At 72.2% G+C, this 54324-nt stretch carries 57 protein-coding genes and 1 pseudogene (2 of these 58 cut by a window edge); 34 read left to right on the plus strand and 24 right to left on the minus strand.

Annotation, left to right across the window (positions count from 1 at the left end; genetic code table 11):
- Positions 1-570, minus strand: the 5' portion of a protein-coding gene (locus ACFYMO_RS21225) for a helix-turn-helix domain-containing protein (protein WP_366774420.1). Its footprint begins 213 nt before the window's first position; 570 of the gene's 783 nt are visible here — the first part of the coding sequence; it begins with the start codon at positions 568-570; the stop codon falls past the left edge of the window.
- A 68-nt stretch (positions 571-638) separates the two neighbouring features.
- Positions 639-1673 carry an AraC family transcriptional regulator gene (locus tag ACFYMO_RS21230; RefSeq protein WP_366774421.1) on the minus strand — a complete coding sequence of 345 codons (1035 nt, stop codon included), beginning with the start codon at positions 1671-1673 and terminating at the stop codon, positions 639-641.
- An 80-nt stretch (positions 1674-1753) separates the two neighbouring features.
- Here ACFYMO_RS21230 and ACFYMO_RS21235 point away from each other — a divergent pair, with 80 nt between their 5' ends.
- Positions 1754-2617, plus strand: a complete 864-nt coding sequence (locus ACFYMO_RS21235; RefSeq protein ID WP_388548080.1) for an NmrA family transcriptional regulator — start codon at positions 1754-1756, stop codon at positions 2615-2617.
- A gap of 197 nt (positions 2618-2814) precedes the next feature.
- Positions 2815-3138, plus strand: coding sequence for a cupin (locus tag ACFYMO_RS21240; RefSeq protein WP_366774423.1), 324 nt, complete (start codon positions 2815-2817; stop codon positions 3136-3138).
- A 10-nt stretch (positions 3139-3148) separates the two neighbouring features.
- Here ACFYMO_RS21240 and aroQ read toward each other — a convergent pair whose 3' ends face one another.
- On the minus strand, positions 3149-3658 hold the full coding sequence (aroQ, locus tag ACFYMO_RS21245) for a type II 3-dehydroquinate dehydratase (RefSeq protein ID WP_366774424.1): 510 nt from the start codon (positions 3656-3658) through the stop codon (positions 3149-3151).
- Positions 3659-3833: 175 nt separating this feature from the next.
- On the opposite strand from aroQ, the gene ACFYMO_RS21250 reads away from it, so the two are divergent.
- Both ACFYMO_RS21250 and ACFYMO_RS21255 read left to right on the plus strand, forming a co-directional pair.
- Entirely contained in the window at positions 3834-4754 is a 921-nt protein-coding gene (locus ACFYMO_RS21250; protein ID WP_366774425.1) for an oxidoreductase, read from the plus strand.
- On the plus strand, positions 4751-5509 hold the full coding sequence (locus tag ACFYMO_RS21255; protein WP_366774426.1) for a response regulator: 759 nt from the start codon (positions 4751-4753) through the stop codon (positions 5507-5509). The genes ACFYMO_RS21250 and ACFYMO_RS21255 overlap by 4 nt, the downstream gene beginning before the upstream one ends.
- A gap of 33 nt (positions 5510-5542) precedes the next feature.
- Here the strand turns inward: ACFYMO_RS21255 and ACFYMO_RS21260 are convergent, their stop codons facing one another.
- Positions 5543-5992 (minus strand): hypothetical protein, encoded by a 450-nt coding sequence (locus ACFYMO_RS21260; RefSeq protein WP_366774427.1) that lies wholly within the window; start codon positions 5990-5992, stop codon positions 5543-5545.
- Between the two features lie 126 nt (positions 5993-6118).
- Positions 6119-8848: a pyruvate, phosphate dikinase gene (ppdK, locus tag ACFYMO_RS21265; protein WP_366774428.1), complete on the minus strand. Its 2730-nt coding sequence runs from the start codon at positions 8846-8848 to the stop codon at positions 6119-6121.
- A gap of 448 nt (positions 8849-9296) precedes the next feature.
- Here ppdK and ACFYMO_RS21270 point away from each other — a divergent pair, with 448 nt between their 5' ends.
- On the plus strand, positions 9297-9872 hold the full coding sequence (locus tag ACFYMO_RS21270) for a gamma-glutamylcyclotransferase family protein (protein WP_366774429.1): 576 nt from the start codon (positions 9297-9299) through the stop codon (positions 9870-9872).
- 33 nt (positions 9873-9905) lie between these two features.
- Here the strand turns inward: ACFYMO_RS21270 and dusB are convergent, their stop codons facing one another.
- Positions 9906-11054: a tRNA dihydrouridine synthase DusB gene (gene dusB, locus ACFYMO_RS21275; protein WP_366774430.1), complete on the minus strand. Its 1149-nt coding sequence runs from the start codon at positions 11052-11054 to the stop codon at positions 9906-9908.
- Positions 11055-11157: 103 nt separating this feature from the next.
- Positions 11158-12087, minus strand: coding sequence for a helix-turn-helix transcriptional regulator (locus ACFYMO_RS21280; protein ID WP_366774431.1), 930 nt, complete (start codon positions 12085-12087; stop codon positions 11158-11160).
- Between the two features lie 101 nt (positions 12088-12188).
- Here ACFYMO_RS21280 and ACFYMO_RS21285 point away from each other — a divergent pair, with 101 nt between their 5' ends.
- Both ACFYMO_RS21285 and ACFYMO_RS21290 read left to right on the plus strand, forming a co-directional pair.
- Positions 12189-13727 (plus strand): MFS transporter, encoded by a 1539-nt coding sequence (locus ACFYMO_RS21285; protein WP_388548089.1) that lies wholly within the window; start codon positions 12189-12191, stop codon positions 13725-13727.
- A 36-nt stretch (positions 13728-13763) separates the two neighbouring features.
- On the plus strand, positions 13764-14564 hold the full coding sequence (locus ACFYMO_RS21290; protein WP_388548092.1) for a HEAT repeat domain-containing protein: 801 nt from the start codon (positions 13764-13766) through the stop codon (positions 14562-14564).
- A 168-nt stretch (positions 14565-14732) separates the two neighbouring features.
- On the opposite strand, the gene ACFYMO_RS21295 is transcribed toward ACFYMO_RS21290, so the two are convergent.
- Positions 14733-15614 (minus strand): alpha/beta fold hydrolase, encoded by an 882-nt coding sequence (locus ACFYMO_RS21295; RefSeq protein ID WP_388548095.1) that lies wholly within the window; start codon positions 15612-15614, stop codon positions 14733-14735.
- A 221-nt stretch (positions 15615-15835) separates the two neighbouring features.
- On the opposite strand from ACFYMO_RS21295, the gene ACFYMO_RS21300 reads away from it, so the two are divergent.
- Entirely contained in the window at positions 15836-16477 is a 642-nt protein-coding gene (locus ACFYMO_RS21300; protein ID WP_366774435.1) for an acyltransferase, read from the plus strand.
- A gap of 43 nt (positions 16478-16520) precedes the next feature.
- On the opposite strand, the gene ACFYMO_RS21305 is transcribed toward ACFYMO_RS21300, so the two are convergent.
- The gene (locus tag ACFYMO_RS21305; protein WP_366774436.1) at positions 16521-16931 is read right to left on the minus strand and encodes an ATP-binding protein; all 411 of its coding nucleotides are present in this window, start codon (positions 16929-16931) and stop codon (positions 16521-16523) included.
- 223 nt (positions 16932-17154) lie between these two features.
- On the opposite strand from ACFYMO_RS21305, the gene ACFYMO_RS21310 reads away from it, so the two are divergent.
- From ACFYMO_RS21310 to ACFYMO_RS21320, 3 genes are all read left to right on the plus strand, one after another.
- Positions 17155-17994, plus strand: a complete 840-nt coding sequence (locus ACFYMO_RS21310; protein WP_366774437.1) for a helix-turn-helix transcriptional regulator — start codon at positions 17155-17157, stop codon at positions 17992-17994.
- A 2-nt stretch (positions 17995-17996) separates the two neighbouring features.
- Positions 17997-18203, plus strand: a complete 207-nt coding sequence (locus tag ACFYMO_RS21315; RefSeq protein ID WP_388548101.1) for a DUF397 domain-containing protein — start codon at positions 17997-17999, stop codon at positions 18201-18203.
- A gap of 105 nt (positions 18204-18308) precedes the next feature.
- Complete coding sequence (locus tag ACFYMO_RS21320) at positions 18309-18854, plus strand: hypothetical protein (RefSeq protein WP_388548104.1); 546 nt, start codon at positions 18309-18311, stop codon at positions 18852-18854.
- 22 nt (positions 18855-18876) lie between these two features.
- Here ACFYMO_RS21320 and ACFYMO_RS21325 read toward each other — a convergent pair whose 3' ends face one another.
- Together ACFYMO_RS21325 and ACFYMO_RS21330 are read right to left on the minus strand one after the other, a co-directional pair.
- Entirely contained in the window at positions 18877-19227 is a 351-nt protein-coding gene (locus tag ACFYMO_RS21325) for a hypothetical protein (RefSeq protein WP_388548107.1), read from the minus strand.
- Positions 19228-19344: 117 nt separating this feature from the next.
- Positions 19345-20445, minus strand: coding sequence for an NADH:flavin oxidoreductase/NADH oxidase (locus ACFYMO_RS21330; RefSeq protein WP_366774440.1), 1101 nt, complete (start codon positions 20443-20445; stop codon positions 19345-19347).
- Positions 20446-20553: 108 nt separating this feature from the next.
- Here ACFYMO_RS21330 and ACFYMO_RS21335 point away from each other — a divergent pair, with 108 nt between their 5' ends.
- From ACFYMO_RS21335 to ACFYMO_RS21345, 3 genes are all read left to right on the plus strand, one after another.
- Complete coding sequence (locus tag ACFYMO_RS21335; protein WP_366774441.1) at positions 20554-20892, plus strand: helix-turn-helix domain-containing protein; 339 nt, start codon at positions 20554-20556, stop codon at positions 20890-20892.
- Between the two features lie 101 nt (positions 20893-20993).
- On the plus strand, positions 20994-21632 hold the full coding sequence (locus ACFYMO_RS21340; RefSeq protein WP_388548111.1) for a Uma2 family endonuclease: 639 nt from the start codon (positions 20994-20996) through the stop codon (positions 21630-21632).
- A 29-nt stretch (positions 21633-21661) separates the two neighbouring features.
- Positions 21662-22399 carry a methyltransferase domain-containing protein gene (locus tag ACFYMO_RS21345; RefSeq protein WP_366774443.1) on the plus strand — a complete coding sequence of 246 codons (738 nt, stop codon included), beginning with the start codon at positions 21662-21664 and terminating at the stop codon, positions 22397-22399.
- Between the two features lie 76 nt (positions 22400-22475).
- Here the strand turns inward: ACFYMO_RS21345 and ACFYMO_RS21350 are convergent, their stop codons facing one another.
- On the minus strand, positions 22476-23858 hold the full coding sequence (locus tag ACFYMO_RS21350; RefSeq protein WP_019356103.1) for a glycine--tRNA ligase: 1383 nt from the start codon (positions 23856-23858) through the stop codon (positions 22476-22478).
- 207 nt (positions 23859-24065) lie between these two features.
- Here ACFYMO_RS21350 and ACFYMO_RS21355 point away from each other — a divergent pair, with 207 nt between their 5' ends.
- The 4 genes from ACFYMO_RS21355 (at position 24066) to ACFYMO_RS21370 (ending at position 27312) form a co-directional block, all read left to right on the plus strand.
- Positions 24066-25052 carry a metal ABC transporter substrate-binding protein gene (locus ACFYMO_RS21355; RefSeq protein ID WP_366774935.1) on the plus strand — a complete coding sequence of 329 codons (987 nt, stop codon included), beginning with the start codon at positions 24066-24068 and terminating at the stop codon, positions 25050-25052.
- Between the two features lie 11 nt (positions 25053-25063).
- A complete protein-coding gene (locus ACFYMO_RS21360; protein ID WP_366774934.1) occupies positions 25064-25864 on the plus strand; it encodes an ATP-binding cassette domain-containing protein in 801 nt (266 codons plus the stop codon).
- On the plus strand, positions 25861-26790 hold the full coding sequence (locus tag ACFYMO_RS21365; RefSeq protein ID WP_366774933.1) for a metal ABC transporter permease: 930 nt from the start codon (positions 25861-25863) through the stop codon (positions 26788-26790). The genes ACFYMO_RS21360 and ACFYMO_RS21365 overlap by 4 nt, the downstream gene beginning before the upstream one ends.
- A gap of 108 nt (positions 26791-26898) precedes the next feature.
- Positions 26899-27312 carry a Fur family transcriptional regulator gene (locus tag ACFYMO_RS21370; protein WP_209243022.1) on the plus strand — a complete coding sequence of 138 codons (414 nt, stop codon included), beginning with the start codon at positions 26899-26901 and terminating at the stop codon, positions 27310-27312.
- A gap of 138 nt (positions 27313-27450) precedes the next feature.
- Here ACFYMO_RS21370 and ACFYMO_RS21375 read toward each other — a convergent pair whose 3' ends face one another.
- Positions 27451-28242 (minus strand): TetR/AcrR family transcriptional regulator, encoded by a 792-nt coding sequence (locus ACFYMO_RS21375; RefSeq protein ID WP_360297969.1) that lies wholly within the window; start codon positions 28240-28242, stop codon positions 27451-27453.
- A 135-nt stretch (positions 28243-28377) separates the two neighbouring features.
- On the opposite strand from ACFYMO_RS21375, the gene ACFYMO_RS21380 reads away from it, so the two are divergent.
- A complete protein-coding gene (locus ACFYMO_RS21380; protein ID WP_366774932.1) occupies positions 28378-29319 on the plus strand; it encodes an ATP-binding cassette domain-containing protein in 942 nt (313 codons plus the stop codon).
- Positions 29312-30067: an ABC transporter permease gene (locus ACFYMO_RS21385; RefSeq protein WP_366774931.1), complete on the plus strand. Its 756-nt coding sequence runs from the start codon at positions 29312-29314 to the stop codon at positions 30065-30067. Before ACFYMO_RS21380 ends, ACFYMO_RS21385 begins: the two co-directional genes overlap by 8 nt.
- Before the next feature lie 6 nt (positions 30068-30073).
- Here ACFYMO_RS21385 and ACFYMO_RS21390 read toward each other — a convergent pair whose 3' ends face one another.
- On the minus strand, positions 30074-30727 hold the full coding sequence (locus ACFYMO_RS21390) for a TetR family transcriptional regulator (RefSeq protein WP_366774930.1): 654 nt from the start codon (positions 30725-30727) through the stop codon (positions 30074-30076).
- A gap of 141 nt (positions 30728-30868) precedes the next feature.
- Between ACFYMO_RS21390 and ACFYMO_RS21395 the strand changes: the two genes are divergently transcribed.
- Together ACFYMO_RS21395 and ACFYMO_RS21400 are read left to right on the plus strand one after the other, a co-directional pair.
- Entirely contained in the window at positions 30869-31030 is a 162-nt protein-coding gene (locus ACFYMO_RS21395) for a hypothetical protein (RefSeq protein WP_019356112.1), read from the plus strand.
- Positions 31031-31032: 2 nt separating this feature from the next.
- Positions 31033-31341, plus strand: a complete 309-nt coding sequence (locus ACFYMO_RS21400; RefSeq protein ID WP_019356113.1) for a hypothetical protein — start codon at positions 31033-31035, stop codon at positions 31339-31341.
- Positions 31342-31415: 74 nt separating this feature from the next.
- Here the strand turns inward: ACFYMO_RS21400 and ACFYMO_RS21405 are convergent, their stop codons facing one another.
- The 5 genes and pseudogenes from ACFYMO_RS21405 to leuA form a co-directional block, all read right to left on the minus strand.
- Positions 31416-32255 (minus strand): isoprenyl transferase, encoded by an 840-nt coding sequence (locus ACFYMO_RS21405; protein WP_388548121.1) that lies wholly within the window; start codon positions 32253-32255, stop codon positions 31416-31418.
- Positions 32256-32402: 147 nt separating this feature from the next.
- Positions 32403-33149, minus strand: a pseudogene (recO, locus tag ACFYMO_RS21410) (DNA repair protein RecO); the annotation flags it as partial.
- 184 nt (positions 33150-33333) lie between these two features.
- On the minus strand, positions 33334-34740 hold the full coding sequence (locus tag ACFYMO_RS21415; RefSeq protein WP_366774774.1) for a family 1 glycosylhydrolase: 1407 nt from the start codon (positions 34738-34740) through the stop codon (positions 33334-33336).
- A gap of 130 nt (positions 34741-34870) precedes the next feature.
- Positions 34871-35536, minus strand: a complete 666-nt coding sequence (locus ACFYMO_RS21420) for a TerB family tellurite resistance protein (RefSeq protein ID WP_388548124.1) — start codon at positions 35534-35536, stop codon at positions 34871-34873.
- A gap of 177 nt (positions 35537-35713) precedes the next feature.
- Positions 35714-37507 (minus strand): 2-isopropylmalate synthase, encoded by a 1794-nt coding sequence (gene leuA / locus ACFYMO_RS21425; protein WP_366774772.1) that lies wholly within the window; start codon positions 37505-37507, stop codon positions 35714-35716.
- Positions 37508-37865: 358 nt separating this feature from the next.
- Between leuA and ACFYMO_RS21430 the strand changes: the two genes are divergently transcribed.
- On the plus strand, positions 37866-38963 hold the full coding sequence (locus ACFYMO_RS21430; RefSeq protein ID WP_388548127.1) for a M4 family metallopeptidase: 1098 nt from the start codon (positions 37866-37868) through the stop codon (positions 38961-38963).
- 86 nt (positions 38964-39049) lie between these two features.
- A complete protein-coding gene (locus tag ACFYMO_RS21435) occupies positions 39050-39328 on the plus strand; it encodes a protealysin inhibitor emfourin (protein ID WP_019356120.1) in 279 nt (92 codons plus the stop codon).
- 67 nt (positions 39329-39395) lie between these two features.
- On the opposite strand, the gene ACFYMO_RS21440 is transcribed toward ACFYMO_RS21435, so the two are convergent.
- Positions 39396-40202: an HAD family acid phosphatase gene (locus ACFYMO_RS21440; protein WP_366774770.1), complete on the minus strand. Its 807-nt coding sequence runs from the start codon at positions 40200-40202 to the stop codon at positions 39396-39398.
- Positions 40203-40481: 279 nt separating this feature from the next.
- On the opposite strand from ACFYMO_RS21440, the gene ACFYMO_RS21445 reads away from it, so the two are divergent.
- On the plus strand, positions 40482-41714 hold the full coding sequence (locus ACFYMO_RS21445; protein ID WP_388548131.1) for a carbohydrate kinase family protein: 1233 nt from the start codon (positions 40482-40484) through the stop codon (positions 41712-41714).
- A 206-nt stretch (positions 41715-41920) separates the two neighbouring features.
- On the opposite strand, the gene ACFYMO_RS21450 is transcribed toward ACFYMO_RS21445, so the two are convergent.
- From ACFYMO_RS21450 to ACFYMO_RS21460, 3 genes are read right to left on the minus strand one after another with little or no spacing between them, the layout of a single operon-like run.
- Positions 41921-42709: an ABC transporter permease gene (locus ACFYMO_RS21450; protein WP_366774769.1), complete on the minus strand. Its 789-nt coding sequence runs from the start codon at positions 42707-42709 to the stop codon at positions 41921-41923.
- Positions 42706-43671: an ATP-binding cassette domain-containing protein gene (locus ACFYMO_RS21455; RefSeq protein ID WP_366774768.1), complete on the minus strand. Its 966-nt coding sequence runs from the start codon at positions 43669-43671 to the stop codon at positions 42706-42708. Before ACFYMO_RS21455 ends, ACFYMO_RS21450 begins: the two co-directional genes overlap by 4 nt.
- A gap of 27 nt (positions 43672-43698) precedes the next feature.
- Positions 43699-44358 (minus strand): DUF4097 family beta strand repeat-containing protein, encoded by a 660-nt coding sequence (locus ACFYMO_RS21460; protein ID WP_366774767.1) that lies wholly within the window; start codon positions 44356-44358, stop codon positions 43699-43701.
- Positions 44359-44587: 229 nt separating this feature from the next.
- On the opposite strand from ACFYMO_RS21460, the gene ACFYMO_RS21465 reads away from it, so the two are divergent.
- The 6 genes from ACFYMO_RS21465 to ACFYMO_RS21490 all read left to right on the plus strand — a co-directional run bounded on the left by ACFYMO_RS21465 (position 44588) and on the right by ACFYMO_RS21490 (position 50935).
- On the plus strand, positions 44588-45364 hold the full coding sequence (locus tag ACFYMO_RS21465) for a helix-turn-helix domain-containing protein (RefSeq protein ID WP_366774766.1): 777 nt from the start codon (positions 44588-44590) through the stop codon (positions 45362-45364).
- 309 nt (positions 45365-45673) lie between these two features.
- Positions 45674-47767 (plus strand): PhoH family protein, encoded by a 2094-nt coding sequence (locus ACFYMO_RS21470; protein WP_388548174.1) that lies wholly within the window; start codon positions 45674-45676, stop codon positions 47765-47767.
- A 12-nt stretch (positions 47768-47779) separates the two neighbouring features.
- Positions 47780-48280: an rRNA maturation RNase YbeY gene (gene ybeY, locus ACFYMO_RS21475; RefSeq protein WP_366774764.1), complete on the plus strand. Its 501-nt coding sequence runs from the start codon at positions 47780-47782 to the stop codon at positions 48278-48280.
- Positions 48277-49614, plus strand: a complete 1338-nt coding sequence (locus ACFYMO_RS21480) for a hemolysin family protein (protein ID WP_366774763.1) — start codon at positions 48277-48279, stop codon at positions 49612-49614. Before ybeY ends, ACFYMO_RS21480 begins: the two co-directional genes overlap by 4 nt.
- 38 nt (positions 49615-49652) lie before the next feature.
- On the plus strand, positions 49653-50015 hold the full coding sequence (locus ACFYMO_RS21485) for an MmcQ/YjbR family DNA-binding protein (protein WP_366774762.1): 363 nt from the start codon (positions 49653-49655) through the stop codon (positions 50013-50015).
- A 104-nt stretch (positions 50016-50119) separates the two neighbouring features.
- Positions 50120-50935: a hypothetical protein gene (locus ACFYMO_RS21490; protein WP_366774761.1), complete on the plus strand. Its 816-nt coding sequence runs from the start codon at positions 50120-50122 to the stop codon at positions 50933-50935.
- A 23-nt stretch (positions 50936-50958) separates the two neighbouring features.
- Here ACFYMO_RS21490 and ACFYMO_RS21495 read toward each other — a convergent pair whose 3' ends face one another.
- Positions 50959-52440, minus strand: coding sequence for an MFS transporter (locus tag ACFYMO_RS21495; protein WP_366774760.1), 1482 nt, complete (start codon positions 52438-52440; stop codon positions 50959-50961).
- Positions 52441-52581: 141 nt separating this feature from the next.
- On the opposite strand from ACFYMO_RS21495, the gene ACFYMO_RS21500 reads away from it, so the two are divergent.
- The 3 genes from ACFYMO_RS21500 to era form a co-directional block, all read left to right on the plus strand.
- On the plus strand, positions 52582-53406 hold the full coding sequence (locus ACFYMO_RS21500; RefSeq protein ID WP_366774759.1) for a helix-turn-helix transcriptional regulator: 825 nt from the start codon (positions 52582-52584) through the stop codon (positions 53404-53406).
- Between the two features lie 31 nt (positions 53407-53437).
- On the plus strand, positions 53438-53809 hold the full coding sequence (locus tag ACFYMO_RS21505; RefSeq protein WP_019358182.1) for a hypothetical protein: 372 nt from the start codon (positions 53438-53440) through the stop codon (positions 53807-53809).
- A gap of 87 nt (positions 53810-53896) precedes the next feature.
- On the plus strand, positions 53897-54324 hold the 5' portion of the coding sequence (gene era, locus ACFYMO_RS21510) for a GTPase Era (RefSeq protein WP_366774758.1). It continues 544 nt past the right edge of the window; 428 of the gene's 972 nt are visible here — the first part of the coding sequence; its start codon is at positions 53897-53899; the stop codon falls past the right edge of the window.

The raw sequence follows: 54324 nt of genomic DNA on the forward strand, positions 1-54324 counted from the left end.
CTGCATCCGCAGCACCCGGGCGAGGGTCTTGGGCCCGTACCCGAACGCGGCGCGGCACCGGCGGTGGAGCTGGCGTTCGCTCAGGCCCACGCCGCGGGCCGTCGGCGCCACCCCGGTCCCCTCGCGCAGCGCCGCGACGACGGCGTCCTCCTGCGCGGCGGCGCGCCGGTCGGCCGCCGTGCGCTCCGGCGCCGCCAGCCGCTCCGCCGCGACCTGCTCCAGCACCGCCAGCGGGTCCCGGGCGCCGGCGACCCGCTCGGTCAGCTCCCGCACCCGGCCTGCGGGCCACAGGTCCGCCAGCGGCGTGCGCCGGTCCCGCAGCTCCCAGGCCGGCGGGCCGAAGACCCGCGGGCCGGTGCCCGGCGGCAGCCGCAGACCGTACACCGGGAGTCCCGCGCGCTCGGTCGCCGGATGCGCGCGGGTGTCCGGGCCCGCGACGACCAGTTCGCCGTTCCACAGCAGCAGGTCCATGCAGCCGTCCGGCAGCACCCGCCCGGTGGTGCCCGGGGGCACGGCGGCGCGGGTCCAGCACACCGTGCCCCGCAGCCGGGACGCCCGCTCCTCGTACATGGCCCCAGGATGCACCCGGCCACCGACAACCCGGCCGCCGGGCGCACGGCGGCCGGCGTGCGCGGGGCTCAGTCCGGGGCGCTTCCCGCCAGGTACGCCGTGGGGCTGACGCCGCGCAGCCGCTTGAAGGCCGCGCTCAGCGCGAAGCCGTCCCCGTAGCCCACCCGGCGTGCGACGGCGCCCAGCGTCGCGTCCCGCTCCCGCAGCAGCCGGGCCGCCAGATCGATGCGCCACTGCGCGAGATAGGACATGGGCGGCTCGCCGACCAGTTCGGAGAACCGGCGGGCCAGGCTCGCGCGGGACACCCCGGCTCCGGCCGCCAGCGCCGCCACGGTCCAGGCGTGCCCGGGCTGCTCGTGCAGCAGCCGCAGCGCCACCCCCACCACCGGGTCACTCTGCGCGCGGTACCAGGCGGGCGCGTCCGCCTCGGGCCGTGCGAACCAGGCGCGCAGCACGGAGACCAGCAGCAGGTCCAGCAGCCGGTCGAGCACCATCTGCTGGCCCGGCGCGTCCTTGACGACCTCCGCGGCGACCAGCCGCAGCAGGTCCGCGTCCCACTCGGCCGCGTCCAGCACCAGCACCGGCGGCAGCGCGTCCAGCAGCCGGGCGCTGAGATCGCCGTGCAACTGGTAGTTGCCGCTCAGCAGGACGGCGGGATCGTCGAGGCTGCGGCCCCAGGTCCGCACCCCCAGCGCGAGTTCCTCGCACATGTCGGTCCCGTCCACGGTGGTGCAGCAGTCACCCGGCTGGATCAGCAGCCCCGGTTCGGTCTCCGGGTCGTCGGCGAGCACATAGGGGGCCGGTCCGCGCAGCACCGCCACAGCGCCGGGCGTCAGCCGCACCGGCTCCGGCGCCCCGGAGTGCCGGACCCAGCCGGTGCCGCGCAGCATGGAAGCCAGCGACAGCGGCGCGCCGTCCTGCACTCGCACACCCCACGGGGGTGCGAGTACCGCACGGTGGAAGAGTCCGCCGCGCGCCCGGGCGCCGCCGAGCACGTCGGTCAGCGCCTCGGTCAGCCCGTCGGCGCCCCCCGTCCGCCACGCCCCCGCGGCCCGGCCGGACCGCCCGCCCTGTTCGGCGCCCCGCGCCGCGACCGTTGTCACGGCAGCAGCCTAGACGCACGGACATGCGGCTGAGCCGCCCGACGATGTCCCCGGGAGCCCCGCCGGCGTTGGCTTGCGGCATGACACAGCGGAAGAGTGAGCACGCGGCGGAGCGGCAGCACGCACAGGACACGGTTCTGGTGCTGTGCGGCACCGGCAGGAACGGCGCCCGGGTCGTCGGACGACTGCGGGCACGCGGCCACCCGGTGCGCGTGGGCTCCCGCACCGGGGAGCCGCCGTTCGACTGGGAGGACCCCGGTACCTGGGACGCCGCGCTGGCGGGGGTGGGCGCCGTCTTCGTCGTCTGCCAGCCGGACGTGGGCGCCCCCGGCGTCGCCGCTGCGGTGCGGGCGTTCGGCGCCCGCGCGGCGGCGGCCGGAGTGCGGCGAATGGTGCTGCTCTCGGCGCGCGGCGAGGAGCTCGCCCTCCCGACCGAGCAGGCGGTCCGGGACGCGGGCACGGAGTGGACGATCCTGCGTACGAGCTGGTTCTTCCAGAACTTCAGCGAGGGCGTCCTGCTGCCCTCCGTGCTGGCGGGCGAACTCCCGTTCCCGGCCGGAGCGGTGCGCGAACCGTTCATCGACGCGGACGACATCGCGGAGGTGGCCGCCGCCGCACTGACCGAGGAGGGCCACCACGCGCGCGTGCACGAGCTGACCGGGCCGCGGCTGCTCACCTTCGGGGAGGCGGCGGCGGAGGTGACCGCGGCCGGCGGCCCCGCCGTGCGGTACGTGCCCGTGACACCGCGGGAGTACGCCGGAGAGCTGGCCGGGCAGGGGCTGCCGCCGGAGTTGGTGGCCTTCCTGGGCGAACTGTTCGCACAGCTGCTGGACGGGCGCAACGCCTCCGTCACGGACGGCGTACAGGAGGTGCTGGGCCGCCCGGCGCGGGATGTCCGCGACGCTGCCCGCGAGGCGGTGCGGCGGGGGGTGTGGCGGTCCTGAGAACGCACCCCCGGCGCGCTGCGTGCGCAAGGGGCGCGGGACAGCACTGCGACGAGGCGGCGCCGCGCGGGAGCGGGGGGCGCAGCGCGGGAGAGCAGCGCGGGCCGCACTGCGCATCGGGCGGCCGCCCGCACACGAATCCGCCGCGCCCGCGGTGGCCCGGTTGCGCCGCGTGCCGTGCGGGGCACGATGGACGCATGGACGATGTGACCGCCCTGGCAACCGAGCACCTGGCGCTGGCACGGAAAGACCCGCACGGCCGCAGTGCGTACCTCTTCCTGCACGACGGACCGCTGCGGCAGTCCGTCATCGCGCTGAGGGAGGGGTCCTCGCTGGAGGAGCACAACACGCCGCCCGCGGCGAGCGTCCATGTCCTCCAGGGCCGCATCCGGCTCACCGAGGGCAGCGCCGACCAGGATGTCGCCGCCGGGCAGATCCAGCGGGTTCCGCACCTGCGGCACGGCGTGCTCGCACTGGAGGACAGCGTGTTCGTCCTGACGGCGGTGACGGGTACCGACTGACGGGCGGCGGTCAGGAGGTGCCGCGGGCGGCGCCCCACTCCGCGACGCGGTGCAGCACGGAGCGCAGCGCCAGCTCGTAGCCGAAGACACCGTGCCCGGAGACCATGCCCTGGCACACCGGCGCGGTGACCGAGGTGTGCCGGAAGGGTTCACGGGCGTGCACATTGGAGATGTGCACCTCCACGCAGGGGATGCCGAGCGCGGCCACCACCTCGACGGCGTCCCGCAGCGCATAGCTGTAGTGCGCGTAGGCGCCGGGGTTGAAGACGATGCCGCTGTCGCCGCCCCGGGTGGCGTGGATCAGGTCGATCAGCGCTCCCTCGCTGTTGCTCTGCGCGCAGCGCACCTCGGCGCCCAGCTCGGCGCCGAGCGCCGTGACCCGCTCCTCGACGTCCCGCAGCGTGGTGCTGCCGTAGGTCGCCCGGTCGCGTTCGCCGAGCAGGTTGAGGTTGGGGCCGTGCAGGAGCAGCACACGCGGCCTCGTGGAGAGGGGCCCGGCTGCGGGGGAGTTCGCGTTCATGGGGGCAGCCTAGAGCCCGGCGGCACGCGGGTCGCCCCGGCCGCCGGACCGGGTGCGGCCGCGCCGGGCACGCGGTGCGGCACCGGTCGTGGCGCGGCTGACCTCGACCGCCCGGAGGCCTGCCGCTAGCCTCCACAGGAGAGAGTCGCTGAACGAGCGAGGAGCAGGGCGGGCAATGGGCTGGACAGCGCGGAACATTCCGGACCAGAGCGGCCGTACGGCGGTCGTGACCGGCGCCAACAGCGGGCTCGGCTTCGTGACGGCCCGGGAGCTGGCACGGCGCGGCGCGCGGGTGGTGCTCGCCTGCCGGGACGAGGTGCGGGGCGAGCGGGCCCGGGACGCGCTCGTACAGGAGCTGCCCGAGGCCGGGCCGCGCACCGAGTTGCGCCGGCTGGACCTCGGCGACCTGGCGTCGGTGCGCGCTTTCGCCAAGGAGCTGCCGGACGAGCGGGTGGATCTCCTCGTCAACAACGCGGGAGTGATGGCGCTGCCCTACGGCCGGACGGCGGACGGCTTCGAGCGGCAGTTCGGCGTCAACCACCTGGGCCACTTCGCCCTCACCGGGCTGCTGCTGGAGCGGCTGCTGGCAGCCCCGGCACCCCGTGTCGTGACGCTGTCCAGCGGGCTGCACGTACTGGCCAACATCGACATCGCGGACCTCAACAGCGAGCACTCCTACCGGCGCTGGATCGCCTACGGCAGGTCCAAGACCGCCAATCTGCTCTTCACCCACGAGCTGGCCCGGCTGCTGGCCGGCACCCCGCTGGTCGCCGCCGCCGCGCACCCCGGCTACGCGGCCACCAACCTGCAGACCGCCGGAGCCCGTATGGAGGGCCGGAAGACCGCCGAGCGGGTGATGGCGCTGGGCACCCGCGTGCTGGGGCAGTCCGCCGACGCGGGCGCCCTGCCGACGCTGTACGCGGCGACCGCGCCCGGGGTGGCGCCGGACTCCTTCACCGGACCGCGGCTGCTGGGCTGGCGCGGTGCCCCGGCGCCGTCCTGGCGGGCGCCCTGGACCCTCAGCGACGTGGCGGCCGAGCGGCTGTGGGCGGCCTCCGAGCAGTTGACGGGGGTCACCTACGGGGTTCCCTCGTGATCCGGGCGGTCGTGGTCGACGACGACTTCATGGTGGCCCGGCTGCACAGCACCCTGGTCTCCCGGGTGGCCGGGTTCGAGGTCGCCGCGGTGGCGCACAGCGGCGCAGAGGCGCTCACCGCGGTGCGCGAGACCGCACCGGACCTGGTGCTGCTGGACCTGTATCTGCCCGACATCAGCGGGCTGGAGGTGCTGCAACGGCTGCGCGGCGACGGTGCGCCGGGCGGCGGCCCCGACGTGCTGGTGATCACGGCGGCGCGGGATGCGGCGAGCGTGCGGGCCGCACGGCACGGCGGGGCCGTGCAGTACGTCGTCAAACCGTTCGAGGGGCGGCTGCTGAGCGAGCGGCTGGAGCGGTACGCGTGGGAGCGGCGGGACCTGGAGTCGCTGACGGCCCCCGGCCAGGAGGAGCTGGACCGGGTTTTCGGGCACTCCGACGGCGGTGCGGCCACGGGGTCCCCGGGAGCCGCGGCGGCGCGCGGGACCGCGCGGTTGCGGGACGGCGCCGGGGTGGCCGTCCGGGCCCAGCCGCTGCCCAAGGGGCTGACCGAGCAGACCGCGGCCCTGGTCCGCGCGGCCCTCCGGGCGGGTCCGCGGGCGACGGGTGTGTCGGCCTCGGAGTGCGCCGAGCACAGCGGTCTGTCCCGGGTGAGCGCCCGCCGCTACCTGGAGCACTTCGTGGCGACCGGGGCCGCGCGGGTCACCCTGCGGTACGGCACCACGGGCCGCCCCGAGCGCCGCTACCACCGGACGTGAGGTGCGGCGGGCGGCCCGTGCGCCGTCGCGGGGTCAGACCTCGGTGAAGCACATGGTGTGGTCGCCGCCGCGGTTGCTGGAGTACTGGATGCCGTAGTCGTACCGGGCCGGGCACTCCTTGTCCGGTCCGAAGAGCCGCTGCCCGGTCCTGTATTCGGCCTCCGGGGAACCGCAGTCGACGATGGTGGGCAGCGGGTCGTCGTCGGTGCCCTCGATCTTCACGCAGTCGCCCTGCTGCGGGTCATGGGTCTTCTGCTCCTCGATCCGCGCGGACCGCGACGCCTCTGCCTCGGCCTTCCCGCCGTCGGGATCGGTGTTGTAGTCGTACACGTACCAGCCGACCCCGCCGAACACCGCCAGGACGAGGACGGCGGCGATCAGGCCGCGCAACGGGCTCGCCTGCGGGGGACGCTGCGGGCCGCGGCCAGCGGTGAACCCGCCCGGCGTCGCGTCGACTTCGGCGAACGCAGCACGAAGAGCCATCAGCCGGGGCCGGGGACGAAGAAGAAGGAGGCGGCACCCCCGCACGGGTGCCGCCTCCTGGGCCGGGTTCCCCGTCCGCGGTGAGGGTCGGTGCGGACGGGGAGCCCGGGAGTGGGATGGCTCGGGTTACGCGGTCGCGTGCTGCTGGGCCGCGGCCGCCCGGCCCGCCTCCAGCCGGGCCACCGGGATGCGGAACGGCGAGCAGGAGACGTAGTCGAGGCCCACCTCGTGGAAGAAGTGCACCGACTCGGGGTCGCCGCCGTGCTCGCCGCAGACACCGAGCTTGAGGTCGGGCCGGGTGGCCCGGCCCGCCTCGGCGGCGCTGCGGACCAGGGAGCCCACGCCGTCCTTGTCGATGGTCTCGAACGGGGAGACGCCGAAGATGCCCTTCTCCAGGTAGGCCGTGAAGAAGCTGGCCTCCACGTCGTCGCGGCTGAACGCCCACACCGTCTGGGTCAGGTCGTTGGTGCCGAAGGAGAAGAAGTCGGCGCACTCGGCGAGCTGGTCGGCGGTGAGCGCGGCGCGCGGCAGCTCGATCATGGTGCCGAGGGTGAGCCCCAGCTCCACGTTGTGCCGCTGCTCGACCTCCGTGATGACCTGCTCGGCCTCCTCGCGGACGAGTTCCAGCTCCTGCACGGTGCCCACCAGCGGAATCATGATCTCGGCCCGCGGGTCGCCGCCGCCGGCCTTCCGTGCGGCGGCCGCTTCGGCGATGGCGCGGATCTGCATGGTGAACAGGCCGGGGATGACCAGACCGAGGCGGACGCCGCGCAGCCCCAGCATGGGGTTCTGCTCGTGCAGCCGGTGCACGGCCTGCAGCAGCCGCAGGTCGTTCTCGTTGGCGTCCTTGCGGGACTCGGCGAGCGCGACCCGGACCGACAGTTCGGTGATGTCGGGCAGGAACTCGTGCAGCGGCGGGTCCAGCAGCCGCACCGTCACCGGCAGTCCGTCCATCGACTCGAACAGCTCGACGAAGTCGCCCTGCTGGAGCGGGAGCAGCGCGCCCAGCGCCCGCTCGCGCTCCTCCTCGGTGTCGGCGAGGATGAGCCGCTCCACCAGTTCGCGCCGCTCCCCGAGGAACATGTGCTCGGTGCGGCACAGGCCGATCCCCTGGGCGCCGAACCGGCGGGCCCGCGCGGCGTCCTCGGCGTTGTCGGCGTTGGCCCTCACCCGCAGCCGGCGTACCCGGTCGGCGTACGCCATGATCCGGTGGACGGCCTGGACCAGCTCGTCGGCCTCGTCGGCCCCCGCGTGCGTGCGGCCCTCGAAGTACTCCACGACCGGCGAGGGGACGACCGGCACCTCACCGGCGTAGACCTTGCCGGTGGAGCCGTCGATGGAGACGACGTCGCCCTCCTCGACGATCCGCCCGTCCTGGCTCTTGAGGCAGCGCCGCTTGGTGTCGACCTCCAGCTCCTCGGCGCCGCACACACAGGTCTTGCCCATGCCGCGGGCGACCACGGCCGCGTGCGAGGTCTTGCCGCCGCGCGAGGTGAGGATGCCCTCGGCGGCGAGCATCCCGTCCAGGTCGTCGGGGTTGGTCTCGCGGCGGATGAGGATGACCTTCTCGCCCGAGCGGGACCACTTGATGGCGGTGTAGGAGTCGAAGACCGCCTTGCCGACGGCGGCGCCCGGCGACGCGGCGATGCCCCAGCCGATCTGGTCGGCGCCCTTGAGCCCGCCGTTGCTGTCGAAGCGGGGGAACATCAGCTGGGCGAGCTGGGTCCCGTTGACCCGCTGCAGCGCCTCGGCCTCGTCGATCAGGCCCTGGTCGACGAGCTGGGTGGCGATCCGGAAGGCGGCCGCCGCGGTGCGCTTGCCGACGCGGGTCTGCAGCATCCACAGTTTGCCGCGCTCGATGGTGAACTCGATGTCGCACAGATCCCGGTAGTGGTTCTCCAGGGTCTCCATGATCTGCATGAGCTGGTCGTACGACGCCTTGTCGAGCTGTTCGAGGTCGGCGAGCGGCACGGTGTTGCGGATACCGGCGACGACGTCCTCGCCCTGGGCGTTCTGCAGGTAGTCGCCGTAGACGCCCTGCTGGCCGCTGGCCGGGTCGCGGGTGAAGGCGACGCCGGTGCCGGAGTCGGGGCCGAGGTTGCCGAAGACCATGGAGCAGATGTTGACGGCCGTTCCCAGGTCGTGCGGGATGCGCTCCTGGCGGCGGTAGAGGCGGGCGCGGGCGCCGTTCCACGAATCGAAGACCGCGCGGACGGCCAGGTCCATCTGCTCGCGGGGGTCCTGCGGGAAGTCGCGGCCGGTCTCCTCGGAGACGATGGCCTTGAACTTCTGGACCAGTTCCTTGAGGTCGTCCGCGGTCAGGTCCACGTCGGTCACAGCGGCGCGTGCGCTCTTGACCTCGTCCAGGGTCTCGGAGAAGCGCTCACCGTCGATGCCGAGCACCGTGTCGCCGAACATCTGGATGAGGCGGCGGTAGGAGTCCCAGGCGAAGCGCTCGTCGCCGGACTGGGCCGCGAGTCCGTGCACGGACTCGTCGGAGAGCCCGATGTTGAGGACGGTGTCCATCATCCCGGGCATGGAGAACTTGGCGCCGGAGCGCACGGAGACCAGCAGCGGGTCGTCCGCCTGGCCGAGCTTCTTGGCCATGCGCTCTTCCAGTGCTGCCAGATGCCCGCTCACCTCGTCCCGGAGGGCCGCGGGGGCCGCTCCGGAGTCCAGGTACGCCTTGCAGGCTTCGGTGGTGATGGTGAAGCCCGGAGGGACGGGCAGACCGAGGTTGGTCATCTCGGCGAGGTTGGCTCCCTTCCCGCCGAGGAGGTCCTTGAGGTCCTTGTTGCCCTCACTGAAGTCATAGACGAACTTCCGCTGCTGCGACTGCTGCTGCGACGCGCCCACTGCGGACTCTGCGTTCGCGGACTCTGTGTTCTTCGCGTGAACCGGCACCGGACTCGGCTCCTCGTGGTCGGCTGCCCTGACGGCGGGGAGCGTACCCAGATCGAAGGCTTACGAGTACGTCCAACAGCACGTCACACGGCTGTAACCACCCGTGTGCCGAGAGATCGAAAGTAGATGGCCAGATCAACTAATTGGTCATACCATTCAAAGCTCGAATTGATGACTACTTTGCGCTGATCGAACCAGCGGATCCACCGACGCGGAGTAGGGATTGTTTACAACTCAGGAACCAAGGGTCGGTAAAACCGCAATCTGCTCCTTGGAGATGTACAGCTCACATCTGAGCGCTCATCTGAGCGCACCCCTGATCAAGGTGGCGCGAATCACGCGGCTGAACGGGTGAACGTCTCACCATCCGGACGTGCTGCGGCCGCAGTAGATTGCCGTGGTGACCGATCCGCACACCGCTGAGAACCCGGCCTCCCGGCACGCCCGCCTCGCCCCCGTCGACTCCGCGGCGGACGCCCTGTTCGTCTACGGCACGCTGCGCTTCGACCGCATCCTGGCCGCCCTGCTCGGCCGCGTCCCGCCCGGCACCGCGGCCACCGCGCCCGGCTGGCGCACCGCGGCACTCGCGGGCCGCCCCTACCCCGGACTCGTCCCCTCCGCCGGGCACACGGCCGCCGGACTGCTGCTGACCGGACTGAGCGGGACCGAGTGGCGCGCGCTGGACGACTTCGAGGACGACGCGTACGAGCTGCGCCGGCTGGCCGCGGAGCGGGAGCCGGCGGCAGAGCGAGCGCCTGCCGCGGAACAGGGTCCTCCCGCGGAACGCGGCCGGACGGCGGGCAGCCGCTCCGTGCCCGGCCGGATCTGGACGTATGTCTGGGCGGCGCCGGACCAGGTCGCCGCGGAGGACTGGTCGGCGGACGTCTTCGCGGCCCGGCGACTGGCGGGCTACGCGGCCCGGCTGGAGGCCGCCGCGGCGGCGGCGCGGCACCGGGGCGGGCGCCCCGAACGCTGAACGCCCGCCGAGGGCAGCCCCCGTGCCGGGTGGTCAGCCGCCGGAGGTGGCCAGCTCGGCGTCCGCGCCGATGCCGGTGTCGCACGCGTACGGATCGTCCAGCCAGCCGTCCGGCAGGACGACCTTGTTGCGCGAGTGGGTCCGCCCGCGCGGACCGTCGGCGCCCTCCGGCCACTCCTGGGACAGGTCGAGCCCGTCCAGCAGGGAGCGCAGTTCGGCCAGCGAGGCCGCGACGGCGAGCTGCTTGCGCATCTCGGAGCCGACCGAGAAGCCCTTGGTGTACCAGGCGACGTGCTTGCGGAAGTCGATGACGCCCCGTGCCTCGTCCCCCAGCCACTCCCCCAGCAGCCCGGCGTGCCGCACCATGACGTCGGCGACCTCGCCCAGTGTCGGCCGGGCGCGGAACCCGGTGTCCTCGCCGCCGAGTGCGGCCACCAGGTCGGCGAACAGCCAGGGCCGCCCCAGGCAGCCGCGGCCGACCACGACGCCGTCGCAGCCGGTCCGGCGCATCATGCGCAGTGCGTCGTCGGCCGACCAGATGTCGCCGTTGCCCAGCACCGGGATCTCGGGGACGGCGTCCTTGAGGCGCGCGATGGCGTCCCAGTCGGCGGTCCCGCCGTAGTGCTGCGCCGCCGTACGGCCGTGCAGGGCGATGGCGGTGACGCCCTCCTGCACCGCGATGCGCCCGGCGTCCAGGAAGGTCGGATGGTCGTCGTCGATGCCCTTGCGCATCTTCATCGTCACCGGCCGGCCGCCCGCGTTGTGCACCGCCTCGTGCAGGATGGCCCGCAGCAGCGGCCGCTTGTACGGCAGTGCGGAGCCGCCGCCCTTGCGGGTCACCTTCGGGACGGGGCAGCCGAAGTTGAGGTCGATGTGGTCGGCGAGGTCCTCGTCGGCGATCATGCGTACCGCTTTGCCGACGGTCACCGGGTCGACGCCGTAGAGCTGGATGGAGCGCGGCTTCTCGCTCGCGTCGAAGTGCACGAGCTGCATCGTCTTCTCGTTGCGCTCCACCAGCGCCCGCGTGGTGATCATCTCACTGACGAACAGGCCCCGGCCGCCGGAGAACTCCCGGCACAGCGTCCGGAACGGCGCGTTGGTGATCCCGGCCATCGGTGCCAGCACGACCGGCGGCTGGACGGTGTGCTCTCCGATGTGCAGCGGCTGGATCGACGGGCTCATACGGCAGGGGTTCCTCGGCTCGTTCGGCGTTGTTCGGCGGGGCGGACAGCTCCCCATTGTCCCCCATCCGGCCACACGCCCCGCCGGTCGGCCCCCGGCCCGCTCACCGACCGCCGGTGACCAGGCCGAGCAACCGCTCCACCCGCGCCTGGGTCTCCTCGTCCCGCGGCACGTACGTCCCCAGGCGCGCGCCCTCGGCCGGGCCGAGCCACAGTCCGTGGTAGGTGAAGGAGACCATCCCGACCTGCGGGTTGCGGAAGCGCTTGGTGGCGTCCACGGCGCGGGCCACCTCGTGCCGCTCCCACAGCGCGCGGAACTCCGCGGAGGTCCGCATCCGCGCCAGCAGCGCCTTCCACGCGGGCTCCGCCAGATGCTCGGCCATCCGGGAGCGGAAGCGGGCCACCATCAGCCGGACCGTCTCCTCCCGGTCCGGCATCGCGGCGGCCCAGTCCGGGTCGGTGAAGGCCAGCCACATGCAGTTCCGGTCCTCGGGCGGACGCGCGTCCAGATCGCCCAGGAGACGGCCGTAGACCCGGTTGTAGGCCACGATGTCGTAGCGCGCGTTCTGCACACAGGCCGGGAACGGTTCGAGCCGGTCGAGCATCTTCCGGATGCCCTCCGGCAGCGCCGTCGTCTCGGCGGCGGGCGTCGGATCGGCCGTCCCGCCGAGCGCGAACAGATGAGCGCGCTCGCTGGAGTCGAGCATCAGCGCCCGGGCGAGCGCGTCCAGCACCTGCGCCGAGACCTGGATGGCACGGCCCTGCTCCAGCCACGTGTACCAGGTCACGCCCACGGTCGACAGATGCGCCACCTCCTCGCGGCGCAGCCCCGGTGTCCGGCGGCGCGGCCCCCTGGGCAGCCCCACCCGCTCGGGCGGGATCCGCTCGCGCCTGCTGCGCAGGAACGCCGCGAGTTCCTGGCGGCGGACGCTGTCGGCGGGGGCGGGTGCTGCGGGTTCCTGCGCGGGGGCCGCCGGGTCCCATGCGGGGCCTGCCGATTCAGAGCGGGCGGTCCCGGGAGTGCTGACGCTCATGGCACCAGGATGGCGCACGTCGCATCCTGGTGCCGGGTAGTCCTGGTACCAGGATGCGGACCGCCTGGTACCAGGCCCGGAGTCGACCGAGGCTCGTCCCCATGAGTCACGACACCCCCACCGCCCCGCGGCCGGCCCCCGACCGGGAGCCGGGCCCGTCCGACCGGACGCGGGACCCTTCCGACCGGACGCAGACCCCCTCCGGCCGGAAGCGCGGCCCGTACCCGGCGCCCGGACCGCCGACGCCACAGGTCCCGGCAGCGCTGCACCCTTCCGGTCTGGTCACGCTGCTGCTGGGCGCCGCACTTCCCATGATCGATTTCTTCGTCGTCAACGTCGCCTTCCCGAGCATCGAGCGCGACCTCGGCGCCTCCCCGGCAGCGCTGGAGATGGTCGTCGCCGGATATGCCGTCGCCTATGCCTCGCTGCTCGTCCTGGGCGGCCGGCTGGGCGACGCCCTCGGCCGGCGGCGGCTCTTCCTGTGGGGCGTCGCCGCCTTCGGAGCCACCTCGCTGGCCTGCGGATTCGCCCCCGGCGTGTGGTGGCTGACCGCCGCCAGGGCAGCACAGGGAGCCGCGTCGGCGATGATGTTCCCGCAGGTGCTCGCCACCATCCAGGCCACGAACGAGGGGCGGGCGCGGTCCCGGGCCATCGGCCTGTTCGGCTCGGTCGGCGGGATCTCCGTCGTCACCGGGCAGGTGCTGGGCGGCGTGCTGGTCGGCGCCGACCTGGGCGGCACCGGCTGGCGGGCCATCTTCCTGATCAACGTCCCGGTGGTGCTGGCCATACTCGCCATCGGCGCCCGCACGGTGCCCGAGAGCCGCTCGGAGTCGCCCGCACGCGGAGACACCGCCGGAACAGTGCTGCTGGCCTGCGGGCTGGTCGCCCTGCTGCTGCCCCTGACGGAAGGGCGCGCGGCGGGCTGGCCCTGGTGGTCCGTCGCCCTGCTGGGGGCAGCGGCAGTACTGGCGTACTCCTTCTTCGCCGTCGAACGCCGCGAGGAACGCGCGGGCCGCAGCCCGCTGCTGCCGCCCTCGCTACTGCGGGAGCCCGGCGTCCGGCGCGGACTGCTCATCGGCGCCCCCGTCTTCCTCGGCTTCAGCAGTTTCATGTTCGAGAGCGCACTGCTGCTGCAGCAGGGGCTGCGGTACGGCGCGCTGAAGGCGGGGCTCACTCTGGTGCCGATGGGCCTGGCGCAGTTCGCCGCCTCCGTCCGGGCCCCCCGGCTGACCGAACGGTTCGGCGCGGGTCGGGTGCTGGTGCTGAGCGCCGTCGCTCAGGGCGCGGGCCTGGGCGCGCTGCTGCTGGCACTGTTCGCGCAGTGGCCCGGACTGCCGCCGGTGGCGCTGGCGCCCGCCCTGCTGCTGTGCGGACTCGGCCAAGGACTCCAATTGCCCACCTACTACCGCATCCTGCTCTCCGGCGTTCCCGCCGCCCGAGCCGGCGCGGGCAGCGGCCTGGCCGCCACCGCCCAGCAGTCCGGCCTCGCCCTCGGCGTCGCCACCCTCGGCTCCCTCTTCCTCGCCCTGACACCGCAGTACGGCATGCGCGAAGCCCTGGCAGCCGTCCTGGCCCTCCAGGCGTGCGGACTGCTGGCCCTGGTGGTGATGGGGGTGCGGATGCCCCGCACGGTGGACTGAGGGGCGCGGTGGAATCGGCGGCCTAGCATGCTGGTCATGGCCATGTTCGTGCACCTGACATCGGCGGCGAACGCCCCGCGCATCCGGCGGTCCGGCATCCGCGCCGCCTCCCGCGGGCAGGACAGTGCACGCGGGGTGTACTGCTTTCCGATGCTGCCCTCCTACACCCTCACCCACCAATGGCTGCGCGAACTGGCCCGTACCGGCAGCCGGGGAGGTCTGGTGGCCGTCCATGTGCGGCTGGACGACAACCAGCAGGTGCGCGTGGGCCGCTACGCACGCGAACAGGCCGCCGTTCCCGCGGCCGAGGCGGTGCGGCGCATCGCGGCACTGGAGGACCCGCGCGGCTGGGAGGTGTTCGTCCCCCGGGCGATCCGGCCGCGCGAGGTGCACCGGATCCGCACCGCACCCCAGACGGTGGGCTGGCACTACTGGCCCGAGGCGCACGGTGTGCGGCCCTGCACCTGCGACGGCTGCCGGGTACGCGGCGAGTACGGATCACGGCGGCTGCGCGAGCGGTTGCCGCATCCGCTGGACGGTCCGCCACCGCCCACCAGGGTGCTGCTCGCACGGATCGCCGCGGCCGGCACCCCCGGAGACCCCGCCGCGCTCCGGGAGGCCCTGCACTGGTTCGGCAAGCGCCGCCGCGGCCCGCTCGCCCAGCTCACCCACCTCACCACCCACCCCGATCCCGGCGTGCGGGAGGAGTTGGCGTGGGCCGTCTCCCGCTGGTCGACCCCTGGAGTGGCCGAGCTGCTGGACGGGCTCGCCGACGACCCGCATCCGGATGTCCGCGAAGCGGTGGCGACGGTCCGCACCCTGTCGCAGAACGGTTAGGCCCTGTCCCGCGGGTCATGTGACCTCACGAGCGAGGAACGGGCCCGGTGGAAGCCGCATCTATCGGAGTCCGGGAAGCGGGGCGGCCGGTGGGCGTCCTCGCAGCCGTCCTGGCCGATGGAGGGCGACGGTCCGCAGTTCTTTCCCGGCATGGACCGCATCCACGCCTCAACCGGTGTGGGCCACCACGGCATCGATGAGCTGGGGCCAGAGTTCACGCGGGCGGTCGTGGCCCATGTCGGGAACCAGCCGGAGTTCGGCGCCGGGCACCAGCTCCGCAGTGCGCTCGCCGCCACTGGGATCGATCAGCGTGTCGTCCAGGCCATGGATCACCAACGTCGGCACCCGCAGTTCGCGCAGGACGTCCGCGCGTGAACCGCTGAGGACCATCGCGCCGAGCTGTCGTCCGAGCCCCGCGGGGTAGTAGGCGCGGTCGTAGCTTGCGGCGGCCAGCTCACGCAACACGGCGCCGTTGCCGTATCGCTTGGAGGCCCACACCAGTTCCTTCTCCGCCGCCGCGACATAGCCCTCGCGGTCCGCGGGCTTGGGACCGGAGACCACCGCCCGGGCCTGCGGACTGGACCGGCCGTACTCATCCTCGCCGGTCGAGGACATCATCGACGTCAAGGTCAGCACCCGCTCCGGACGGGAGTGCGCCATCGTCTGGGCGATCATCCCTCCCATCGACGCGCCGACCACGTGGGCACGTTCGATACCGAGCTCGGTGAGCAAGCCGAGACCGTCGTCGGCCATGTCGACCAGCCGGTAGGGAACCATCTCGAGGGCGGCGGGCATGTCGCCCGAGCTGACGGCTGCCAGGAACTCGCCGACGTCCACGGGATGATCGTCGAACTTCGTGGACAGCCCGCAGTCACGATTGTCGTACCGGATCACGTATCGGCCGCGGTCGGCCAGCGCCCTGCAGAAGTCCTCGTGCCAGCCGAGCAACTGGGCGCCGAAACCCATCACCAGCAGGACCGGAGGGTCGCCCGGATCGCCGAAGCTCTCGTACGCGATGGACACCTCGGGGGACACTGCGACGACAGGCATACCCGGAGCCTGTCACAGCCGCCCATCCGGCGCAGCCAGAATATCGACGGGTGACCTGCGCTGACTCGCCCGGCTTCGCCCTCGACCCGCCGGACAGGGCCTGGTGCCGTATCGGTCGGCGTTCTCCCTGTAGCGCCACGGATCGCGGATGGCACATCCGGGCGAACTCGACGTCCGTAATCCGCCAGCACGCTCGGGGTCGGCCGGGCGAGCATCCGCGCATGAGCGCTGAGACGCAGGGAATCCGCATCCGGCACCGCGGACATGAGCCGCAGGTCCATCCCACCGCCTACGTCGCCCCGACGGCCACACTTGTCGGGGATGTGCGCGTGGGGCCGAGGGCGCGGGTGATGTACGGCGCGGTGCTCGATGCGGAGGGGTCCCGGATCGAGGCCGGGGAGGCGGCGGTGATCTGCGAGAACGCGGTGCTGCGCGGGTCTGCGGTCACCGGCGATCAGCCGGTGCTCGTCGCCGACCACGTCTTCGTGGGGCCGCACGCCACCCTGCTGGGCTGCCAGGTCGGCAGATGCGTCTATGTGGCGACCTCGGCGACGGTCCTTCAGCGCGCGCATGTGGGGGCAGGCGCGGTGATCGCCGTCGGCGCGCTCGTCCATGCGCGCACCGATGTGCCGGACGAGTACTTCGTGCCACCCCACACCGTGGCACTCGACACGCCGGTGCGGCTGCTGGCACCCGGCGACCCGGGCCTGGCCGAGGCCGTCCGACAGGTGGGCTTCGCGCAGGTGGCGTTCGGCGTCGACGCGGAGTGGACCGACCGCGTCAGTCGGTACGAGCACATCGCGGAGGTGCGCGTCGCCGAGTTCGGCCCGCATGCGGACGATGAGATCCTGCATCGCGGCTAGCGCCGCGTCGTCGCCGCCAGGGTGGGCGTTGCCCGACCCGGCGCTACTCCTCTCCCTCGCGGCGCACCGCGAGGTGCACCCACACCGTTTTGCCCGCGCCCGTGCGGGGGCGTACGCCCCATGCCTGGGACAGGGCGTCGACCAGGAGTAATCCGCGCCCGGAGGTCTCCTCCGGTGCCGGTTTGCGGAGTTCGGGCATCTCCCACTGGTAGGAGTCGGAGACCTCCAGGACGAGGACCCCGCCCCGGCGGCGGAGCACGAGTTCCAACTGGTCGCCGATCCCCTGCGCGGCATGGGTGACCGCGTTGGTCGTCAACTCGCTGACGACGAGCGCCGCTTCGTCGCAGAGGTGGCCGAGTTTCCACTCTCTGAGCACCAGCCGCACATGCTCCCGCGCCCTCGGCACGGACGCCTTGCTGAGACGGAACCTTGCGATGTTCGTACGCCCGGACATGGGGCCTCCCGCGGCTGAGCAGGTCGATTCATTCACCCTTGGTACGCACACGGGTGCGCTGGGTGAGGTGACTCACGTTATGCGGCTCACGCGGGATGCTGCAACTCCTCATAACGAGAATTTGCACGACACTGCCGCAGCAACGAGTGTCCGTGTACCGTGCGTTGCCGTGCGAGCGGCACACGCAGAGAGGAAGAAGATGCCCGCAGGTGGACGCCCCACGATGCGCAGCCGTCGTCTCGGGTCAGCTCTCCGTCGCCTCCGCGAGGTGGCGCGGCTCGACCAGCAACAAGCAGCCGAGTACATCGCGGGCTCGAAAGCGAAAGTCAGCCGCATCGAGTCGGGCCAGGTAGCAGCGCGCCCCGGCGATGTCCGGTTACTGCTGGAGCTCTACGGAATCCAGGACCCGGAGACGTTCCGCCACTACGAACAGTTGGCGCGGGATGCCAACAAACGAGGGTGGTGGCTCGACTATCGCATCTCGCCGGAGCTGAGCGACTACATCGCTCTGGAGCACGACGCGACGTTCATCCGCACCTGGCAGACAGTGCTGGTCCCGGGACTCTTGCAAACGGCCGACTACACCCGGACGTTGGTCGAAAGCAATCCCTCCGTGACGGAACCCGACATCGTGGAGCAGGCAGTCAAGATGCGGCAGGAGCGTCGCCGCAGGTTCGAAGAGTCCGGGGCGCGCTACAGCGCCGTGGTCTGGGAACCCGCCCTCTCCAACCCCATGCCCTCCCGCGAGGTGCACAGGAATCAACTCGCAGATCTGCTGGAAACCGCTGCTCGCCCGAACGTCACGTTCCAGGTACTGCCCACCACCGAGTGGGCCGCCGCGCGGTCCGCGCCCACCTTCGTCATGCTCTCCTTCGACGGCGAGTGGTCGCCTTCCGCCGTGGGACAGGAAACGCACCGCAACGTGGCCATCACGGAAGACGAGACCGAAATCGCAGCCTACGCACACTCCTTCGACCAGCTACGCTCGGTAGCGCTGAATCCGGCCGACAGCCAGGAATTCATCGCGGACACGCTGGCCGCCATAGCCGAGGAGAGTCAGTAAGCGTGAGCGACGAACTGGTCACTCCCTTTTTCAAGTCGAGCCACTCGGGCTCCGACCCGAACCACGAGTGCGTGGAGGTCGCCCGCACCGCCGCCGGCGGGCGCGCGGTCCGCGACAGCAAGGACCCCGCACGGGGGACGGCGTACTTCGGGGCCGAGGCCTGGCGGACGTTCGTCACAGCGCTGAGGAACGGCCTGGACGCCGGCTGAGCCCAGGACAAGCGCGGTTGCCCCTACCGCGGTAGGGGGTGGCCCCGCACATGTGGCTCCGCGGTAGCTCCCGCTCGCCGTACCCGGCGCCATAGCTTCCCGCTCATGAACGCTTCCCGGACCACCACAGCGCCTTCCCCCTCCGCACCCTCGGCCGCGCAGCGGATCGGACGGAGGCTGGGAGGGGCCGTCGCGCTCTTGCCGTTCGGACTGTTCGCCCTCCTCGCGGAGCTCGGCGGACAGAGCGGGTCCGCACGCAGGGCGCTGCGCGCGGACCCCGGAACGAGCAGCCCACGGGTACTGACACAAGCGCTGCTGACCGTGCTGCTCGGCGTCCTGGCGCTGATCCTGGCCGGGATACTCGCCCTCGGCATCGCGCGCGGGCTGTTCTACGGCTTCGTGGACAGCGGCCCCTACGACGACTCCTGGGGCGGCCCGAGCAAGACCGGGGCCTGGCTGGCGCACTTCGGGGTGAGCGTACCGATCTGCGTCGCCGCGGTCGGGCTGCTGTACGGCCTGGCCGCACTGCACCGGCGGATGACGGCCCCGCTGCGCGGCGAACGCAGGCCCGTATGGGTGCTACCCACGGTGGCGCTGAGCTGCGCGGCTGCCGTGCTGTTCCTGGTGGCGTTCGCGCACCAGTTGAACTGAGCCGCACCCCCTGCGGGTGTCCTCACTCCCCCTGGGACCAGGCTGCGACCGGGAGCGCCAGGTAGACGCCGAAGTCGTCGAGGCCGGTCGCCTCGGCGATGCTCTCGTGGAGCCGGTCCACGCGCTGCTGACGGTCGGCGGCCCGGCTCTCGAACCGCTTGGAGCGCACCTCGATCACGATGTCCAGACCGCAGCGGTCGAGGGGGCCGAGCTGCCGGAAGCGGAGCTCCACGTCGCCGGGTTGCAGGTCGCCGTCGTAGGGCTCCTCGGGGCACTCGACGGCCACGGAGACCAGGTGCGGCAGCACCGCGCCCAGTTCGCGGAGCGTGTGCTCGGGCACGCCCGGCGCACAGGTCACTTCGACGAGGGGCATCGCGCACTCCTGGCAGGCTCGGCGGACGCCGCTCCCGGCGTCACAGCATCAACAGTAGGCACAGCGGGAGCCGGTGACGGCATCGGCTCCCGGCGGGCCCGGTGGGCCTCGGCCCGGCTACGCCCGGTGGTACTGGACCGGGCGGCGCGGCTCGGCGTCCAGTTCCACCGCGGCCTCGTTCGCCCAGTACGGGCGGCGCAGCAGCTCGCGCCCGAGGAGGACCGCGTCGGCCTGGCCGGAGGCGACGACCTGCTCCGCCTGCCGGGGTTCGGTGATCAGGCCTACGGCGGCGACGGGCAGGTCGGTCTCCTTGCGGACCCGCTCGGCGAAGGGCACCTGGAAGCCGGGGAGGGCCTCGATGCGGGCGTCGGGCGCGTTGCCGCCGGTCGAGGTGTCGAGCAGGTCGACGCCGCGGGCGTGCAGTTCCTTCGCGAGGCGGACCGTGTCGTCGCCGGTCCAGCCCTCGCGGTCGTCCTCGGTGTTCTCGCTCAGCCAGTCGGTCGCGGAGATCCGGAAGAACAGCGGCAGTTCCTCGGGCCACACCGCGCGGACGGCCTCGACGACCTCCAGTGCGAACCGGGTCCGGCCCTCGAAGGAGCCGCCGTACTCGTCGGTGCGGTGGTTGGTGTAGGGCGAGAGGAACTCGTTGATCAGGTAGCCGTGCGCGCCGTGCACCTCCACGACGCGGAAGCCGGCCTCGTGGGCGCGGCGGGCGCTGTCCGCGAACTGCCGCACCAGCTCGGCTATCTGCTCCCGGGACAGTTCGTCGGGGGTGGTGTGCCCGTCCGTGAAGGGCATCGGGCTGGGGCCCAGCGGCTGCCAGCCGTGGTTCACGCCGGGTGCCAGCGGTGCGCCGCGGTCGACCCAGGTGCGCTCGGTGGACGCCTTGCGGCCCGCGTGCGCGAGCTGGATGCCGGGGACGGTGCCCTGTTCGGCGAGGAACCGGGTGAGGCGGGTGAACGCCTCCTGCTGGCGGTCGTTCCACAGGCCCAGGTCGTAGGGGCTGATGCGGCCCTCGGGGGTGACGGCCGTGGCCTCGACCAGCGCCAGACCGACTCCCCCGGCGGCGCGCGCGCCCAGGTGCGCGAGGTGCCAGTCCGTGGGGGCGCCCTGGTCGGGGCCGTCCGGCGCGGCCGAGTACTGGCACATCGGCGCCATCCAGACGCGGTTGGGCACGGTCACCGACCGCAGGTCGAAGGGCTCGAACAGTGCGCTCACGGCGCTCTCCAATCGGGGTGGGAGCCGTTGCCGGCACAACGACCTTAGTACGATAACCGCCGTACTACGAGACCTGTCAAATTTCGATGACTGCCGTACTATGGAACCGTGCCGACCACGACCGCCGTACGCGAACTCCCGCATCCCGCGCCGGAGGAGATCCGCCTGGAGACGGTGCTGCACGCGCTGTCCGACCCGATCAGGCTGCGCATCGCCACCGCACTGGGCGCCCACGGCGAAGGCGACGGGGCCGGCGCCGCCTGCTCCCAGGTCGAGCTGCCGGTCTCCGCCTCGACCGCGACCCACCACTTCCGGGTACTGCGCGAGGCGGGCGTGATCAAGCAGTGCTACCGCGGCACCGCCAAGATCAGTTGTCTGCGCCGCGCCGACCTGGAGACCCGCTTCCCGGGCCTGCTCGACGCGGTACTGCGCGCGGCAGCGAGCTGAGACCCACTCCTTCGAGGGTCCCGTCGAGGGATCCGCTCACATTGTCGGTCCATCCGGCTACGGTGCGTGGCAACTGGCTCACAGCACCTGAGGAGCGCATCATGACGGAGACGCTGGAACGACCGACGGCCAGGACGACACCCATGACGCCCACAGAGACCCCCGAGGGACCACCCCGCTACCAGGCGCTGTTCCGGACACTCTTGACCATGGAGGTGCCCGAGGGATACCGGGCGGAGATCATCGGGGGAAACATCGTCATGTCGCCGTGGTCGAAGGGGTACTACCTGCGCGTGATGCGTTCGCTGCGGACGCGGATCGAGCCGCACCTGCCGCCCGGACTGGTCGTGGACAGCTCCCCCTACCTCTTCGCCCTCCCCGGGCAGGAACGGGCGTACGGTCCGGACGTCTTCGTGGCCGACGAGCAAGCATTCGACACCGAAGAGCGATGCATCGACGGCGAGTCCCTCACGCTCGTCGCCGAGCTGACCCCGGACTCGACGCGCCGAGTCGACTGGACCGACAAACTACCGGTCTACGCCAAGGCTGGGATCCCCGTGTACCTCCTGCTCGACATGCAGGAGAACGCTCTCTCCGTCTTCTCGACTCCGACCGCGCTGGGATACGCGGAACGCAAGACCTACCGGTTCGGCGAGAAGGCCGTGATGCCCCCGCCGTTCGACTTCGAACTGGAGACGGACGGGTTCGGCCAGGGACCGGCCCCGGAAAAGGAGAGCTGAGAAGGCGTCCGCTCTGCCAGAGTTCCGGCATGGACCGACAGACGCGCTCCCTGCTCGCGCACGCCGACCACCCCGTCGCGGCGCCGCTCGACGACTCCTCCGTGGACCGGCTGCTCTCCCGGGCGATCGTCCGCGGCGACGAACACGTGATCGACCTCGGCTGCGGCGAAGGTGCGTGGCTGCTGCGCGCCCTGCGGGCGCATCCGGAGGTCACCGGGGAGGGGGTCGACCTCTCCGCGGAGGCGCTGCAGCGGGCCCGGCGCGGCGCGGAGGAGGCGGGAGTCGCGGGGCGGCTGGCACTGCGCCAGGAGGAGGCCGCGGCGTTCTCCGCCGAGCGGCCCGGCGACGTCGTACTGAGCGTGGGCGCCGCGCACGCGTTCGGCGGGCTGCTGCCCGCGCTGGAGGGCGCGCGGCGGCTGTTGGCGCCCGGCGGCGCGGTACTGGTCGGGGACGCGTACTGGGAGCGCGAACCCAGCCCGCGGGCGCGGGAGATCCTGGGCGCGTACGAGGACCTCGCGGGAACGGTCGGACAGGTCACCGCCGAGGGCTGGACCCCGGTGTACGCGCACGTCTCGACCCGGCACGAGCTGGACGACTACGAGTGGAACTGGACCGGTTCCCTCTCCCGCTGGGCGCTGGACCACCCCGGCCATCCGGACAGCGCGGAGGCCCTGCGCGCGGCGGCCGAACACCGGGAGGAGTGGCTGCGCGGATATCGGGAGAGCTTCGGCTTCGTGTGCCTGCTGCTGCGCCGCACAGCCGGGTGAGACCCGGCCGGCGGCAGCGCCGTGGCCCGGCACCCCGCGCGGGGTGCCGGGCCACGGCGGACAGGAAGTGCGGCGGTCAGCAGCCGAGGAGGCGGCCGGCCAGGTAGCCCTCGATCTGGTCGAGGGAGACGCGCTCCTGCTTCATGGTGTCGCGCTCACGCACCGTGACGGCGTTGTCGTCGAGGGTGTCGAAGTCGACGGTGACGCAGAACGGGGTGCCGATCTCGTCCTGGCGGCGGTAGCGGCGGCCGATGGCACCCGCGTCGTCGAAGTCGATGTTCCAGTGCTTGCGCAGCGTCTCGGACAGGCCGCGGGCCTTCGGGGAGAGCTGCTCGTTCCGGGAGAGCGGCAGCACGGCGACCTTGACCGGGGAGAGCCGGGGGTCGAGGCGCATCACGGTGCGCTTCTCCATCTTGCCCTTGGCGTTGGGCGCCTCGTCCTCGATGTAGGCGTCCAGCATGAAGGCGAGCATCGCGCGGTTGACACCGGCGGCCGGCTCGATGACGTACGGGACCCAGCGCTCGCCGGCCTCCTGGTCGAAGTACGACAGGTCCTGGCCGGACGCCTTGGAGTGGGCCGTGAGGTCGAAGTCGGTGCGATTGGCGACGCCCTCCAGCTCGGAGAACTCGCTGCCGCCGAAGTTGAAGCGGTACTCGATGTCGGCGGTGCGCTTCGAGTAGTGGGAGAGCTTCTCCTTCGGGTGCTCGTACCAGCGGATGTTCTCCTCGCGGATGCCGAGGTCCCGGTACCAGGCCCAGCGCTGGTCCATCCAGTACTGGTGCCACTCCTCGTCCTCGCCCGGCTTGACGAAGAACTCCATCTCCATCTGCTCGAACTCGCGGGTGCGGAAGATGAAGTTGCCCGGTGTGATCTCGTTCCGGAAGGACTTGCCCGTCTGCGCGATGCCGAACGGCGGCTTCCTGCGCGAGGTCTGCTGGACGTTCGCGAAGTTGGTGAAGATGCCCTGCGCGGTCTCGGGACGCAGGTAGGTGACCGAGCCGGAGTCCTGAGTGGGGCCCAGGTGGGTGGAGAGCAGCCCGGAGAACTGCTTGGGCTCGGTGAAACCGCCCTTGTTGCCGCAGTGCGGGCAGTTGATGTCGGCCAGGCCGTTCTCCGGCTCGCGGCCGTGCTTGGCCTCGTACGCCTCGGTCAGGTGGTCGGCGCGGTAGCGCTTGTGGCACGAGGTGCACTCGGTGAGCGGATCGGTGAAGGTGGAGACATGGCCCGACGCCTCCCAGACCTCGGGGGCCAGAATCACCGACGAGTCGATGCCCACCACGTCGTCGCGGGAGGTGACCATGGAGCGCCACCACTGGCGCTTGATGTTCTCCTTCAGCTCCACGCCCAGCGGCCCGTAGTCCCAGGCGGCACGCTGACCGCCGTAGATCTCACTGCACGGGTAGACGAAGCCACGGCGCTTGCTGAGGCTGACAATTGTGTCGATCTTGTCGGCGGCCACGGTGCTCTCTTCATTGACGGCGAGACGGAATACCTCAGATTACTGGGGGCCGTAGGGGGCGCGGCAAATCGGTTCCGGCTCGCACCGGGACCTCTTGTCCGGAGTCATCGGGACCGCCCCGGAAGATCCCTTCCGGCAGCGCACCGTGATCACGGAGCGCGAAGCTTTAGTTGACAATCGTTTCCAGTTTCGATGAAAATGAGTGTCATGAACATCGGCCACCGCCCCCGTCGGCTCATACGTACCAGCGCAGCCCTGAGCGTCCTCGGGCTCACCTCCCTCACCCTCGCGGCCTGCGGCAGCGACAGCGGCGACAGCGGGAAGGTACAGGTGGCCGCGTCCTTCTACCCCATGGCGTACCTCGCCCAGCAGATCGGCGGCGACCACGTCGAGGTCAGCAACCTGACCAAGCCCGGCACCGAGCCGCACGACCTGGAGCTGAGCCCCAAGCAGACCGGGCAGCTCAGCGAGATGGACCTGATCGTCTACCTCAAGGGACTCCAGCCCGCGGTCGACGAGGCCGTCGAGCAGTCGGGCGTCAAGAATCTGGCCGAGGCCGGCTCCTTCACCACCCTGGAGGACCACGGCACCGACGTGCACGGCGAGGAAGGCCACGGAGACCACGAGCACGGCGAGGACGGCCACGACGAGCACGAGGGCCACGACCACGACACCGCGGGCGACCCGCACATCTGGCTCGATCCGGTGCGCTACGCCGAGGTTGCCGAGGGAGTCGGCAAGCAGCTCCAGAAGGCCGACCCCGACCACAAGGACGACTACAAGAAGAACACCGAGGACCTCGTCTCCCGCCTCAAGACCCTCGACGGGGAGTTCGAGGACGGCCTCCGGGGGCGGAAGTCCGACACCTTCATCACCACGCACGCCGCCTTCGGCTACCTCGCCGAGCGGTACGGGCTGCGCCAGGCGGCGGTCGCCGGCATCAACCCGGAGTCGGAGCCCAGCGGGGCCCGGATGAAGGAGCTGCACAAGATCGCGAAGAAGGAGGACGTGGACACCGTCTTCTTCGAGAACAACGCCAGCGACAAGACCGCCCGCACACTGGCGGACGACCTCCGGCTGAAGACCTCGGTGCTCAGCCCGCTGGAGAGCGTCAAGGACCCGAAGAAGCAGGACTACTTCTCGGTGATGCACCAGAACCTGACCGCACTCGAGACCGCGCTCGGCGCGCAGTGAGGGCGTGAGGCATGACGAGGACGACCGCGGCCCGGGACGGCGCCGCCACAGCCGACGCAGCACCCGCTGTGGCGCTGCGCGAAGCCACTGCCTCGCTGGGCGGGCGGCCCGTGCTGCGCGGCGTGGGGCTGACCGTGGAGCGCGGCGAGACCGTCGCGCTCCTGGGAGCAAACGGCTCGGGCAAGTCCACCACCATCCGCGCCGTGCTGGGGCAGGTACCGCTCACCGGGGGTGAGCTGGAGCTGTTCGGCACCCCGGCCGCCCGGTTCCGGGACTGGCGACGGCTGGGCTATGTGCCGCAGCGCTCCACGGCGGCGGCCGGGGTACCGGCCACCGTGCGGGAGGTCGTCTCGGCCGGGCGGCTGGCCCGGCGGCGCTTCCGCCCGCTGGGCCGCGAGGACAAGGCCGCAGTGCGGCACGCCCTCGAACTCGTCGGGATGGCGGACCGGATGCGGGACCCGGTCGACGCGCTCTCGGGGGGCCAGCACCAGCGGGTACTGATCGCCCGGGCGCTGGCCGCCGAACCCGAGCTGCTGATCATGGACGAGCCGCTGGCCGGGGTGGACGTCACCAGCCAGGACGTGCTGGCCGAGACCCTGCGCCGGCAGGTGGGGCAGGGCGCCTCCGTACTGCTCGTGCTGCATGAACTCGGCCCGCTCGCCCCGCTGATCGACCGGGCCGTGGTCCTGCGGGACGGCGTGGTCGAGCGGGTGGCGGACCCCGCCACGCTGCACGACCCGGCCTGCCATCCGCACGACTCCGCGTCCGCCGCCGAGCCGGCGTCCAAGATCGGAACGGGATTTCTCTCATGATCGAGATGCTGGACTTCGCGTTCATGCAGCGTGCGCTGCTGGCCGCGCTGCTGGTCGGCATCGCGGCACCCGCCGTGGGGATCTACCTCGTCCAGCGCCGCCAGGCGATCATGGGCGACGGGATCGGCCATGTCGCGCTCACCGGTGTCGCGCTCGGCTTCCTGCTGAGCACCAACCCGGTGTGGATGGCGGTGCTGGTCGCCTCGCTCGGCGCGATCTCCATGGAGCTGATCCGCTGGTACGGCAAGGCGCGGGGCGATGTCGCGCTGGCGATGCTGTTCTACGGCGGCATGGCGGGCGGCGTCATGATCATCAACCTGTCGCCGAACGGCTCCAACGCGAACCTCACCACCTACCTCTTCGGCTCCATCACCACCGTCTCCGCCGAGGACCTGGTCGCCATCGTGGGGCTGTCCGCCTTCGTGCTGCTCGTCTCCCTCGGACTGCGGCGGCAGCTGTTCGCCGTCTGCCAGGACGAGGAGTTCGCCCGGGTGACCGGGCTGCCGGTGCGGCTGCTGAACCTGCTGCTGGCCGTGACGGCCGCGGTCACCGTCACGGTGGCGATGCGGGTGGTCGGGCTGCTCCTGGTCAGCGCGCTGATGGTGATTCCGGTCGCCGCCGCGCAGCAGGCCACCCGCGGCTTCACCGCCACGCTGGGGCTGGCCGTGGGCTTCGGCGTCGCCGTCACCCTGTCCGGCACGGTGACGTCCTACTTCGCCGACGTACCGCCCGGGGCGAGCATCGTCGTCCTGGCGATCCTGCTCTTCGGGATCGTCACCGCGCTGGCCGCGCCCCTGGCGCGGCGCAGATTCCGCAGCGGGGGCGGGGCTGTCGCCGGAGGGGAGGAAGAGGGCACTCTGGTAGCGGACGGGAGCGCGCAGGCAGACGGCGGCACTGGGCCGGTGGATCACCCGCGCAGGGTGTAATACCCGCCCACCGGGGGCGCCTGGCACAATAGGGGGCCGCGAACGCCGCGCCGACCCGGAGCCGCCTCGGCGCCTCCCCGGAGCCGACGAACGTTAAGGAGCCAGAGCGTGACCACCGCAGGTCCCCCCGTACGCGGCCGGTCGACCCGGCAGCGCGCCGCCGTCTCGGCGGCACTCGCCGAGGTCGAGGAATTCCGCAGCGCGCAGGAACTGCACGACATGCTCAAGCACCGCGGCGACTCGGTGGGACTCACCACGGTCTACCGCACCCTCCAGTCCCTCGCCGACGCCGGCGAGGTGGACGTGCTGCGCACGGACGACGGTGAGGCCGTCTACCGGCGCTGCCACAGCGACGACCACCACCATCATCTGGTCTGCCGCGCCTGCGGCAAGGCCGTGGAGGTCGAGGGCCCGGTGGTGGAGAAGTGGGCTGCCTCCGTCGCGGCCGAGCACGGCTTCGTGAACGTGGGGCACACCGTGGAGATCTTCGGCACCTGCGGGGACTGCGCCGCCGCGGGATAGCCCCCGCGGGCCCGGCGCGGCGGCGGAGCCGCGGACGCCCGCCGCCGCACCTGCGGAGAACACCCCTGGCCCCGTTCGCTTCGCTGAGCATCACCGGCCCGCCGTCGCAGCTGCCGAGAACATTCCGCGGGCCCGCGGTCACCCTCCGTCGCCGGGCGCACAGTCGGCGATCCTGGCGCCGACTCCGTCCAGCACGATGCCCAGGCCGTAGGCGAAGTCCGCCGTGCCCTCGGTGTCACCGGGGGCGGTCTCGTGCACCTCGCCGGAGGCCAGCAGCTCGCGGACGGCAGGGAACCCGCCGGTTGCGGTGAGTTCGCTCAGCAGGCGCCAGTAGCGGCGCTCCGCGTCCTCCCAGCCCGAGCCCTGCTGCCGACTCGCCTCCGCGATGTCCGCGAGGAGGGCAACGCTGCTGCGGATGTAACCGCTCAGCGTGATCAGCGCACCCAGCTTCCGCTCGGCGTCCAGCCCGGTGCCCCGCAGGTGGGCGAGCGCCTGCTCCATCCACTCCACGCCGTGCGGGGAAAGCGGCGGGGTACCGATGGGGATCCGGACGATCCACAGGTGGCTCAGCAGGACGTCGCGGTAGGCGCGGGCCCAGTGCTCCAGTCCGGCCCGCCAGCCCTCCGGCGAGGGCTCCGGTCCCGGCGGCGGGGTGCCGATCGCCGCGTCCTCCATGAGGATCAGCAGGTCGTCCTTGCCTGCGACATAGCGGTAGAGCGCCATGGTCGAGACGCCGACCTCGGCGGCGACGCGGCTCATCGAGAGCGCGGCGAGCCCCTCGGCGTCGGCGACGCCGATCGCGGCGGCGACGATCCGCCGCACGTCCAGTCCGCGCGCCGGACCTCTGCCGGGCCGCTCGCGCAGCCCCCAGGCGGCGGCCACACCGGCCGGCAGGCCGTCCGGTGCCGGCCCCTGCTCCCGCTTCGCCATCTCCCGCCTCTCCACCCTTCCTCTCCGCCCTTCGGGGTTGCCGTCGCACACCCGGTTCGTGTATAGCATACGCAGTAAGGTTTATGAGATACACAGTTTCGTGTATCAGATACACACGATGAGGGGGGAAGTGCCATGCACCCAGCGGCAGAAGCGGATTGGGCGATCGAGACGCGCGGGCTGAGCAAGGCGTACGGCTCCGTCCAGGTACTCGCGGGGCTCGACCTGCGGGTGCGGCGCGGCAGCGTCTTCGCACTGCTGGGACCGAACGGGGCGGGCAAGACCACCACCGTCCGGATCCTGGCGACACTCACCCGCGCCGACGCGGGGCAGGCCGTCGTGGCCGGGCACGACGTGACCGCCGCACGGTCCCGGGTACGCCGCGCCATCAGCCTCACCGGGCAGTACGCGGCGCTGGACGAGGAGCAGACGGGAGAGGAGAACCTGCGGATGATGGCGCGCCTGCGCGGCCACTCGCGGTCAGCGGCCCGCAACCGTGCCGCGGAACTGCTGGAGCGGTTCGCCCTGACCGAGGCCGGCCGACGGCGCGTGTCGACCTACTCGGGCGGGATGCGGCGCAGGCTGGACATCGCGGCCGGACTGGTCACCGACCCGCAGGTGGTCTTCCTGGACGAGCCGACGACGGGACTCGATCCCCGCAGTCGGCGCACGATGTGGGAGACGATCGGCTCGCTGACCCGGGCGGGCGTGACCGTCTTCCTCACCACGCAGTACCTGGAGGAGGCCGACCGGCTGGCCGACCACGTCGCCGTGCTGGACGGCGGCCGGGTGCGGGCGGAGGGCACTCCCGAGGAGCTGAAGAAGACGGTCGCAGCCCAGCGGCTCGACGTGACGATGACCGGGCGCTCGGCCTATGCGGAGCTGGCCGGACAGCTCGGCGGGCGCGCGCTGCACCAGGCACCCGAGGAACTGGTGCTGGGTGTGGCGACCGACGGCAGCGCCGCGCATGTCCGGGCGCTGCTGGACGAGTTGGACCCCGCGCGTACGCAGGTCGCGCACTTTTCGCTGCACAGCGCCACCCTGGACGACGTCTTCCTGGAGCTGACCCATGAGTGATCTCGCCGCCTACACCGTGCTGGCCGGGCGGTCCGTCCGGCTGACCCGGCGCAACCCGGACGCCGTGATCACGGCACTGGTGCTGCCGGTACTGCTGATGCTGGTGTTCGTCTACTTCTTCGGCGGTGCCATCGAGACGAGCACCGGGAAGTATGTGACGTACGTGGCGCCCGGGGTGCTGATCCTGTGCGCGGGATACGGCGCCTCGATGACGGCGACCACCGTCTCCGACGACATGACCGGCGGCATCATCGACCGCTTCCGCTCGATGGACACGGGACCCACCGCCGTACTGAGCGGCCATGTCGCGGCGAGCGTCGCGCGCAACGCGGCAGCCACGGCGGCCGTGCTGGCCGTGGCCTTCGCGATCGGGTTCCGGCCGCACGCGGGACCGGCGGAGTGGCTGGCGGCCATCGGCGTCCTGCTGCTCTACATCACCACGCTCTCCTGGCTGGGTGCTGCGGCAGGCCTGCTGGCCAAGACGCCGGAGGCCGCAGGCGGATTCACCTTCGCCATGCTCTTCCTGCCCTACCCCAGCAGCGCGTTCGTCCCGATCGAGACCATGCCGGACTGGCTGCACGGCTTCGCCGACCACCAGCCGGTGACCCCCGTCATCGAGTCCCTGCGCGGCCTGCTGCTGGACCAGCCCACCGGCAACAGCCCCTGGCTGGCGCTCGCCTGGTGCCTGGGGCTGCTGGCGGTGGCACTGCCGCTGTGCGCGGTGCTGTTCCGCCGGCGCACCGGCTGACCGCACCTACGAGGCGGGGAGCGCCCGGTCCGAGGTCCAGTGGCGGCGGCCCAGGCTGATGAGGCGGAGCTGGCGGCGTGCGGTGCCCGCGACGACGTCCTCCGGCGGCCCCTCGCCCAGCGCGGCCGCCAGGAAGGCGGAGGCGGTCATCACCATGTGGTCGACGTAGGTCTCGCCCAGCATCCGCAGATCCTCCGGGCTCCAGCCCCGGGAGACCTCGTCGCGGGCGAGCACCTCGGCCACCTCCTGCGCGAACCGGTCGAGTTGAGCGCCGATGGCGGTCCGCACGGCGGCCACCCCGCCGTGCCGCTCGCGCACCACGAAGCGGATGTGCTCGGGGTGTTCGCGCACGAAGCGGGCGATGGCGCCGACGAGGTGGTCGATGCGCTCGCCGTCGTCGCTGCGCTCGGTCAGCCCGGCCCGTATCACCGTGTGCAGGCTGCCGAGCGACTCCTCCACCAGTGCGACCCCCAGGTCGGCCACGTCGCGGAAGTGCCGGTAGAAGGCGGCGGGCGAGATGCCCACGGCACGGGTGATCTCCCGCAGCCCGATGCTGCTGAGGCTCTGCTCCTCCAGCAGCGCCAGGCCCGCGTCCAGGAGTGCGCGGCGGGTCCGGGCCTTCTGGAGGTCCCGCTGGGAGTGAGGGGTGCTACTGCTCATGGTTTCAGTAAACAGTTGTGCGCCGAACGCCGCAATGCTGTAGGCTCCAACTCAGTGAACAGTTGTCACCACACCTGTTCACTGAACAGTGCACGCACCCGACGACCGCCGACAAGCCGACGCATGGGGAGGGAAGGACACATGATCTTCCTGGTCGCCGCGTTCCTCCTGCTGGGAGTCCTGGTGGGCCCACCGGCCCAACTCCCGCCCGAGGTGACCGTCCCGGCAGCCGCGGTGATCGCCGCCTGGCTGCTCGTCTTCACCGCCCGCGAGCGCATCCGCCGCCACCGGCAGAGGAGCTGACCGTGACCACGACCACCGCCGACGCCACCGAGAACCGCCCGCTCACCACGCCGCTGCGCAAGGGCCGCACCCGGCTGGGCGACGCCGACGACATGGCCGTGGCCTCGTTCGTCATGGGCCTGGTCGGACTGCTGGTCTTCAACGTCGTCCTCGGCCCCTGCGCGCTGGTCCTGGGCGGACTGGCTCTGGCCCGCGGCACCACCCGCCGCGGGCGGGCGCTGCTGGGCACCGCCCTCGGCGCCGCCGATCTGCTCGTGCTGGCGGTGCTGATGACCGCGAACGGCACCGTCTCCTGGAACTTCACCGGCTGAGAACTCCACCGGCTGACCGGAACACCGCGGCCGCCCGGCGGCCGCGGCACCGCCGCCGGCTGACGCCCCGGGCGTCAGCCGGCGGCGGTGCCCTGCTCGCCGCTTCCGCCCGCCTCGTCCCGCGCGCCGCCGAAGCGGCGGTCGCGCCGGGCGTACTGGAGGCAGGCCTCCCACAGGTCGCGCCGGTCGAAGTCCGGCCACAGCACGTCCTGGTAGACCATCTCCGCGTAGGCGCTCTGCCAGATCAGGTAGTTGGAGGTGCGCTGCTCGCCCGAGGGGCGCAGGAACAGGTCGACGTCCGGCATGTCGCGGTAGTACAGGTATTTGGCGAACGTCTTCTCGCTGATCTTGGCCGGATCCAGCCGCCCCGCCGCCACCTCCTCGGCGACGGCCCGCGCCGCGTCCGCGATCTCGGCACGGCCACCGTAGTTGACGCAGAAGTAGAGCGTCATCGCGTCGTTGTCCTCGGTCTGCTCCTGGGCGACCTGGAGCTCCTGGACGACGGACTTCCACAGCTTGGGCATCCGGCCCACCCAGCGGATACGGATGCCCAGCGCGTCCATCTCGTCGCGGCGCCGGCGGATCACATCCCGGTTGAAGTTCATCAGGAAGCGCACCTCCTCGGGCGAGCGCTTCCAGTTCTCGGTCGAGAAGGCGTACAGCGACAGGTTCTTCACACCCATCTCGATGCACCCCTTGAGCACGTCCATGACGACGCCCTCACCGACCTTGTGGCCCTCCGTGCGCGGCAGCCCCCGCTGCTTGGCCCACCGGCCGTTGCCGTCCATGACGATCGCCACATGGTTCGGGACCAGCTCGCCCGGGATCTTGGGCGGCCGGGCACCCGAAGGGTGCGGCTCGGGCGCCTCGTACTCGCGCTGCTGCGACCAGGGCAGCATTCCGCGGCGTGCCATCGCTACTCATCTCCAGCGGGCGGGACAGGGGGACAGTCTGACCGCCCGAGCCTAACCGCTCCCCGGGCCGCCGTCCGGCCCGGTCCCCGCGGATCCGGCCGGACGCGGCAGCCCCGCCGACCCGGCCGACAGCTCCTGCCCGCTCGACGCCTGCCGGATGTACCGCAGGGAGCGCAGCCCGCGCTCCAGGTGCCAGTGCAGGTACGCCGAGACCAGCCCCGAGCCCTCCCGGCGGTGCCGGTGCTCCGAGGCGTCCGCCGTCTCCCAGTCGCCGGTCAGCAGCGCACCCAGCAGCCGCAGCGTCTCCGGGGAGGGCACCACGCTGCCCGGCACCCGGCAGTCGTGGCACACCACGCCGCCGGACGCGACGGAGAAGAACCGGTTCGGTCCGGGCAGACCGCACTTGGCGCAGTCCGCGAAGCTGGGCGCATAGCCGCCCATCGCCAGGGAGCGCAGCAGGAAGGCGTCCAGCACCAGCCCCGGACCGTGCTCGCCCGACGCCAGCGTCCGCAGGCCGCCGACCAGCAGCAGGTACTGCTGCACATTCGGCTCGCCCTCGTGGTCGGTGAACCGCTCGGCGGTCTCCAGCATGGCCGTACCGGCGGTGTAGCGGTCGTAGTCCGCCACGATGCCCTGGCCGTACGGGGCGATCGTCTCCGTCTGTGTGCACAGCGGCAGGCCCCGGCCCACCAGCTCGCTGCCCCGTGCGAAGAACTGCACGTCGACATGGCAGAACGGCTCCAGCCGGGCCCCGAACTTCGACTTCGTCCGCCGCACCCCCCGCGCCACGGCCCGCACCCGCCCGTGGCCGCGGGTGAGCAGCGTGATGATGCGGTCGGCCTCGCCCAGCTTCTGGGTGCGCAGGACGATGCCGTCGTCACGGAAGAGGCTCACGCGATCACCGACGCGTTCCGGGTGCAGCACATGACGGCATTGTCCCGCACCCCGGTGTCAGCCGGCGGCTCCCGGGGTGATGAGGCCCGACTCGTAGGCGGCGATCACCGAGTGCGCGCGCACGCGCACCAAGGGCTCGCACCGGTCGCCGACGCCCCGGTCGTACTCGGCCGGGAGCGGCGGGTCACCGCGCCGGCGGGCCGGTGCGCTGCTCGCCGCGCTGCTCGCGCAGGGCGCGGCGGAACCAGTGGAAGGAGTCCTTCGGCGTGCGCTCCGATGTCGCGTAGTCCACGTGGACCAGGCCGAAGCGCTGCGCACAGCCCTCGGCCCACTCGAAGTTGTCCAGCAGCGACCACACGAAGTAGCCGCGGACGTCGAGGCCCTCGGTGAGTCCCTGGTGCAGGGCGCGCAGATGGGCGTCGTGGAAGGCGATGCGGCGGGCGTCGCGGGTGCGGTCCGGGTAGGCGCAGCCGTTCTCGGTGATCAGGACCGGGGGCAGCCGGTCACCGTACCGGTCCCGGAGGATGTGCAGCGTCTCCGGCAGCCCCTCGGGGGCGACCGCCCAGCCGAAGCCGGTGCGCTCCCTCCCCGGCAGCTCGTGCAGGGTGAAGGGGAGTTCGGCGGGTAGCTCGACGCCCGCGAACCCGCCGCCCGCGGGCCCGGCGTCTGCCGCGGGCCGCGGTTCGGGGGCGCCGACCAGGGTGGGCTGGTAGTAGTTGACGCCGTACCGGTCGAGGGGCTCGCTGATGGCCTTCAGGTCGTCGTCGACCGGGCCCGGCAGCAGCGCGGCCAGTCCCTCGTCCGGATAGCGGCCCAGCAGCAGCGGATCGGCGAACAGCCGGTTGGTCAGGGTGTCGTAGAGGTTGGCCGCTTCGGCGTCCGCCGCGCTGTCGGTCCGCGGCCGCACCGGACCGTGCGAGTTGGCGATGCCGATGGAGCGTACGCCGCGCGCCCGCAGCGCCCGTACCGCCAGCCCGTGGCCGAGCAGTTGGTGGTGCGCGACCGGCAGCGCGTCGAACAGCAGCCGCTCGCCGGGCGCGTGCGCGCCGAGTCCGTAGCCCAGCAGCGTCAGTTCGGCGGGCTCGTTCAGGGTGATCCAGTGCGCGACGCGGTCCCCGAGCCGGGCGGCGACCGTGTCGGCGTAGTCGGCGAACCGCTGCGCGGTGTCGCGCCGCAGCCAGCCGCCGCGCTCCTCCAGTGCGAGCGGGGTGTCCCAGTGGAAGAGGGTAGGTACGGGCCGGATGCCGGCCTCGCACAGGGCGTCGACGAGCCGGTCGTAGAAGTCGAGTCCGGGCCCGTTGACCCGGCCGGCGCCGGAGGGCAGGACGCGGGGCCAGGAGACGGAGAACCGGTAGGCACCGACGCCGAGTTCGCGCAGCAGTGCCACGTCCTCGGGCCAGCGGTGGTAGTGGTCGGTGGTGACCGAGGCGTCGCTGCCGTCCTTGATCCGGCCCTCCTGCCGGACGAATGCGTCCCAGACCGAGGGGCCGCGTCCGTCCTCGTCGAGCGCGCCTTCGATCTGGAAGGCGGAGGTCGACACGCCCCACAGGAATCCGTCGGGGAAGGCGGGCAACGACTGATGACTCGTCATCCCCGGAGCCCACCAGCGGGTGCCTGCCGAGTCAAGGCCCTTGCGCTGCACGGCTTTGGGCCGACGCCATGGGGAGCCCCGACGGCCCACCGATGCCCGGTGCACCGGGTCCGCGGCAGCTCCCGGCCGGTCAGGAGGGAGTGCGGGCCTGGAGCAGCAGCCGGTCCACGTCGTCGGCGCCGATCCGCAGCGCCCGCCCGACGGTGGCGAGCACCTCCCGCTCCGCCGAGCAGTACATGCCGTCGGCGAGCGCGATCCGCGCACCCTGGAGCAGCAGGCTCTCGCGGCCGGGCACGGCGAGGTGCGGGGTGAGCGGCGCGAGCACCTCGTGCAGTTCGATCTCCAGGGAGATGCTCCGGCCGCGCTGCCTGCTCTCCGCGGTGATGGCGGCGAGCAGCGCGGTCAGCTCCTCCTCGGCGCAGCCGGGGAAGCCGGCCGCCCGGACGGTCTCCGCGGCCGTCTCGCGGGCGGCACGCGCGTCCGAGCCGCCTGCGGCCAGCACGGCGAGCGCCACGCTGTGCACCGCCTCGCGGAGCATGGCGGCGAGCCGTGCGGTGGTGGGCCGCTCCAGCACTTCGGGGCCGAAATGGCCGCGGCAGGCGACGCATTCGACGACCGGTCCGGCCGCGCCGCGCGGGACCAGCGGAATGTTGAGGACGACGAATCTGCGCCGTCCGCTGCGCCTGCGGTAGCGGCGGTCTCCGCCGCATCCGGGGCAGAAGAAGTCGCCGTCGTCGAGGGTGCGCCAGCTCGTGCGGACCCCTGCCAGGCGTACACGGAAGGGTCGTTGGCGCATGGGCCTCGCACCTCCATCACGATTCGGCAACGTCGCCGGGTGACGTGATATTAACCACAGCCGGGGCTCCGGAGACACCCCCCGGAGGGATTTCGGTCCCTCCGGGTGTCGGGTGCCTGCGGCTCGCGGCGGCGGACGCCGGGCGCCGGGCGGCCCGGGTCACCCCGGGCCCCGGCGTCACCTGGCGGCGCGGTTCACGGCCGAGACGGCGGCCTTGATGGAGGCCCGCACGATGTTCGCGTCGATGCCCACGCCCCACAGGACCTGCCCGCCGATGGCGCACTCGATGTAGGCGGCGGCCTGGGCCCCGACGCCCTCGCTCATGGTGTGCTCGACGTAGTCGAGCAGCCGTACGTCCACGTCGACAGCGTGCAGCGCGTCGAAGAAGGCCGCCAGCGGGCCGTTGCCGGTGCCGCTCAGCGTCACGGGCGCGCCGTCGACGACGGCCTCCACCGTGAGCGCGTCGGCGCCCTCGCTGGTGGTGGAGGTCTGTGCGCCGCGCAGCGCGATGCGGCCCCAGCTCTTCCCGGGGGTCGGCAGGTACTCGTCCTGGAAGACGTCCCAGATGTCGGCGGGCGTGACCTCGCCGCCGTCCGCGTCGGTCTTCTCCTGGATGATCCTGGAGAACTCCACCTGCATCCGGCGGGGCAGGTCCAGGCTGTGCTCCCCCTTGAGGACGTAGGCGATACCGCCCTTGCCGGACTGCGAGTTGACGCGGATGACGGCCTCGTAGGAGCGGCCGACGTCCTTGGGGTCGATGGGCAGGTAGGGGACGGCCCACTCGGCGTCCTCCACCGGCCGGCCCGCCTCGGCCGCCCGGGCCTCCATGGCGTCGAAGCCCTTCTTGATGGCGTCCTGGTGGGAGCCGGAGAAGGCGGTGTAGACCAGGTCGCCCACGTACGGGTGGCGCGGGTGGACCTCCATCTGGTTGCAGTACTCGTAGGTGCGCCGGATCTCGTCGATCTGCGAGAAGTCGATCATCGGGTCGACTCCCTGGCTGAACAGGTTCATCCCCAGGGTGACCAGGTCGACGTTCCCGGTGCGCTCGCCCTGCCCGAACAGGCAGCCCTCGACGCGGTCGGCACCCGCCATCACGGCCAGCTCGGCGGCGGCCACGGCTGTGCCGCGGTCGTTGTGCGGGTGCACGGAGAGGCAGACGTGCTCGCGGCGGGAGAGGTGCCGCCCCATCCACTCGAAGCGGTCGGCGTGGGTGCTGGGGGTGGAGCGCTCGACGGTCGCGGGCAGATTGAGGATGATCTCGCGGCCGTCCTCGGGCTGCCATACGTCCATGACGCTCTCGCAGACCTCCAGCGCGAAGTCCAGCTCGGTGTCGGTGAAGATCTCGGGGCTGTACTGGTAGCCGAAGACGGTGCGCTCGTCCAGCAGCTTCTCGGCGTACTCCACCACCAGCCGGGTGCCGTCCACGGCGATCTGCCTGACCTGGTCGCGGGTGCCGCGGAAGACGACCTCGCGGAAGACCGGGGCCGTCGCGTTGTACAGGTGCACCGTGGCGTGGTGGGCGCCCTTGAGGGACTCCACCGTCCGCTCGATCAGCTCTTCGCGGGCCTGGGTGAGGACGGAGATCGTCACGTCCTCGGGGATCGCGTCCTCCTCGATGATGGAGCGCACGAAGTCGAAGTCGGTCTGGCCCGAGGAGGGGAAGCCGACCTCGATCTCCTTGTAGCCCATCCGCACCAGCAGGTCGAACATCTCGCGCTTGCGGGCGGGGGACATCGGGTCGATCAGCGCCTGGTTGCCGTCCCGCAGGTCGGTCGAGAGCCAGCGGGGCGCCGCGGTGATCCGGTTGCCGGGCCAGGTGCGGTCGGGCAGATCGACGGCCTCGTACTGCCCGTAGCGGTGGAACGGCATCCCCGAGGGGCGCTGACGCGTGGTGGCGGCGGTGAGGGGGGTCGCGCGGCCGACGGGGGCCTGCGTCGAGCGGGCGGACCGGTCCTGCTGCTGGGGTGTCATACGTACAGGCTCCTGTGAGGTGACTGCTCGAAGACCGACGACAGCACTGAACTCCGCGGGGAGGGGGTCGGCCTTGCGGTGGCTACAGACCCTCGCCGCGGCAGCTAAGAAGAAGCAGCCCGAAACGCATGATGCCGGCAGCATAACCGAGGACCGCGCGGTATCCGTGGGGCGTATCAGCATGCGGGATGCCGGACGGCGGGGGGCCGCCGGAGCGCGCCGCGGGGACCCGCACGGGAGCAGGCGGGGCAGCGCACCGGGCGAACCTGGACGAAGCGGCGCCGCGTGCAACACCGGTTTGTGCGAATCAGCGCCGCAACCGGTGACAGTTCGGTGACTCAGTGCCACATTGCTGTGTATGAACGCACCTCGCGCGCACTCATCGCAGACCCATCCCGTCTTCTGCACGATCGTGCCCCCGCACCTCCTCGACCAGGTGTCCAGGAACAGCGACGATCTTCTCTCCCGGCCCGCGCGGCGCACTCTGGAGCAGGACGCCACCCAGCGAACCCGACGCCAGATCACTACTGTGCGTCACGGCCTGCTCGCGGGGGCACCGGTCGCACCGGACATCGATCCCGCCGAGCGCACCCCGCAGCGCACCATCTCCGACGCGGACAACAGGGAGCGGCTGCCCGGCGAGGAGGTCCGCGCCGAGGGCAGCGAGCCCGTCCAGGACGCCTCGGTCAACCGGGCCTACGCCGGTCTGGGCGCCACCTTCGAGCTGTATCTGAGCGTCTACGACCGCTACTCCATCGACGGGGCCGGGCTGCCCCTGGACGCGACGGTGCACTACGGCGAGGAGTACGCCAACGCCTTCTGGGACGGCGAGCGGATGGTCTTCGGCGACGGCGACGGGGAGATCTTCCGCGACTTCACCCTGCCGGTGGACGTCATCGGGCACGAGCTGACCCACGGCGTGACGCAGTACAGCGCCAACCTGGAGTACTACGGCCAGTCCGGGGCGCTCAACGAGTCGGTCTCCGACGTCTTCGGCGCCCTGATCAAGCAGCACAGCCTGGGCCAGAGCGCGCAGGAGGCCGACTGGCTGATCGGCTCCGGGCTGTTCACCGACCGGGTGGAGGGCGCGGCGCTGCGCTCCATGAAGGCGCCCGGCACGGCCTACGACGACGACGTGCTCGGCAAGGACCCGCAGCCGGCGACCATGGAGGACTACGTCTCCACCGGCGCCGACAACGGCGGGGTGCACATCAACTCCGGCATTCCCAATCACGCCTTCTACCGGCTCGCCGTGGACCTGGGCGGCAACGCCTGGGAGCGCGCGGGTCAGATCTGGTACGACACCCTCACGGGTGGTTCGCTGCAGCCGGACTCGGACTTCGCCGCGTTCGCCGTGGCGACCACCGAGGCCGCCGCGGCCCGCTACGGCGACGGCAGCGACGAGCACGAGGCGGTGCGCAAGTGCTGGTCCGAGGTGGGTGTGACGACAGAGTGACCCCGGCGGCAGCCGGCTGACACCGTCCGCCCGAACCCGCCCGTCCGGCCCTTACCGTGCGGCCGCCGGGCGGGGAGGATGGAGCCATGCGTATCACTGTCATCCGCACAGGCGGCTTCGCCGGGCTCACCCGTCGGGCCACCGTCGAGACCGCCGACCGGCCCGACGCCGAGGAACTCGCGCAGCTCGCCGACCAAGCGGTGCGCGAGGGCCTCAGCGAGGCGCCGACGGGCGTGCCCGACGGGTTCCACTACGAGGTCGATGTGGCGACCGATCAGTCGGCCGCCTCCGCTCACTTCGCCGACCCCAAGCTCACCGAGGCGCAGTCGGCACTGGTGAGAAAGGTGCTCAAGGAGGGCGCGTGAGCGGCCCGGTCACGCGCGGGTCCGGCCGCCCCTGCCCGGGCTCCGGCCCCGCACGGGCCGGGTCCCGTCAGGGCAGGTAGTACATGGGGTTGGGCATCTTGACCGTGCGGCCGGAGTGTCCGCCCTTGAGGTCGCTGTACTGGTCGCCGAAGTTGGCGAGGATGTCGTAGCCCTGCGCCTCGATGTGCTTGCGGGTGCCCGACTTGTACTCGATCGTCGTGCACTCGCTGCCGCACTTGAGGTAGGGCGGCGGGTTCTCCTCGTCCTTGAGGAAGAAGTGCTTCTTGTCGACCGGGGTGCGGTAGCCGGCCGTCTTGAGGTTCCGGACGCTCCAGTCGCGCTGGTACTCCTTGCGTCCGGTCACCAGGAAGACGGTGATGCCCTTGCCGTGCGCCCAGTTGACGAGCTTGCGCATGCCGAAGACCGGGTCCATGTCCGTGGTCCGCAGATAGTCGTCCTGCGCCTGCGGTGTGTAGTGGTAGCCGATCCGCCGCTCGAAGTTGTAGGTGAGCAGGGTGGTGTCGTCCACGTCGACGACGAGGGCCGGCTTGTCGCCGGAGCCGTGCCGGGATCCGTGCCCGTCGTACCGGCGCAGGTCCCGGGTGAGGTCCTTGCGGGCCTTCGCGGCGATGCGGCGGGTCTGCTCGGCGTAGTTGCTGCGGGGCGAGGCGTGGTGCTCGCCGTCCGGGGTCTCGATGTCGCCGTAGTACGCCTCGATCTTCGTCTTCACCTGGTCGAGGTTGGGGATCTCCTTGTCGGTCCTGGGCACGGCGTGCTCTGCCGTGGCCTGGCCGACGCCGAAGAAGGCCGTGCCCGCGACGGCGGCGACGGCGACGGCGACGAGCGGCAGAACGGAACGGAGAGGTCGGGGCATTGCACGGCTCCTCGCGGCGAGTTGGCAGGGGCATGAGAACTCGGGGAACGTAGCAGTGCGCCCGGCACCTCATCTACGCGCGGAGATTCAATGCTTCGCAAAACCTGCCCGCGGCACCGGCGCACAAGCCCCGCGGCGGACCGCTCCCGGCGAGGACACCGGTCCGGGCCCGGGAGGCACTATGGTCGGGGGCGAACCGCAGGCCCGGTCCGCCGTACCGGGCGTCCCCGCAGGCCGGGGCAGCGGCAGCACTCGACGGGCATCGACGGGGAAGGCACGGTGAGCACGGTGAGCACGCGCGGGAGCCCCGGGGCCGGTCCGCCCCTGCCCGGCCGGGCGGGACCCGGCCTCGTCCACCCGGTCCGCCCGCACCCCTCGCACGGGCACTCCCGGCAGCCGCACCGCGCCGCCCTCTCCCGCCCGCTCTTCGATCCGCTGGCCGCCGTCCGCCCCTCCGACGCACCGCGCTGGGACGTCTATCTGACCGGCACCGTCTTCCTGGACATCATCTTCACCGGGCTCGACTCCGCGCCGGTGCGCGGCACCGAGTCCTGGGCCCGCGGCATGGGCTCGTCGCCCGGCGGCATCGCCAACATGGCGACGGCGCTCGCCCGGCTGGGGCTGCGCACCTCGCTGGCCGCCGCGTTCGGCGACGACATGTACGGCGACTACTGCCGGGAGGAACTGGAGGCGGGTGAAGGCATCGACCTGTCGCTGTCGCACACCGTCCCCGGCTGGCACTCTCCCGTCACCGTCTCGATGGCGTACGAGGGCGAGCGCACGATGATCTCGCACGGCCACGAGGCACCGCCGAAGAGCGCCGCGACCGCCTACGATCCGGACGCGCCCGAGTGCCCGCCCCCGGCCACCGCGTGCGTCTCCTCGCTGGTGCCGGGCCGCCCTCAGGAGTGGATCGGGACCGCCGCGCGGCGGGGCAGCCGCATCTTCGCCGATGTCGGCTGGGACGAGACCGGCCGCTGGGACCCGGCGGCGCTGGCCGAACTGCCGGACTGCGAGGCGTTCCTGCCCAACGCGGCCGAGGCGATGCGCTACACCCGCACCGAGACCCCGCAGGCCGCCGCGCACGCCCTGGCCGAGCACGTACCGGTGGCCGTGGTGACGATGGGAGCGGACGGCGCCTACGCGGTGGACGCGCGCAGCGGGGAGACGGCCACCGTGCCGGCGATCACCGTGGAGGCGCTGGACACCACCGGCGCCGGGGACGTGTTCGTGGCCGGGTTCGTCACCGGGAGCCTCGCCGGGTGGCCGCTGGCCGACCGACTCGCCTTCGCCGGGCTGACCGCCGCGCTGTCCGTCCAGGAGTTCGGCGGCTCGCTGTCGGCACCCGGCTGGCCCGAGATCGCCGCCTGGTGGCGCCGGGTGGGCTGCCAGGAGGCCGACTGCGGCCACTACGCCTTCCTGGACCGCATCCTCACCGACTGCGCGGCCTCGGCGCCTCCGCGGCGCGCCGTCCCCACGCTCGGGTTCCGCCGCACCGCCGACGACGGCTGAGGCCGGCGACCGGCGGCGGCGCTCGCCCGCCGCCCTACGGGCCGCGCGGTGGTGCGGCGGGCCGCCCCCGCCCCCGGCACACCGACGGGGCGGCGCCCGCGGCGTGTTGCCGGTGGGCGCCGCCCCGGGTGGGACGCGGTGGGTGAGGTGCGGGAAGACCCGGGAAGACCGGGACATCCGGGAGGTGGCCCGCGGCTGCACGCGGGCTACTCGGGGTCCCGCCTGAAGGCCGAGGTGGACCAGCGGTAGCCGAGGGCGCCGAGCACCAGGCACCAGGCGAGCGCCAGCCACCCGTTGTGGCCGATCTCGGTGCCGAGCAGCAGCCCGCGCAGGGTCTCGATGGCCGGGGTGAAGGGCTGGTACTCGGCGATCGGCTGGAACCAGCCCGGCATCGATTCGATCGGTGTGAAGGCGCTGGAGATGAGCGGCAGCAGGAACAGCGGAACCGCCATGTTGCTGGCGGCCTCCGCGTTCGGGCTGGCCGTGCCCATCCCGACCGCGATCCAGGTGACGGCCGCGGCGAACAGTGTCAGGAAGCCGAACGCGGCCAGCCATTCCAGGACGGTGGCGTCCGTGGAGCGGAAGCCGATGGCCACGCCGACGGCACCGACCAGCACGACGCTGGCGATCGACTGGATCACGCTGCCGACGACGTGCCCGATGAGCATGGACCCGCGGTGGATGGCCATGGTGCGGAAGCGGGCGACGATGCCCTCGGACATGTCGGTGGCCACGGAGACCGCGGCGCCGACGACGGTGCTGCCGATGGTCATCAGCAGGATGCCCGGGACGATGTAGGCGAGGTAGGCGGAGCGGTCGGCGCCGCCGGCGATCCCGGCGCTCATCGCGTCCCCGAAGATGTAGACGAACAGGAGCAGCAGCATCACCGGGGTGAGCAGCAGGTTGAGCGTCAGCGACGGGTAGCGGCGCACGTGCAGCAGGTTGCGGCGCAGCATGGTGGACGAGTCGCGTAGGGCGAGGGTGAGTGCGCTCATCGCGCTGCCTCCTCGGTCTGGTGGGTCTGGGCGGGCACGGTGGTGGAGCCGGTCAGGGCGAAGAACACGTCGTCGAGGTCGGGGGTGTGCACGGTCAGCTCGTCGGCCTCGACACCGGCCGAGTCCAGCCAGTCCAGGAGGGAGCGCAGCTCGCGCTGGCTGCCGTCGCTGGGGATCTGCAGCGCCAGCGCCTCGTCGTCCCGGACCGTCTCGCGCAGCGCGGCGGCCGCCGACCGGTAGGCCGCCGGGTCGGTGAAGCGGAGCCGGATGTGTCCGCCGGGGATGAGCCGCTTGAGTTCCTCCGCGCTCCCTTCGGCGGCGAGCGTGCCGTTGTCGAGCACCGCGATCCGGTCGGCGAGTTCGTCGGCCTCCTCCAGGTACTGGGTGGTGAGGAAGACCGTCACCCCGTCGGAGACGAGTTCGCGGATGATCTGCCACATGGTGTGGCGGCTGCGCGGGTCGAGGCCGGTGGTCGGCTCGTCGAGGAAGATGATCCGCGGGCCGCCCACCAGGGTCATGGCGATGTCCAGGCGGCGCTTCATGCCGCCGGAGTAGCCGGCCGCGGGCTTCTTCGCGGCCTCCACCAGGTCGAAACGCTCCAGCAATTCGTCGACCGTCCGGCGGCCCTCCCGCTTGGCGAGGTGGTGCAGGTCCGCCATCAGGAGCATGTTCTCCTCGCCGGTGATCAGCCCGTCGACCGCGGAGAACTGCCCGGTGACCCCGATCGCGGCACGCACCGCCTGCGGTTCGGCGGCCAGGTCGTGGCCGCCGACGCGCAGCTCGCCGCCGTCCGGAGCGACGAGGGTGGAGAGGATCTTGACGGCGGTGGTCTTGCCGGCGCCGTTCGGTCCGAGCAGGGAGAAGACCGTTCCGGTGGGCACCGACAGGTCGATGCCGTCGAGCACGACCTTGTCGCCGTAGGACTTGCGCAGCCCCTTCGCCGCGATGGCCAAGCTGGTCATGACAGGTGCTCCTTCGAAAGCTGCGGTTCAGAGGCTGCGGGCGGCGATGGCGCCCTGGGAGGTGGTCGCGTGGATGTCGAGCTCGGTGGTGCCGTCGTTCTTGAGGGAGTTGCTGACGCTGCCCCGGGAGGTGGCCTCCAGCGCGGCCGAGACGCCGGTGGCGGCGCCGACCGAGATGTCGCCCTGCCGGGTGCGGAGCACGACCTTGCCGCGTGCGGCCTCGGCGATCCGGATGTCGCCTCTCGCGGTGCTGATCTCCGCGGGGCCGCCCAGCCGGCCGATCTCGACGTCGCCGTCGACCGCGGTGAGGCGGACCGCCGCCGCTTCGTCGATCTTGATCCGGCGGTAGGCGCCGTCGAAGTCGATGTCGCCCAGCCGGCCGACGGCGCGGAACTCGGTGCTCGCCGCCCTCGCCTCGACCCGGGACCCGGCGGGCAGTCGGACCGTGACCTCGACGGACCCGGAGGGGCCGAAATACTGCTTCTCGTCCGGGAGCCCGATCCGCAGGACGCCGTCGGCGTACTCGGTCGTGGCCCGCTCCGCGGCCTGCACGTCGCGGCTCTTCGAGGCGTTCGAGGGGCGGATCTCGACCACGGTGTCGACGCGGTCGGCGGCGATGATCTGGACGCGTCCGGCGGGGACGGCCAGGACGGCGGCGATCGGGGCGGGGGTGTCGAAGGTCTGCATCGTGCTCTCCTTGCTGGTCGCTCTGTTTCGAATAATGGAAAAGCTACGTTGCATTCACGGATCCCACAACGCTTTTTTCTTTCTGAAAACATAAACATGCAGTTCAGATGGGTAAAATCGTTGCGGCGACCCTGAAAGGTAACGCAACGAGGCCCGATGGCGCGTTGCAATGAAATGAAAGTGAACGCTATCCTGGGGGCTACGCACGCACGACACGGAGGAGGCAGCGATGCCGGGAGGCAGACTCACCCGCAAGGACCGCCAGCAGATCGCACAGGGGCTGGCCGACGGCCTCCCCTACGCCGAGATCGGCCGGCAGCTGGAGCGTCCGACCTCGACGATCACGCGGGAGGTGCTGCGCAACGGAGGCCCTTCCGACTACCGCGCGGAGCCCGCGCACCGGGCCACCGAGCGCCGCGCCCAGCGCCGCAGTACCGGCACCTCCCGGCAGCCGCAGCCGGTCGCCCAGCCGCACGGACGCGACCCCGAGGCCGTGGCAGAGTACGAGGAGCGGTGCACCGACGTGCTGATGCAGTCGGGGCTGTCCAACCGGATGATGGCGCGGATACTGGTCTGCCTCCTGACCGCCGACTCCGGCAGCATGACCGCGGCCGAGCTGGTACGGCGCCTCCAGGTCAGCCCGGCCTCCGTCTCCAAGTCCGTCGCCTTCCTGGAGAGCCAGTCCCTGATCCGCAGGGAGCGCGACGAGCGCCGCCGCGAGCGCTACATCGTCGACGAGAGCCTCTGGTACCAGTCGATGGCCGCCAGCGTCCGGGCCCTGGAACAGCAGGTCGAGATCTCCCGGCGGGGCGTCGAGGTCCTCGGCTCCGGAACCCCGGCCGCCGTCCGCCTGGAGAACACCGCCCGCTTCCTCGACTTCGTCGCCGAGAGCCTCGCCCGCGCCATGGAGCAGGCCCGCGACGTACTGCACACGGAATCCGCGCCCGCCTCGCACCCGGCTCCCCCTCCGGAGGGCGCCGCCGCACCGCCCGCGGACCGCGGCTGAGCGCGACGTGGGGGCGTGGGCGCCGGGTCCGCCCGGCCCCCGGCACCGGCCGGCCCTCTCGTCCGCGCGGGCTCCGCGGACCGCGCGGGAGGGCTTCGCGCGCCGCCGGACACCGGGGGTGCCCTCACCTGCGCGCGGGAAAACCGGCCGCCCCCGCCCGCGGGGGCGTCGTACCCTGGAGCCGTAGTGGAAGAACGCCGCAGTGAGGGAGATGAGCAGGCCCAGAGGCCGCCCATGACGCAGACAACCCCATCCCAGGCCGGATCCGGGCAGGAGACAGCCCGCTTCACCGTGCCGCCCACGCACCCCATGGTGACGGTGCTGGGTTCAGGCGACTCCCTGCTGCGCGTGATCGAGAACGCGTTCCCCGGTACGGACATCCACGTCCGGGGCAACGAGATCAGCGCGACCGGCAACGCCGTGGAGGTCGCCCTGGTCCAGCGCCTTTTCGACGAGATGATGCAGGTGCTGCGCACCGGTCAGCCGATGACGGAGGACGCCGTGGAGCGCTCGATCTCCATGCTGCGCGCGCAGGAGAACGGCACGGGTGCCGTCGACGAGACGCCCGCCGAGGTGCTCACCCAGAACATCCTCTCCAACCGCGGCCGCACGATCCGTCCCAAGACGCTCAACCAGAAGCGCTACGTGGACGCGATCGACTCGCACACCGTCGTCTTCGGCATCGGCCCGGCCGGCACCGGCAAGACGTATCTGGCCATGGCCAAGGCGGTGCAGGCGCTGCAGGCCAAGCAGGTCACCCGGATCATCCTGACCCGGCCGGCGGTCGAGGCGGGCGAGCGGCTCGGCTTCCTGCCCGGCACGCTCTACGAGAAGATCGACCCGTATCTGCGGCCGCTCTACGACGCGCTGCACGACATGCTCGACCCCGACTCGATCCCCCGCCTGATGGCGGCAGGGACGATCGAGGTGGCGCCGCTGGCGTATATGCGCGGCCGTGCGATGCCAACGTTCACGCAGGTCATGACGCCGGACGGCTGGCGGCCCATCGGTGACCTCGCCGTCGGTGACCTGGTGATCGGTTCCAACGGCGAGCCGACACCCGTCCTCGGCGTCTACCCGCAGGGCGAGAAGGACGTCTACCGCGTCACAGCCCAGGACGGCGCCTGGACTCTGGCCTGCGGCGAACACCTGTGGACGGTCCGTACCGCTTCGGACAAGCGCCGCAACAAGCCGTGGCGGGTCATGGAGACCCAAGAGATGATCGGCAACCTCCGGGCGGCGCACGCCCGCCGGTATGAGCTGCCGATGCTCACCGCACCGGTCTGTCACCCGGCGTGCGAGGTCCCGATGGACCCGTACGCGCTCGGGCTGCTACTCGGAGACGGCTGTATCACGGGGAAGACAACCCCGTCGTTCGCCACCGCGGACCCGGAACTCGTAACCGCCCTGGAGGGCGCGCTGCCCGGCACCACCATGCGGCACAAGGGCGGCGTGGACCACGTGCTCAACCGTGTACGACGCCCGGGCGAGTCCGTGCGAACGGAGAATCCGGTCACCGGGGCGCTGCGAACGCTCGATCTGCTCGGCACGCGCTCGCACACAAAGCTCGTCCCGGACGTATACCTCCACAACTCGGCCGAGGTCCGGACCGCCCTCCTGCAGGGGCTGTTGGACGCGGACGGCGGACCCGTCACACAGCCCGACCGCACCTGCCGCATCCAGTTCTCGACGACATCGATTCTTCTGCGGGACGACGTGATCGCACTCGTCCAGTCGCTGGGCGGGACGGCTTACGCACGGCGACGGCCGGCTGCGGGACGCAACCGCAGTACAGCCCGGGCTGCCCACCGGCACGACTCCCACGTCCTCGACATCCGCCTCCCCGAAGGCATCGAGCCCTTCCGCCTGGCCCGCAAGCGCGACACGTACCACGCGGCTGGAGGCGGCGGCCGCCCCATGCGGTTCGTCGACTCCATCGAACCCGCAGGCCGCGAGGAGTGCGTGTGCATCCAGGTGGCGGCCGAGGACTCGCTCTACGTCACTCAGGACTACCTGCTCACGCACAACACCCTGAACGACGCGTTCATCATCCTGGACGAGGCGCAGAACACCAACCCCGAGCAGATGAAGATGTTCCTCACCCGGCTCGGCTTCGACTCGAAGATCGTGATCACGGGCGACGTCACCCAGATCGACCTGCCCGGCGGGACGAAGAGCGGGCTGCGCCAGGTGCGGGACATCCTGCAGGGCGTCGAAGACGTCCACTTCTCGCAGTTGACCAGCACCGACGTCGTCCGGCACAAGCTGGTGGGCCGTATCGTCGACGCGTACGAGCGCTACGACGACGCCCGGCAGCAGGCCGGGGCCGGCCCGGCCCCGGCAGAGGGCGACACCGCGGCCCCGCAGCCGAACGCGAACCGCGGCCACCGCAAGAGGAAGTAACCGGCACCCACCATGTCGATCGACGTCAACAACGAGTCCGGCCACCGGGTCGACGAGGAGGCGGTGCTCGACATCGCCCGCTACGCGCTGACCCGGATGCGCATCCATCCGCTCTCCGAACTGTCGGTGATCGCCGTCGACGCGGGCACCATCGAGCAGTTGCACCGGCAGTGGATGGATCTGCCGGGGCCCACGGACGTGATGTCCTTCCCGATGGACGAGCTGCGCCCGCCCGCCCGGGACGAGGAGGAGCCCCCGCAGGGCCTCCTCGGTGACATCGTGCTGTGCCCGGAGGTCGCCGAGAAGCAGGGCGCCGACGCGCCGACGCGGCACTCCATGGACGAGGAACTGCAACTGCTCACCGTGCACGGGGTGCTGCACCTGCTGGGCTACGACCACGAGGAGCCCGGGGAGCGGGCCGAGATGTTCGGTCTGCAGTCCGCGATCGTCGACGGCTGGCGCGCCGAGCGCGGCCTGTCCGGGCCCTCACCGGCCCCGACGACGACCTCGTGAGCACGCCCCTGGTCGCCGCCGCCGTCCTGCTGGTCGTCGTGGCCTGGCTGGCGGCGTGCGCCGAGGCGGGACTGGCACGTACGACCAGCTACCGGGCCGAGGAGGCGGTGCGCCAGGGCAGGCGCGGCGGCGCGAAGCTGGCCGCGGTGGCCGCCGACCCGACGCGCTACCTCAACCTGGCCCTGCTGCTGCGGGTGGCCTGCGAGGTGGCCGCGGGCGCCCTGGTGACCTACGCGTGCCTGCGGGCCGTCGAGGGGACCTGGCAGGCGCTGGCCGTCGCCATCGGGGTGATGGTCTTCGTCAGCTACGTCGCCATCGGGGTCTCGCCGCGCACCATCGGCCGCCAGCATCCGCTGAACACGGCGACGGCCGCGTCGTATGTGCTGCTGCCGCTGGCGCGCATCCTGGGCCCGGTACCGCAGTTGCTGATCCTGCTCGGCAACGCGCTCACCCCGGGCAAGGGCTTCCGCAAGGGACCGTTCGCCAGCGAGGCGGAGCTGCGCGCGATGGTGGACCTCGCCGAACAGGAGTCGCTGATCGAGGCCGAGGAGCGGAAGATGGTGCACTCCGTCTTCCAGCTCGGCGACCGGCTGGTGCGCGAGGTGATGGTGCCGCGCACCGACCTGATCACGATCGAGCGGTTCAAGACCATCCGGCAGGCGCTCACCCTGGCGCTGCGTTCGGGGTTCTCACGGATCCCGGTCGTCGGCGAGAGCGAGGACGACGTGGTGGGCATCGTCTACCTCAAGGACCTGGCGCGGAAGGTGCACATCAGCCGGGACGCGGAGACCGAACTGGTCTCCACCGCGATGCGGCCCGCGACCTTCGTCCCCGACACCAAGAACGCGGGCGACCTGCTGCGGGAGATGCAGCAGGACCGGATCCACGTCTCCGTGGTGATCGACGAGTACGGCGGAACGGCCGGGATCGTCACCATCGAGGACATCCTGGAGGAGATCGTCGGCGAGATCGCCGACGAGTACGACCGCGAACTGCCGCCGGTCGAGGAGTTGGGCGAGGACCGCTACCGGGTCACCGCCCGCCTGGACATCGGTGACCTGGGAGAGCTGTACGGGCTGACGGGCCTGGACGACGAGGACGTGGAGACGGTGGGCGGGCTGCTGGCCAAGTCACTGGGCCGGGTGCCGATCGCCGGTGCGGCCAGCACCGTCGACGTCACCGAGGACCACTCCGACCCCGCTCTGACGGGGCTGCGGCTGACGGCCGAGTCCCCGGCCGGGCGCCGCAACAAGATCGTGACGGTGCTCGTCGAGCCGGTCCGCGACCCGGTGCACACGGACGCCGAGGAGAGCACCGCGCTCAGCGAGGGCTGACGGCCGGGGCGCGGGCGGCGCGCCCCTACGCTGAGGCCATGACGCCGGACGAACTCAGAGCCTGCTGCCTGGAGCAGAGCGGGGCGTGGGAGGACCACCCCTTCCCGGGGAACCCGGGCCTGTCCACCTTCAAGGTCGGCGCGAAGATCTTCGCCTTCAGCGGGCTGGACGAGGACCCGCTCCGGGTGAGCCTCAAGTGCGATCCGGAGATCGCGGTGCGGCTGCGCGCCTCCACTCCGGCGGTGCGCCCGGGCGTGCATCTCAACAAGCGCCACTGGAACACCGTCGAGCTGGACGGGAGCCTCCCGGACCGGAGCGTGCGGGAAATGATCGAGGACTCCTACGACCTGGTGGTGGCCGGACTGCCGCGCTGGGAGCGGCTGCGACTGGGCCGGGACTGACGCTCCCCGGAGCGGCGCCGCGGTCACCTGTTCGGCGCCGCCGGGTCGCGCCCGGGGGCCGGTGCTGGTGGGTTGGAGAGCAGGCCGTCCCGAAAGGCGCTCCCATGCCCGCTGCACGCTGCTCCCGCCTCGCCGCCACCGCCGTCGCCGTCGCCGTGCTGTCCCTGGCGGGCTGCGGCGGGGACGGTGCCGCGGAGTCGGCCGAGACCTCCTCGCCCTCGCCGCCGCCCTCGAAGTCCGGCGCCACCCCGACCGGTTCGCCCTCGGAGGTGGCCGGGCCGCTCAGCGAACAGCAGGCCCGTGCCGCGCTGCTGGCCGAGGGCAACCTGCCCGCCGGATGGCAGCACGCGGACCTGGCCGACGCCGCACCCGTGGGGGCCGCCCCCGAGGAGCTGCGGACCGACGACCGCAACTGCCGGCGGCTGTTCGACGTGCTCCGCGGCGACGCTGCCGAGCACGAGGCACGGACCGCCGCGTCCCGCGGCTACCGCGGGAGCGCGGACGGCCCGTACCTCTCCAGCGAGGTCGCCTCCTACGACAGCGAGGACGGCGACGGCTCGAAGCGGGCGCTGAGCACCTTCCGGAGTGTGCGGGCGAGCTGCCGGACGTTCACCGCCGAGAACGACGCGGTCACCGTCGACTTCACCGTCTCCCCGCTGAAGGCCGGGCCGGGCGGCGACAGCGCGTGCGCCCGGCTGCGCGGCACCGCCCGGGGCGGCCCGGCCGACGGACAGCAGCTCACCCTCGACCTGGTGCTGTCGCGGGTGAAGCAGTCCACGACCGGGGTGGCCCTGCTCTCCGTCGGCGACGGCGACACCGGGCTCGCCCGCCGCGCGGCCGAGGCGGCCGCCGAGCGGCTGACGGAGGTGACGGCCGGACGCACGCCCAGCCCGACCGTCCCGCCCGAGCAGGACGACTGAGCGTTCGCAGCGGGCGGGCCCGGTCAGGCCGTCTCCCGCCGGGCGCGTGAGGCCCGTGCGCCGCCCAGCACGAAGGCCACCAGCGCTCCGACGGCCAGCAGGACGACGGCGTCGGCGGCGAGGCCCAGCTTGATGCCGCCCAGCGCGGCCTCGGCAGCGGGCGTACCCGCGTCCCGCAGCGCCGCGGCCCGGCCGACCGACAGCGCGCTCAGCAGCGGGATGCCGAGCGCCAGCCCGAGCTGCATGGCGCTGGTGACCAGGGCGGTGGCCCGGCCCTGGTCCGCGTCGTCCAGGCCCGAGGTGGCGGTGACGCCGTAGGTGACGACGGCCACCAGATGCAGTCCGCTGGCCAGCGAGATGGCGCTCACCACCAGCCACAGCCCGCGCTCGGTGCCCAGACCCAGCAGCGCGGCCGTCAGCACGCCCTGGCCGAGCAGCCCGAGTGCGAGGGTGCGCGGCGCGCCGAGCCTGCGGGCCAGCCGGGGCGCGAGGGCGCCGCCCGCGACGGAGGCGAGGCCCTGCACACCGAAGACGAGCCCGGAGACCAGCGGGGAGACGTCCAGCAGTTCCTGCAGGTAGAGCGTCATCAGGAAGACCACGGCGGTCATCATGGAGACGGTGGCGAGCCCGGCGAGGTTGCCGAAGGCGACAGTGGGGCGCCGCAGCAGCGACAGCGGCAGCAGCGGCTCGGCGCTGCGCGCCTCCACCCGGACGAACAGCACCAGCAGCAGCACGCCGGCGACGATCGCGCCCAGCACGTCCGGGCGGTCGAAGCCCTCCTCGGCTGCGGTGGACAGCCCGTAGACGACACCGAACAGCCCGCCGGTCACGGTCAGCGCACCGGGTACGTCCAGCCGGGTGCGCGCGCCCCGGCTCTCGGTCAACAGCCGGGGCGCCACCAGCAGCACCAGGAGGCCGCCGACACCGAGCAGGCCCATGGTGGAGCGCCAGCCGAGCGTGTCGGTCAGCACCCCGCCGACGACCATGCCGACGGTGAAACCCAGCGCCATCAGCGAACCGTTGATGCTCAGCGCCTTGGTGCGTTTGGGCCCCTCGGCGAACGAGGTGGTGATCAGGGCCATCCCGGTGGGGACCAGCGCGGCGGCGCCCAGCCCCTGCAGCGCGCGGCCCGCGAGGAACAACGGTGCGGCCGGCGCGAGGGCCGCCAGCACCGAGGCGCCGGTGAAGAGTGCCAGGCCGGTCAGGAAGGTGCGGCGGCGCCCGAGCTGGTCTCCCAGCCGCCCGAAGAGCAGCAGGAAGCTGCCGGTGGGCAGTGCGAAGGCGGTCACGGCCCACTGCAGCCCGGCCTCCCCCAGTCCCAGGTCCGGCCCGAGGACGGGCAGGGCGACGTTCAGGACGGAGAAGTCGAGCGCGACGAGGAACTGCGAGGCGCAGAGCACCACCAGCAGCAGGATCTCGCGCGGGGTGAAGTGGTGGGCGGCGGGCGGGGAGACCGGTGCGGACGCGGGTGCGGCCGTCTCCGGTGCAGAAGCGGTCGTTGGCATGATCACAGCCTGCTGGCGCGGAACAGACCGTGGGGAGCTGCTGTTTATGGTGGTGGTCGCACCACCACTCAGGGAGGGGAACAGGTGGCCAGTGCTGGAGGGAGCCGGCCGGAGAGACTCCGGCGCGGCCAGGAGTTGCGCATGTTCCTGCGCTCGCGCAGAGCCCGGGTCTCGCCCGCCGAGTCGGGGCTGCCCGACGGCGGTCCCCGGCGCCGGACGCCGGGACTGCGCCGGGAGGAGGTGGCGGTCCTCGCCGGGGTGGGCGCCTCCTGGTACCAGTGGCTGGAGCAGGGCCGGGACATCACCGTCTCGCCGCAGGTCCTCGACGCGGTGGCGCGGGTGCTGCGGATGAGCCCCGCCGAGCGGCGGCACCTGTATGTGCTGGCCGGACTCAACCCGCCGCTGCCCGAGTCGGAGTACGACCCCGACTACCTGTGCGCGGGGATGCAACGGCTGATGGACAGCTGGATGCCGTATCCCGCGCACATCATGGACCCGTACTTCAGCGCCGTCGGGCTCAACGCCTCGGCGCAACTGGTGATGGGCATGAACGCGCAGGAGAACTGCATCATCAACTTCTTCTGCGACGAGCGGTACCGGGCCCGCGCGGTCAGCTGGGAGCAGAACGCACCGGGTGTGGTGGCCGAACTGCGCGCCTCGCTGGCCGAGTGGCCCGCGGACGAGGGCTTCCAGCTGCTGCTGGCCGACCTGCTGGCGGGCAGCGCGGAGTTCCGGGCGCTGTGGGAGCTGGGCGATGTGTGCCGCCCCGGCCAGCGCGTCAAGGAGCTGGACCATCCGGCTGTGGGCGCGCTGCACTTCGAGTCGACGACGCTCCAGGTGCCGGCCCGCCCCGATCTGCGGCTCATCCTGCACAACCCGATCCCCGGCACCGGCACGGCCGAGAAGCTGCAGCGGCTGGCCGAGCCGGAGGCGCGCCGCGCGGCGCTCCGGCAGGTCGCGGGATGAGGCGGCCGTCGGAGCGCCGCGGACAGCGCATATGCTCGCCGTCATGAGCGACCAGAGCACCGCGGGGCCGACCCCGGAGGACCGCAAGATCGTCACCCTGGCGCGCAGCGCCCGCGCCCGCAACGCCGTCCCGGAGGGCGCCGCCGTCCGGGACGAGACGGGCCGCACCTACGTCGCCGGGTCGGTGGCGCTGCCCTCGCTGCGGCTGTCGGCCCTGCGCACGGCCGTGGCCATGGCGGTGGCCTCGGGCGCCACGTCCCTGGAGGCAGCGGCCGTGGTCTCGGAAGCGGCCCAGGTCCCGGCCGAGGACCTGGCGACCGTGCGCGACCTGGGCGGACCGGCCACCCCGGTGCTGCTCGCCGGCCCGGACGGCGAGGTGCGCTCGACGGTGCCGGCGGGCTGAGCCGCCGGACGGCCCCCGCTGCCGCCGGTCCCCGGGACGGGACCTCGGCGGCCGGGGCCGCACCGTCCATCAGGGACAATGGTCGTCATGAACGCATCCTCCGCCACCACCGGCGACCCCGAAGGCCGCACCCAGGGCGAGGCACCGCACCGCTCGGGCTTCGCCTGCTTCGTCGGCCGCCCGAACGCGGGCAAGTCGACGCTGACCAACGCGCTGGTGGGCACGAAGGTCGCGATCACCTCCACCCGGCCGCAGACGACCCGGCACACGGTGCGCGGCATCGTGCACCGACCCGAGGCGCAGCTCGTCCTGGTGGACACCCCCGGCCTGCACAAGCCCCGCACCCTGCTCGGCGAGCGCCTCAACGACGTGGTGCGCACCACCTGGGCGGAGGTCGACGTCATCGGCTTCTGCGTACCGGCCGACCAGAAGATCGGCCCCGGCGACCGGTTCATCGCGGCCGAGCTGGCCGAGCTGAAGAAGCGCACCCCCAAGGTCGCGGTGGTCACCAAGAC

The sequence above is a fragment of the Streptomyces sp. NPDC007025 genome, assembly GCF_042869455.1.
Lineage (GTDB): Bacteria > Actinomycetota > Actinomycetes > Streptomycetales > Streptomycetaceae > Streptomyces.

Bases quoted from the DNA above. Each gene is read 5' to 3' on its own strand.
- ACFYMO_RS21340 (WP_388548111.1), top strand. From the start codon at position 20,994: ATGACGGAGACGCTGGAACGACCGACGGCCAGGACGACACCCATGACG.
- dusB (WP_366774430.1), bottom strand. From the start codon at position 11,054: ATGAGCCCGTCGATCCAGCCGCTGCACATCGGAGAGCACACCGTCCAG.
- ACFYMO_RS21430 (WP_388548127.1), top strand. From the start codon at position 37,866: ATGAACGCACCTCGCGCGCACTCATCGCAGACCCATCCCGTCTTCTGC.
- ACFYMO_RS21500 (WP_366774759.1), top strand. From the start codon at position 52,582: ATGTTCCTGCGCTCGCGCAGAGCCCGGGTCTCGCCCGCCGAGTCGGGG.
- ACFYMO_RS21505 (WP_019358182.1), top strand. From the start codon at position 53,438: ATGCTCGCCGTCATGAGCGACCAGAGCACCGCGGGGCCGACCCCGGAG.
- ACFYMO_RS21235 (WP_388548080.1), top strand. From the start codon at position 1,754: ATGACACAGCGGAAGAGTGAGCACGCGGCGGAGCGGCAGCACGCACAG.
- ACFYMO_RS21295 (WP_388548095.1), bottom strand. From the start codon at position 15,614: ATGCCTGTCGTCGCAGTGTCCCCCGAGGTGTCCATCGCGTACGAGAGC.
- ACFYMO_RS21455 (WP_366774768.1), bottom strand. From the start codon at position 43,671: ATGACCAGCTTGGCCATCGCGGCGAAGGGGCTGCGCAAGTCCTACGGC.
- ACFYMO_RS21450 (WP_366774769.1), bottom strand. From the start codon at position 42,709: ATGAGCGCACTCACCCTCGCCCTACGCGACTCGTCCACCATGCTGCGC.
- ACFYMO_RS21240 (WP_366774423.1), top strand. From the start codon at position 2,815: ATGGACGATGTGACCGCCCTGGCAACCGAGCACCTGGCGCTGGCACGG.
- ACFYMO_RS21485 (WP_366774762.1), top strand. From the start codon at position 49,653: ATGACGCCGGACGAACTCAGAGCCTGCTGCCTGGAGCAGAGCGGGGCG.
- ACFYMO_RS21420 (WP_388548124.1), bottom strand. From the start codon at position 35,536: ATGCGCCAACGACCCTTCCGTGTACGCCTGGCAGGGGTCCGCACGAGC.
- ACFYMO_RS21405 (WP_388548121.1), bottom strand. From the start codon at position 32,255: ATGGCACGCCGCGGAATGCTGCCCTGGTCGCAGCAGCGCGAGTACGAG.
- ACFYMO_RS21300 (WP_366774435.1), top strand. From the start codon at position 15,836: ATGAGCGCTGAGACGCAGGGAATCCGCATCCGGCACCGCGGACATGAG.
- ybeY (WP_366774764.1), top strand. From the start codon at position 47,780: ATGTCGATCGACGTCAACAACGAGTCCGGCCACCGGGTCGACGAGGAG.
- ACFYMO_RS21495 (WP_366774760.1), bottom strand. From the start codon at position 52,440: ATGCCAACGACCGCTTCTGCACCGGAGACGGCCGCACCCGCGTCCGCA.
- ACFYMO_RS21435 (WP_019356120.1), top strand. From the start codon at position 39,050: ATGCGTATCACTGTCATCCGCACAGGCGGCTTCGCCGGGCTCACCCGT.
- ACFYMO_RS21390 (WP_366774930.1), bottom strand. From the start codon at position 30,727: ATGAGCAGTAGCACCCCTCACTCCCAGCGGGACCTCCAGAAGGCCCGG.
- ACFYMO_RS21395 (WP_019356112.1), top strand. From the start codon at position 30,869: ATGATCTTCCTGGTCGCCGCGTTCCTCCTGCTGGGAGTCCTGGTGGGC.
- ACFYMO_RS21345 (WP_366774443.1), top strand. From the start codon at position 21,662: ATGGACCGACAGACGCGCTCCCTGCTCGCGCACGCCGACCACCCCGTC.
- ACFYMO_RS21380 (WP_366774932.1), top strand. From the start codon at position 28,378: ATGCACCCAGCGGCAGAAGCGGATTGGGCGATCGAGACGCGCGGGCTG.
- ACFYMO_RS21250 (WP_366774425.1), top strand. From the start codon at position 3,834: ATGGGCTGGACAGCGCGGAACATTCCGGACCAGAGCGGCCGTACGGCG.
- leuA (WP_366774772.1), bottom strand. From the start codon at position 37,507: ATGACACCCCAGCAGCAGGACCGGTCCGCCCGCTCGACGCAGGCCCCC.
- ACFYMO_RS21470 (WP_388548174.1), top strand. From the start codon at position 45,674: ATGGTGACGGTGCTGGGTTCAGGCGACTCCCTGCTGCGCGTGATCGAG.
- ACFYMO_RS21465 (WP_366774766.1), top strand. From the start codon at position 44,588: ATGCCGGGAGGCAGACTCACCCGCAAGGACCGCCAGCAGATCGCACAG.
- ACFYMO_RS21260 (WP_366774427.1), bottom strand. From the start codon at position 5,992: ATGGCTCTTCGTGCTGCGTTCGCCGAAGTCGACGCGACGCCGGGCGGG.
- ACFYMO_RS21305 (WP_366774436.1), bottom strand. From the start codon at position 16,931: ATGTCCGGGCGTACGAACATCGCAAGGTTCCGTCTCAGCAAGGCGTCC.
- ACFYMO_RS21385 (WP_366774931.1), top strand. From the start codon at position 29,312: ATGAGTGATCTCGCCGCCTACACCGTGCTGGCCGGGCGGTCCGTCCGG.
- ACFYMO_RS21360 (WP_366774934.1), top strand. From the start codon at position 25,064: ATGACGAGGACGACCGCGGCCCGGGACGGCGCCGCCACAGCCGACGCA.
- aroQ (WP_366774424.1), bottom strand. From the start codon at position 3,658: ATGAACGCGAACTCCCCCGCAGCCGGGCCCCTCTCCACGAGGCCGCGT.
- ACFYMO_RS21290 (WP_388548092.1), top strand. From the start codon at position 13,764: ATGGCCATGTTCGTGCACCTGACATCGGCGGCGAACGCCCCGCGCATC.
- ACFYMO_RS21375 (WP_360297969.1), bottom strand. From the start codon at position 28,242: ATGGCGAAGCGGGAGCAGGGGCCGGCACCGGACGGCCTGCCGGCCGGT.
- ACFYMO_RS21280 (WP_366774431.1), bottom strand. From the start codon at position 12,087: ATGAGCGTCAGCACTCCCGGGACCGCCCGCTCTGAATCGGCAGGCCCC.
- ACFYMO_RS21365 (WP_366774933.1), top strand. From the start codon at position 25,861: ATGATCGAGATGCTGGACTTCGCGTTCATGCAGCGTGCGCTGCTGGCC.
- ACFYMO_RS21325 (WP_388548107.1), bottom strand. From the start codon at position 19,227: ATGCCCCTCGTCGAAGTGACCTGTGCGCCGGGCGTGCCCGAGCACACG.
- ACFYMO_RS21460 (WP_366774767.1), bottom strand. From the start codon at position 44,358: ATGCAGACCTTCGACACCCCCGCCCCGATCGCCGCCGTCCTGGCCGTC.
- ACFYMO_RS21355 (WP_366774935.1), top strand. From the start codon at position 24,066: ATGAACATCGGCCACCGCCCCCGTCGGCTCATACGTACCAGCGCAGCC.
- ACFYMO_RS21310 (WP_366774437.1), top strand. From the start codon at position 17,155: ATGCGCAGCCGTCGTCTCGGGTCAGCTCTCCGTCGCCTCCGCGAGGTG.
- ACFYMO_RS21285 (WP_388548089.1), top strand. From the start codon at position 12,189: ATGAGTCACGACACCCCCACCGCCCCGCGGCCGGCCCCCGACCGGGAG.
- ACFYMO_RS21440 (WP_366774770.1), bottom strand. From the start codon at position 40,202: ATGCCCCGACCTCTCCGTTCCGTTCTGCCGCTCGTCGCCGTCGCCGTC.
- ACFYMO_RS21490 (WP_366774761.1), top strand. From the start codon at position 50,120: ATGCCCGCTGCACGCTGCTCCCGCCTCGCCGCCACCGCCGTCGCCGTC.
- ACFYMO_RS21320 (WP_388548104.1), top strand. From the start codon at position 18,309: ATGAACGCTTCCCGGACCACCACAGCGCCTTCCCCCTCCGCACCCTCG.
- ACFYMO_RS21415 (WP_366774774.1), bottom strand. From the start codon at position 34,740: ATGACGAGTCATCAGTCGTTGCCCGCCTTCCCCGACGGATTCCTGTGG.